This window comes from Nonomuraea sp. NPDC059023 (assembly GCF_042740095.1).
Lineage (GTDB): Bacteria > Actinomycetota > Actinomycetes > Streptosporangiales > Streptosporangiaceae > Nonomuraea.
In genome coordinates this window covers 1-55555 of sequence record NZ_JBHYIO010000038.1, presented here as the reverse complement: position 1 = coordinate 55555, position 55555 = coordinate 1, and the positions used below count along the sequence as shown (strand labels likewise).

Genomic DNA, 55555 nt, shown 5'->3' with positions numbered 1-55555 from the left:
AAGAAGGTCTTCGGCATGCGGGTCGTGCAGGAGAACGGCGGCAAGGCCACGGTCGGCCAGGTGGCCATCCGCGAGGCGGTCAGGACCGTGCTGAGCTGGCTGTGCTGCATCGGCGCCCTCCTGGACCTGGGCTGGATTCTCTTCGACAGTCGTAAGCAGGCATTGCACGACAAGGCGGGCAAGACGCTCGTCGTGGATGCCTGAACCAGGGTCTTACCTATCGTAGGCTTCTGGTCACGCTTCGAAGGGAGACGTGGCCATGGGGTCCACCCGGCGCATCGCGGTATCGCTCACCGCGCTTCTCGCCGTGCTCGCCTGCTCGCCGTCCAACGGCGCCGCCGCCCCGACGTCGGCCGGGCCGGTGGCAGGGGACGCGGGCGCGCCGGGGATCGGCGACGCCGATTTCCCGCTCGACGGCAACGGCGGCTACGACGTCGCCCACTACGACCTCCGCCTCGACTACGACCCCGGCAAGCTCCACCTCAACGGCGCGGCCGCCATCCAGGCCAGGGCCACGCAGCGGCTGAGCCGGTTCAACCTCGACCTGGCCGGGTTCGACATCGGCGGCGTGTCGGTCGACGCGCGCGAGGCGACGTACTCCCGCAGCGGCGACGAGCTGACCGTGATCCCGGAGCGGCCGCTGGACAAGGGCGCCAAGTTCACCGTGAAGATCACGTACTCGGGCAGCCCGAAGCCGATCAAGGACGCCACCAACCTCGGCACGTACGGCTGGATCGCCACCCCCGACGGCGCCTTCGTCGTCTGCGAGCCCAACGGCGCCAAGACCTGGTTCCCCGCCAACGACCACCCGGCCGACAAGGCCCGCTTCGACTTCGAGATCACCGTCCCGCAGGGGCTGACCGCGCTGGCCAACGGCGAGCTGACCGGCAAGCCGCAGACCTCGGGCGGCAAGACCACCTTCTCCTGGCGCGAGAAGCACCCGATGGTCACCTACCTGGCCACGGCGACGCTGGGCCGCTTCGAACTGCGCCAGGGCAAGACCGCCACCGGCATCGCGAACCTGGTCGCCGTCGACCCCGGGTTCCGTTCCTCGCTCGACCGGCTCTACACCGTCTCCGGCCAGGTCACCGACTACTGGAGCACGGTCTTCGGCCCCTACCCGTTCTCCTCGACGGGCGGCGTGGTGGACAACTTCCCCGCCGGTTACGCGCTGGAGAACCAGACCAAGCCCATGTACGGCGGCTTCGACCCCGACGAGGGCATCATCGCCCACGAGCTGGCCCACCAGTGGTTCGGCAACAGCCTGAGCGTCAAGCGCTGGCGCGACCTGTGGCTCAACGAGGGCTTCGCCACCTACGCCGAGTGGCTGTGGCAGGAGCACCGCGGCAAGTCCCGCGCCCAGGCGGTCTTCGACAACTACTACGCCCGCCCGGCCACCGACCCCATCTGGGCCTACCCGCCCGGCAGGGCCAAGCCGAAGGACCTGTTCAACGAGTCGGTCTACACGCGCGGCGCGATGACGCTGCACGCGCTGCGCACCGAGATCGGCGACCCCGCGTTCTTCCGCCTGATCAAGGACTGGGCCGCCGGGCACCGCTACGGGCACGTGACCACCGCGCAGTTCGTCGCGCTGGCCGAGAAGGTGTCGGGCAAGCAGCTCGACAAGCTGTTCGACGCGTGGCTCTTCCAGCCCAGGCGGCCGGCGGGCGGCTAGTCCCGCCAGTAGAAGAAACGATCCAGCGCGAGCGCCGCCGCCCCGGCCACTCCGGCGTCGCGGCCGAGGCCGCAGCGGTCCAGGTGAACGGGCTCGCGTGTCCTGGCACGCAGGGCGGCGCGTATCCGGTCGAGCAGGTCATCGGGCGCGGCCGCGAACAGGCCGCCGAGCCGTACGTGCTCGGGGCGGAGCAGGGTGACGGCGGCGGCCAGGGCGGTGGCGAGCCAGGCGGCCACCTCCTCACGGAGCACGGCATCGGCCGCCACGGCCGCCATCAGGCACTCCCGCCCTCCTCCGCCGCCGGGCAGGCGGGCGGACAGGGCGGGTCCGGAGATCACGGCGGCCAGGCAGCCGGTGCCGCCGCAGACGCAGGGCGGGCCGTCGTCCGTCACGCGGAGGTGGCCCAGGTCCGCCGGGCGAAAAGGGCGGCCGTCGAGCACCGCCCCCGCGCTCACGCCGCCGTCCACGTGCACGTAGACCAGGTCGCGGGCGCGGCAGCCGTACCTCGCCTCGGCCAGGGCCATGGCGCAGGCGTCGTGGCCGGTCACGACGCCCGGCCCGAGCGGGACCCCGAGCCGGTCGGCCACGCACCGGTCGGGCGCGGCCACGCCGGCGCCCAGCACCCGCGCGGGGTCCACCCCCGACGCGGCGACCAGCGCGCGGATCGCCTCGGTCAACGGCCCGCAAGCAGGTACGGCGCCGCCCGCGGCCCGGCCCAGCAGGTCGCGCAGCCCCAGCCGCACCCCGTCCGCCCCGGCGTGCACCCCGACCACCCAGAACGCCTCCGGCTGCAGCGCCACGTCGGTGGCGGGACGCCCGACCCGGGGCGCGCCCGGCGGCCCTTCCGCCAGGCAGCCGTCCGCGATGAGCTGGCCGACGACCTTGGTCATCGTGGTGGCCGACAACCCGGTCCTGCGGGCGAGCTCCGCCCTCGGCATCGGTCCGGCGTCACGGAGGAGACGCAGCACGAGGCCGCGGGCTGTATTGGTCATGGTGAGAACGAAACTAATCTCCCCATCACCGGACACAAGACCCAAAAGGCACTAGCTGTCCGTGGGCGGCCGCCCCTCGCCGCGAAGCGTTACAAGCGTTGCAGACACTCCGTTGAACGGAATACGGTCTTCCCCATGCCCCGAGGAACCTCTGAAGTCAGTGAGCCGATGTTCTTCGTGCTCACCGCGTTGCTCAACGGACCGCTCCACGGACACGCGATCAGCAAGCTGATCCAGGAGCTGTCCAACGGCCGGGTACGCCCGTCGGTCGGCACGCTCTACGGCATCCTTGAGCGCCTGCACGAGCGCGGCGTGATCGCCGTCGATCGGGAGGAGACGGTCAACGGCCGCAACCGCCGCTACTTCCGCATCACCGACGACGGCCAGGCGCTCGTCGAGGCCGAGGCCAGGCGGATGCAGGAGGCGGCGGCGCTGGTCCTGCGGCTGTCACCGGGCCAGGCACAAGCCTGGGGCCTGGGCGCCGCCCGGAGCCTGGGCGCCGTCTGGGGTCTGAGCGGGGGGCGGGGGGCGCGGGCCGGGGTGTCCTTGCTGGGGATCGCGCGCGGATGACGGCCACGCTGGAAAGTCCGGTCACGAGCGTGCTCGAACGCCGCTACCGCAAGCTGCTGCTGGCCTACCCGCGCCCCTACCGGCAGGCGCACGGCGACGAGCTGCTCGACGTGCTGATGGAGTCGACGGACGCCGATCGGACCGTCCCGCCGCCCAGGGAGGCGGCGGGGCTGGTGGCCGGTGGCATCCGTACGCGCGTCATCCACCTGGCGGGTGGCAGCGTCTGGCGGGACGGGCTGCACCTGGGCGTCACCGCCGTGGCCGTCGCCAATCTGGCGGCGCTGGTGCCGTACGCCGGATCGATCCCGTTGTGGACGGCACTGTCGGCCCTGTCGGTGCTGGCCGTCCTGCGGGGGTGGCTCTGGGCCGCGATCCCGCTCACCGTGGCCGTCGGCGTCAAGGCGGTGGCCGTCGCGGGCGGCCGGCAGGTGGCGGAGCTGACCCAGGTGCCGGTCTATCCGGGGCTGCTCACCGACCGGCCGCTGTTCGTCGACAGCGATCCGGGGGGCGTGACCGCCGCCTACGGGCTGGTGGTACTCGGCCTGCTGGCGCTGGCGCCGCGCGGGGGCGCCCCGCGCGTGCGTTCCTGGTGGTGGTGGGCGGCGATCCCGTTCCTGGCATGGGACGGCCCCGCCTGGATGATCGAGGAGCACAATCTGCCGATCAGCCTGAGCCGGATGGGGCTGGAGCTGGCCCTGATGGTCGCCGCGGCCGCGGCCGGCTACCTGACCCGTGACCTGCGCTGGGCGCTCGGCTGCGCGTTCTACCTGGCGGTCACCGTCACCGGGGTGAGCCTGCTGATGCTCCCCGAGTACGGCGTGATCCCCTCCGCACAGCACCTGGCGTACTGGGCCCTGCTGGGACTGCTGACGGCGGCCGCCGCCCTTCTGCCCCTCCGGCAGCGGAGGCATGCCCTGGATTGACGATACTCCGTTGAACGGACTATGGTCTCCGGCATGCCCAAGAGATCAGCTCTTGCCGCGACCGCCGGGAACGGGGGAAAGCGCGCCATGATGTGCCGCGTCACGTTCGCCGCGGCACTCGTGCTCGTCGCCGGGTGCGCGGCCGAGCCCGTCCCGACCGCCACCCCCAAGGCCGCGAGCAGCACCAAAGCATCCGACAACGCGCACCGGATCCAGTCGATCGTCGGCGACTGCATGAAGAAGAAGGGCTTCAGGTACGTCCCCTGGGTGCCGCCGGTCAAGACGTCCAAGAGCGTGAACGACCGGGCCTATCTCGGTGACTACGCGGCGATGAAGCAGGAGCGGGAGAAGAGGGGCTTCACGGTCTTCTACCGCTACGCGCATCCCGACCAGAAGGAAGAGGTGCTGTGGTCGGCGGAGGACAGCCCGAACAGCGCCATCATCCAGGACCTGTCACCCGCCCAGCTCGCGGCGTACGAGAAGCAGCGGACGGCGTGCAAGTCCCGGGCGATCAAGGAGGTCACCGGCAAGGTCGTCAAGGATGAGAACGACCTGTACGCCCAGGAGGACGCGACGGTCGAGAAGGTCCTGGACCGCGAGCTCAACGGCGACCCGAAGCTGGTCGAGCTGGCCGCGCAGATGGGCGCCTGCCTCAAGGGCAAGGGCTACTCCGTGGCCGACACCCGGCCGTCCACGCTCCACACGTGGGGCTGGCGGATGTTCGAGGACAAGGTCAAGGCGCTGGCCAAGAACGACGATAAGCCGGAGGACGAGGAGATGGCCAAGCACGGGCAGTACGCGATGCCCGTGATCTCCGTCGCCGACGGCAAGCGCTACTTCAGCCAGGAGGTCAGGGTCGCGCTGGACGACCTGGCGTGCGGCAAGGACTTCTACGCCGCCTACTCACCCAGGAACGCGGAGATCCAGCAGCGCGTGGCACTCGAATTCGGCGGCGGGAACTACTGACCATGATCAAGAAGATGAGCCTGGCCGTGAGCGCGCTGGCCGTACTGACCGGCTGCGGGAGCGTCCAGGCGGGCGGTGAGCCGAAAGCGGGGGCTTCGGCTACCCCCACTACGGCGACCGCGGACAAGAAACTCCAGATGGAGTCGATCCAGGCCGACTGCATGAAGCAGAAGGGCTTCAGATACGTCGCCTACGTGCGACCTGAGGAGAAGAAGACCGCCGCCGAGATCAAACGCGACAACGGCGATTACCAAGAAATGCGGAAATATCGCGAGAAATACGGCTTCGAGGTGTTCGCCGAGTTCATCCACCCGGGCGAGGTCGGCATCAGCAAGGAAGAGGCCAAAGTCGACAAGGACCCCAACAGGAAGATCACCCAGGACCTCTCCACGGCCCAGTACGAGGCCTACAGAAAGGCCCAGGACACCTGCTTCTCCCGCGCGGCCAAGCAGGTCCTCGGCAAGACCGTCACCCGGCGAATGGATATCTTCAACCAGTTCGCCCAGGCCAAGAAACTCATGGTCGCCAGAGAGATGGACGGCGACCAGCGGCTCGTCGGACTCGCCTCGGCGATGGCCGACTGCCTGCGCGGCAAGGGCTACACCGTCACCAAGACCGCTCCGCGCGACATCTCCATGATGGTCCACGACACGATCAACGACACGATGAGCCGGATAGGCGCCAAGCAGGAGGGCGTCGAGTGGCAGCCGGGCTCCAAGTCGATCATCCAGGCGAAACTCACCGCCGCCCAGGCCAAGCCCTATTTCCAGAAGGAGATCAAGGCCGCGCTCGACGACCTGGAGTGCGGCAAGGACTTCTACCCCGTCTACAACCCCAAGGACCTGAAGATCAACAACACGCTCCTCGCCGAGTATGCGATGAACTAAGGGGAACCTTGACCATGCTTCGCGCCTCGAAGTATCTTCTCAGCCATGTCTAGGGGATCGTCGGTGAGTGAGCAGACGTATTTCGTACTCGCCGCCCTCCTGGACGGCCCGCTCCACGGGCACGCGATACTCAAGCGCGTCGTCGAACTCTCCCAGGACCGTGTCAAACTCGCCGTCGGCACCCTGTACGGCGCGCTCGACCGCCTCACCGACACCGGCGTGATCGTGGTCGAGAAGGAAGAGGTCGTCAACGGCCGCAAGCGCCGCTACTTCCGCATCACCGACGACGGCCGTCGCCTGGTGGAGGAGGAGGCGCTGCGCATGCAGCAGGCCGCGTCGGTGGTCACCAGACGCACGCTCGGGATGACCTTCTCATGAGCCGGCTGGAGCGCCGCTACCGGTTATTGCTGCGCGCCTACCCCGACGGCTACCGCGCCGACTACGGCGACGAGTTGCTGGACGTCCTGCTGACCACGGCAGAGCCCGACCGGGCGCTGCCTCCCCTGCGCGAGGCCGCCGCGCTGGTCAAGGGCGGCATCAGGACCCGCATCCTGCAGTCGGCGCACGGCCCGGCCCGGGCGGACGGGCTGCACCTCACGGTGACGGTGCTCAGCCTGCTCAACCTGGCGGTGCTCATCCCGTACGCGAGCAACATCCCGCTCTGGGTGGGCGTGGCCGCGGCGACGTTCCTGGCCACCCTGCTCGGCCGGGTACGCCTGGCGATCCCCCTGGCCGCCCTGCTCTCCGTCAAGACGCTGGCGCTCACGCTGGCCAAGCCGTGGCTGGACGAGACGCTGCTGCCGGTCTTCCCCGACCGGCCGTGGCAGTCGATGCCCGCGCTCTACGCCAGCGGCGGCCCGATCGCCCCGGCCGTCGCCAACGGCCTCCTCATCCTCGGCCTCGTGGCGTTGGCCATTCGCGGCGAAACCCTCCACCGCCGTTCGTGGTGGTGGCTGGCCGCGGTGCCCGTGGCCGCCGGCGCGGATCCAGCCTGGCGCGACATCGTCGAAGCCACCCCTTCCGCGATGCTCCGCGTCGGGCTGGAGACCGCGCTGCTCCTGGCGGCGTGCTACGCCGGCCACGTGACGGCCGACCACCGCTGGTCGATCGCCGCCGCCGTCTACACGCTGCACAGCACGGTGGTGCTCGCCGAGAGCTTCACGTTCGTCGTCGTCACCCGGCAGGAGAGCGCGCACTGGGCGCTGGTGCTCCTGCTGACCCTGGTCGCGGCGGTACTGCCGTTCCGTACCAGGCGCAACGTCCTGCTCTGAACCCCGCCGGCGCCACCGGCTCTCTTCAGCATGCCCTTTTGGAGTTCCCATGAAGTCGCCGCGGAAGCTTCTCGCCGCCGTCCTGGCGGGCGTCCTGGCCATCGCGGGCGCCGGCTGGTTCCTGAGCACCCGCCTGCGCTCGCCGGCCGACGAGGCGGCCCGCCGTACGCCGCCCAAGGCCAGTCTCGTCACCGCGGCGGTCGAGCGCCGCAAGCTCGTCAGCACCGTCGCCGTCAACGGCACCCTGGAGTACGGCTCGCCGTTCCCGATCACCCTCGCCGGGGTGGTCGGCGGCCCGGCCGAGCTGCAGCGTGCCACGCGGGCCCCGCGCCAGGGCAGGCTGCGCGAGGGCGGCGTGCTGATGGAGGTCAACGGGCGGCCGGTGTTCGCGCTGCGCGGCAAGGTGCCGATGCACCGCACGATCGCGCCGGGCACCAAGGGCGACGACGTCGAGCAGTTGCAGAGGGCGCTGCGCAGGCTCGGGTTCGGCACGCCGGTCACGGGGGTGTTCGACGGGGCCACGGTCGCCGCGGTCACCCGGCTGTACACGAAGGGGGGTTATGAGGCCCAGCGGCCCGCGTTGGCCGACCGGCAGGCGCTGGACACGTTGCGCAAGGCCGTACAGACAGCGAAGGAGACGCTCGCGATCGAACAACGCGCGCTCGACCAGGGGCGCGACGTCCTGCCGCTGAAGATCAAGCTCGGCAACGCCGAGGACGAGCTGCGCGCGGCCGAGAGCGCGCTGGAGGAGGCGGAGGACGGGCGGCTCACGCCCGAGGACCAGGCCAAGGTGGACGCGGCCGACTCGGCCGTGCGCGCGGCCGAGGAGAAGCTGCTCGAAGCCGAGCAGGCGCTGGCCGAGGCGAACAGGCCCGCGCCCACACCGTCGCCCTCGCCGGGTGCCGACACCCGGCTGCTGGAGCTCAAGGTCGCCAACGCCGCGGCGGAGCTGGATTCCGCCCGCCGGGCGCGCGACCGGCTCGCCGGGGAGAGCGCGCAGGCCCGCGTGAAACGCCTGCGCGAGCTGCGTACGGCCGTGATCACCGCGCAGGAGGGGCTGGTCACCGCCGAGCAGGCGCTGCGGCACGCCCGGCAGGTCTCCCCCGCCAAGCTCAAGGTCGCCAACGCGAAGAAGGACGTGGCGGCGGCGTCGTCGCTGCTCGGCGAGTTTCTGCGCACGTTCGGCACGTCGATCCCGCCGGGCGAGGTGGTGTTCCTGCCCGCGCTGCCCGCGCGGGTGCACAAGGCGAAGGTGAAGGCGGGCCAGATGGTCGAGGACGAGGTGGCCACCGTGACCAGTTCGTCGTTCATGGTGTCGGGATCGGTGGAGGCCGGCGAGGCCGGCCTGCTGCGCGAGGGGCTCAAGGCCAGCATCGAACTCGACTCGGGCCAGACCTATCCGGCCACGCTGAGCGCGGTCGGCGAGAAGGCCAAGGTCCCCGGCGAGGAGGCGCCGCCCGCCGGCAACCGGCCCGTGCTGATCACCCCCGAGTCGATGAAGGGGCTCAAGGGCCTGTCAGGGACCGCCGTCGCCGCCAGGGTGACCGTGGGCGCGACCGACGAGCCGGTGCTGGTGGTGCCGGTCGCCGCGGTCGTCACCGCCGCGGACGGCAGGGCGCGGGTGCAGGTCGAGACCGCGCCGGACCGGACGAGAGAGGTCGAGGTACGCACCGGGCTGACCGCCGACGGCCAGGTCGAGGTGAGCGGCGAACTCAAGGAGGGCGACCGGGTGGTGATCAGCGGTGCCTGAGCCGGTCATCGAGCTGGAACTGGTCTCCAAGGAGTTCCCCTCCGACCCGCCGGTCCGCGCGCTCGACGAGGTCAGCGTCGCCGTACGGCAGGGCGACTACCTGGCCATCGTCGGCCCGTCGGGCTCCGGCAAGTCGACCCTCCTCAACGTGCTCGGCCTGCTGGACCGTCCCACCTCGGGCAGCTACCGGCTGGACGGCACCGAGACCACCACGCTGCGCGACGGGGCGCGGACGAGGCTGCGCGGCGACCGGATCGGCTTCGTCTTCCAGTCGTTCCACCTGCTCGCGCACCGCAGCGTGGTGGAGAACGTGATGCTGGCCGAGGTCTACGGCGCCAACCCCCGCAAGAACCGGCGGGAACGCGCGCTCGAAGCCCTGGACCGCGTGGGACTGGCCCACCGGACCGGCTTCCCGCCCGACCGCCTGTCCGGCGGCGAACGCCAGCGCGCCGCCATCGCCAGGGCGCTCATGGGCGGCCCCTCCCTGCTGCTGTGCGACGAGCCCACCGGCAACCTCGACAGCCGCAACACCGGCGCCGTGCTCGCCCTGTTCGACGACCTGCGCGCGCAGGGCCTGACGATCGTCGTCATCACCCACGAGAACGACGTCAGCCGGCGCGCCGGGCGCCGGGTCAGGATCACCGACGGGGTGCTCAGTGAAGATTCGTGACCTGTGGACCGAAGCGCTCGCCGGCATGCTCGCCAGGCCGGTGCGCTCCGCCCTGACCACGCTCGGCACGGTGCTAGGCATCACCACGCTCGTCGTCACGCTGGGCGTGGCGGCCACGGCGGGCAACCAGATCGTCGGCCGCTTCGACGAACTGGTCGCCACCGCCGTCACGGTCGAGGTGCCCGAGCAGAAGAACGCCCCGCTGGTGAGCTGGGACGCCGTCTCCCGGGTGACCAGGCTGCGCGGCGTCACCTCGGCCGCCGCCGTGGCCGAGACCAAGGACAGCGCCAACCTGTCCGTCCGCTCCAACGACCTGGTGGACCCCACCCGGGTGACCGCGCAGACCTTGAGCGTCCTGGCGGCGACCACGGACCTGCCGCGGGCGGCGCGGGGTCGTATGGTCGCCGGCCGGTTCTTCGACACCGGGCACGTGCGGCGCCAGGACCGGGTGGCGGTGATCGGCGACCAGGCCGCCAAGCTGCTGGGCGTCGGCAGCCTGAAGCGCGCTCCGGCCATCTTCATCGGCAAGCACGCGTACACGGTCATCGGGGTGCTCGGCGAGCTGCGCCGCGAGCGGAACCTGTCGATGGCGGTGATGATCCCGCCGAGCACCGGCCGCCAGTTCGGCCTGCGCGACGTGACCCGGGTCCTGATCAACACCAGCCTCGGCGCCGCCGACCTGATCTCCCGCCAGGCCCCGCCGGCGCTCAGCCCGGGGAACCACGACCTGCTCCAGGTGATCGCCCCGCCCAGCCCGATCAGGGCCCGCGACAAGGCGCAGGACGACGTCAACGCCCTCTTCCTCATCCTCGGGCTGGTCTCCCTCGTGGTCGGCGCCGTCGGCATCGCCAACGTGACGCTGGTGACCGTGATGGAGCGGGTCTCCGAGATCGGCCTGCGCCGCTCGCTGGGCGCCGCCCGGCGGCACATCGCCGCGCAGTTCTTGCTGGAGTCCACGCTGACCGGGCTGACCGGCGGCGTGATCGGCGCCTCGCTCGGGGTGGTGACCATCGTCGCCGTCTGCGCGGTCAAGGAGTGGACACCCCTCCTGGACGTACGGCTGGCGCTGGCCGCCCCCGTGGCCGGGGCCGTCGTCGGCTTGCTGGCCGGGCTGTATCCGGCGCTGCGGGCGGCCAGGATGGAACCTGTGGACGCGCTGAGATAGTGTCCGCCCCGATGGGACTCCGGCAACTGGCCACCGCGCTGACCATCCTTTTGGTCAGCGGCTCAAGCGCGCTGCCCGCCGTGCCGTCCGTCGCGCACCGGCCGCCTCTGTCAGCCAAACAGCTCAGGGAGAGCCTGATGGCCGACTGCATGAAGCGGCACCGCTTCCGCTACATCCAGGACCTCGAAGCGCCGGCCCCGATGACGGAGGCGGAGCGCGGGCTGGCCGAGGGCGACTACACGGCCATGCTGGCCGACCGGGAGAAGAATGGTTTCCGGATCTTCGCCCGGTTCGTCTTCCCCGCCGACACCGGCCCCGGAGGCGTCGCGGCCTACCGCATGCACCCCAACACCGAGATCATCAGAGCCCTGTCGCGCGCTCAGGCGCGGGCCTACTTCGCGGCCCAGACCCCGTGCTACGTCTGGGCGGCGGAGACGGCGCTCGGCCGGAAGGTGACGAGCTACGAGGACCTCGACGCCAAGCTCAAGGTGGCCGCGGAGGCGGCGATGCAGCGCGCGCTCGACTCGGACCCCCGGCTGACCGCGGGCGCGCGGGACTATGCCGCCTGCCTGAAGTCCAAGGGCCGCCCCGTGGCCGACCCGCGTCCGAGCCAGATCACCTCACAGGTCCAGAAGTCGCTCATGGACCAGTTGTGGGAGCTCGGCCGCCGCCAGTGGCCCCGGATGCGGGGCAACGTGATGCCCGACCTGTCCCGCTTCGAGGCGGAGCCGTACTTCCGGGAGGAGGTGCGGGCCGCCCTGGACGACCTGGAGTGCGGCAAGGACTTCTACCCCGTCTACCAGCCGCGGGCGAACGCCGTCTACGCCCGCGTCAACCGGGAGTGGGGGCAGGAGTAGTGCGGGGGTCGCTGGCGTTCGCGCTGGCCACGGTGATGGTCGCGGGCCCGGCGGCGCCGGTTCCCGAGTCCGGGGCGGCGCCGGTGGCGAACCGGCGCGAAACCCTCATGGCCGCCTGCATGAAGGATCAGGGATTCAAGTACATCCCCGTCGGCTCCCCCCGGCGGCCGCCGCGCCAGAACACCCCCGAGCAGGAACGCCAGAGCCGGGCCAAGTACGGCTTCAAGGTCTTCGCCATGTACGTCCACACCACCGACAAGGAGGCCGGCGGCCTCGCGGCACTCCCCTACGACCCGAACGACCGGCTGACCGCTGCGCTGTCCCTCACGCAGGTACGCGCCTACAGCCGCGCCTACGACGTCTGCCTCGGCTCGGCGGTGCTTCGGCTCACAGGCAGGCAGGTCACCGGGCGCTTCGACCTCGACCGAAAGCGGGACGCGGCGTTGAGGCACGCCCTGGCGCGGGAGTTCGACAGCCACCCCCCGGCGCGAATGTTCGCCCGCAAATATGCCGCTTGTCTGGAGGATTACGGCTACACGGTCCGCTCGGCCCTGCCCAGCCGGATCACCAGTCAGGTGCGGGAGTCGTTCGTCGCCGAACGCGACCGGCTGGCCGACGCGGAGTTCCCGATCAGGAAGGAGGGCGTGGAATATCTGCCGACGCTGTCGCCGGGGCAGGCCGCGCCGTACCTGGACAGGGAGGTCAAGGCGGCGCTGGAGGATCTGGAGTGCGCGACGCGGTTCTTCAGGAAGACGGGCCCGATCCAGGCCGAAATACAGGCGCGCGTCGCCGCCGAGTGGGCGCTCGACTAGGACGCCCAGTACCTGTCGCCGCCCAGGAGCAGCGCCGCCGCGCCCACGAGGCCGGCGTCCTGGCCGAGCAGCGCCGGGACGACGGACAGGCGCCGCGCGAAGTCCATGCGCGCGTGCTCGCGCAGCGTCCGCTCCAGCGGCCCGAACAGCAACGCGCCCGACTGCGCCAGCCCGCCGCCGATCGTCACCACGTCCAGGTCGCACAGGTGCGTGGCGGAGGCGATCGCCAGGCCCAGCGCGTGTCCCGCCCTGGCGAGGGCCGCGCGGGCGATCGGGTCGCCGCGGCGCGCGTCGGCCGCCAGCATCTGTCCCGTCGTCTCCCGATCCTCCCGATACGGCCCGGCCGCTCCCTCCTGCGTGTGCGAGCCGTCCTGCACCCACAGGCGGCCCTCCCGCGAAGGCGTCCAGCCCTGCCCCTGCGCCCACGCCACGAGCGCGGGCCCGCGCGCGACGGCCTCCAGGCACCCGTGGCCGCCGCAGCCGCAGGGCGGGCCGCCGGGCTCCACGATGACGTGCCCGATGTGCCCGGCGTTGCCGGTGCCGCCGTTGACGAGCCGGTCGCCGAGGATGAGCCCGCCGCCGACCCCGGTGGAGACGACCATGCCCAGCATGTTGGCCCGGCCGCGCCCGTGGCCCTTCCAGTGCTCGGCGACGGCCAGGCAGATGGCGTCGTTGTGGACGCGCACGGGTTTGCCGGGGAAGCGGGCGGCCAGCCGTTCGCCGAGGGGGAAGCCGCGCCAGCCGGGGATGTTGAGCGGCGAGACCTCGCCGGAGGGCCAGGCCATGGGCCCGCCGCAGCCCACGCCGACGCCGCCGAAGCCGTCGTAGGGCTCGATCAGCGTGAGCAGGGTCTTCCACAGGGTTTCGGCGTCCGCGTCCTGCGGGGTGGCCAGGCGGCGGGTGCGCCGTACGGCGCCGTCGGGGGCCACCAGGGCGGCCGCCATCTTGGTGCCGCCGACGTCGATCGCGAGGATCACCGGCTGCCCGAGGAGAAGACCAGGACAGAGGCGGTGAAGCCGTGGACGTGGTTGTGCCCGGCGACCGGGCCCACCTCGCCGGCGGCGAAGAATCCGGCCATGCCGATGTGGCCGAGGGTGTCGCGCAGGGCGACGGCGTCGTGGTCGGCGGTGCCGAACATGGCGGAGCCGCGGCCGTTGCAGGCGAACAGCAGCGCGCCGTCGACCTTGCCCAGCTCTTCGCGGTGGGCGTCGAGCAGGTCGTAGAGGTCCTCGTCGGCGGTGGCGGCATCGCGTACCTGGAAGCGGACGGTTCTGCCGACTTCGACCACGTCGCCGATGGCGACCGCCTCCCGGTCGGGGTCGATGCCGAGCACGCCTCTGATGAGGAAGTCGCCGCGTTCGTGGCGCTCGGCGTACTCGTCCATGGCCAGGCCGATCTGCAGGCCGGAGGCGACCAGGTCGCGGTCGTCCTCGTCGAGGTCGCTGACGATGTCCTCCAGGCGGGCGAGGGCGGGCTGACCGGCCAGTTCGAGCAGTAGGTTCTCCTCGGCGCGGGTGACGACCATGGTGGGGCCGATCGGGCGGCAGCCCTGGCTGACCACGGTGCTGACGTTGACCTGGCCGCTGATCAGCACGCCGATGGCGCCCTCGGTGTAGACCTGGCCGTCGGCGAACAAGCGTACCGAGCCTCTGCCGCTCATCCCGTTGGCGAGGCCGCCGATGATCGGCAGGTCGCCGAGCACGTCCACGGAGCGCTCGACGAACGCGTCCGTCGGAAAGGTGTACGGGTCGGCCATCAGGACGGCCACGTGGTCGTCGGCGCCGCGTTCCGGCAGGCCGACGACGACGAAACGGTCTTCGGCGGTCAGCGTCTCCAGGGCGAAGGTGGTCAGTCTGGCGCCGTCGAGCGTCGCCGCCCAGGCGCTGACGGACGGCGCGAGTTCGACGCCCTGGCCGTCGCCGATCACGCCGGTGGCGCTGCAGCCGATCACGTGCGCGTCCGGCGCGAGCGCCATGGCCCGGCGGCCGGCCTCCGCCACGTCGTCGGGGTCATCGCCGCAGATGAAGAAACAGACCAGGTCGGCCTTGCCGGCAAGCCTCGACAGGGCCTGCCCCACGGCGCGCTCGGCGGTCGCGCCCAGGTCGGATCCCACGGCGAGGCCATCAGCGAAGCGGCTCGTCATCAGGGCCACGCGTCTCGCCTCCCTTGCTGTTTGCTGGTTCCCTTGGCCCGATTCTCCCCACTGGAGCAACAAGCACGCGCACGAACCGTCACGCAATAGTCAAGATCCGAAATCTCACCACGATGCGAACGGCTCGCAGGAGACGTAGTCTCGTTCCCGTGCATCAGCCTCGAATTCTCCGCGAGCTGCGAGCGAGCGATCACGTTCATCGCAGTGTCAAAGCAGAGGTCCGCCATAATCTGCTGACCAAGCTGCGGGCAGGCGAGCCCCGTTTTCCCGGCATCGTGGGCTTCGACGACTCGGTCCTGCCCCACCTCGAACGCGCTCTGCTGGCCGGGCACGACCTGGTCCTGCTGGGCGAGCGCGGCCAGGGCAAGACCCGGCTCATCCGCACCGTCACCGGCCTGCTCGACGAGTGGACCCCGGTCGTGGAGGGCTGCGAGATCAACGACCATCCCTACGCGCCGGTCTGCACCACGTGCCGGCGCAAGGCGCGGGAGATGGGCGACGAGCTGCCCGTCGCCTGGAAGCACCGCGACGAGCGCTACGGCGAGAAGCTGGCCACGCCCGACACCTCGGTCGGCGACCTGATCGGCGACGTCGACCCGATCAAGATCGCCGAAGGGCGCACGCTGGGCGACCCGGAGACCGTCCACTACGGCCTGGTCCCGCGCACCAACCGCGGCGTCTTCTCCGTCAACGAGCTGCCCGACCTGGCCGAGCGCATCCAGGTCTCGCTGCTGAACGTGCTGGAGGAGCGCGACATCCAGGTACGCGGCTACAACCTGCGCCTGCCCCTGGACATCCTGCTCATCGCCAGCGCCAACCCCGAGGACTACACCAACCGCGGCCGGATCATCACGCCACTGAAGGACCGCTTCGGCGCCGAGATCCGCACCCACTACCCGCAGACGGTCGAGGACGAGCTCACGCTCATCCGCCAGGAGTCGATGCCCGACATCGGGGCCGACATCCCCGAGCACCTGATCGAGGTGATCGCCCGCTTCACCCGCCTCGTGCGCGAGTCGACCGCGGTGGACGCCCGCTCGGGCGTCTCGGCCCGCTTCTCCATCGCCGCCGCCGAGACCGCCGCCGCCTCCGCGGTGCGCAGGGCCGCCATCACCGGCGAGGAGCACGCGGTGGCCCGCGTCTGCGACCTGCCGAGCATGGTGCCGACGCTGCGCGGCAAGGTCGAGTTCGAGGTGAGCGAGGAGGGCAGGGAGACCGAGATCCTGGCCCACCTGCTGCGCCGGGCGACGGCGGAGACGTTCAGAAACCGCCTGGGCGGCGCCGACCTCGCGCCGCTGACCGACAAGTTCGCCGAGGGCAGCCAGGTGGAGTCGGGCGAGCTGGTCCCGGCCGCGGAGCTGCTGCGCCGGATCGGCCCGGTCAACGGCCTGGCGAAGATCATGGCCAAGCTGGGCATGGGCGCCGGCGACGAGTCGCCCGGTCACGCCGCGGCCGCCCTGGAATTCGCCCTGGAGGGCCTCTACCTCATGCGAAGGCTGTCAAAGGACGATCTTGACGGAGTGAACGTCTACCGCACGTGAACATCGGGGCGGTCCCGCGCGTCCAACCTGGTAGTTCACGACACCGGGGGACCGCCCAATGCACTCTCTGCTCATCGCCGCGCTCGTCGCCGCGGCTCCACTGTCTCCGTCCACCACCAGCACCACCGTGTACGGCTACGCCTGGGCCGACGGAGCCGGCACCCTGCGCGTCACACCGCTCACGGCCACCCGAGACGGCAAGAAGTACAAGCTGGCCGCCAAGAAGGGCGCCAAGGAGCTCAAGCTGGCCTACGGCTCCGCCGGCTTCCGCCGCCTGACCGTCGCCTGCGGCCTGAAGGAGACCGAGGGCCGCCTCGCCCAGGACGCCGACGGCCTCGGCAAGACCCGCTGCACGCCCAAGGACCTGGCCTTCACCCTCCAGCTCGGCCCGAACCCCGTGAAGATCGTCTACTCGGGCAAGAAGGCGATCAGGGTCAGCGAGTTCCAGCCGGCCAAGTGGTACACCCAGACCGCCAAGGGCGTGATCAAGCGCGTGGACGCCGACACCGTCGCCCACGGCACGCGCCACCTCACCTACAACTGGCACCTGACCTTCAACCGGGTCACGGCCAAGTGCGGCGACGGCTGGCTGACCGGCCGGCCCGTCAACGCCGACGACGACGGCCTCGGCACCAAGGGCTGTACGAACAAGGATTTCTCCAAGGTCTTCAAGGGCGGCAACCTCGCCGTGGTGCACTACAACCCGTTCAGCAACGAGCTGCTGAGCGTGTGGGAGGTCTTCGGGGACGCGTGACCGTGACGGCGGGCGCCACGTCCGACGTGAGAAGCGACCCCCACGATCGGCGGAAACCGGCGGCGGCGGGTGGCGTGGGGGCGGCTTGCCGTAACAGAAGAACAAAAGACGAGTTAGCGTGAGATCGTGGCTTATCGCTATGGCGAGTATCAGGACGGCCCCGACCCCCTCGCGCCCCCGTATGACGTGCGGGCGGCGCTGGACGAGATGGGCGATGCGATCCTGTCCGGTTCGACGCCCGTGCACGCGTTGCGCGACCTGCTCAAGCGCGGTCTGCCGGGGGCGCGCGACCGCCGCGGCCTCGACGAGATGCTCAGAGAGGTACGGCGCCGCCGCCGCGAGCTGCGCGAGAGCGGCAGGCTCGACGGCACCCTGGAGCGGGCCCGCGCGCTGCTGGACAAGGCGATCGGTCAGGAGCGCGCCGAGTTGTTCCCCGACCCGTCCGACGCGGCCAGGATGCGCGAGACCGAGCTCGACGGCCTGCCCGAGGACACCGCCAGCGCCATCCAGCAGCTGAGCTCCTATGAGTGGCGCTCGGCCGCGGCCAGGCAGACCTTCGAGGAGCTGCGCGACCTGCTGCGCAGGGAGGTGCTGGACACCCAGTTCCGCGGGCTGCGCGAGGCGCTGGCCAACCCCGACCCGGCGGCCATGGAGCGCGTGCGCCAGATGGTCGCCGCCCTCAACGAGATGCTGGAGCGCGACTCCCGCGGCGAGCACACCCAGGCCGACTTCGACGCCTTCATGGCCACGTACGGGGACATGTTCCCCGAGAAGCCGCGCACGCTGGAAGAGCTGGTCGACATCCTCGCCCGCCGGGCCGCCGCCACACAGCGCATGCTGGCCTCGATGACCCCGCGCCAGCGCGAGGAACTCGGCGGCCTCATCAACCAGACCCTGGAGCAGGCCGGGCTCGGCGAGCAGATGCGCCGCCTGGGCGACGCCCTCACCGCCCGCCGCCCCGACCTGGCCTGGAACACCCCCGAACGCCTCACCGGCGACGAGCCGCTCGGCATGGGCGACGCCGTCACCGCCCTGGAGGAGCTGGCCGACCTCACCCAGCTGGAGGCGGCACTGCGCCAGGACTACCCCGGCGCCAGGCTCGACGACATCGACGAGGCCGCCGTACGCCGGGCGCTCGGCCGCTCGGCCGTCGACGACCTGGAGGCGCTGCGGCGCATCGAACGCGAGCTGGAGGAGCAGGGCTACCTGCTGCGCCGGCGCGGGAAGCTGGAGCTGACGCCCAAGGCGGTGCGCAGGCTCGGCGAGACCGCGCTGCGCCGCGTGTTCGCCTCGCTGGACGCCGGGCGGCGCGGCGACCACGAGCAACACGACGCGGGCTCGGCCGGCGAGCTGACCGGGTCCTCGCGGCCGTGGCGCTTCGGCGACGAGCAGCCCATCGACGTGGTGCGCACGCTGGTCAACGGCATTCGCAACGGCGGCGGCCGTACCTCAGGAGGTCTGCGGTTGTCCGTGGACGACTTCGAGGTCGCCGAGACCGAGCGCCGCACCGCGGCGGCGGTCTGCCTGCTGGTGGACCTGTCGTACTCGATGGCGCTGCGGGGCACGTGGGCGGCGGCCAAGCAGACCGCGCTGGCGCTGCAGGCGCTGGTGGCCTCGAAGTTCCCGCAGGACGCCGTGCAGATCATCGGCTTCTCCAACTACGCGCGGGTGCTGCAGCCGGACGAGCTGGCCGGGCTCGACTGGGACATGGTGCAGGGCACGAACCTGCACCACGCGCTGCTGATCGCCGGGCGGCACCTGGACCGCCACCCCGACTTCGAGCCGGTCGTGCTCGTGGTCACCGACGGCGAGCCGACCGCGCACCTCATGCGCAACGGCCGCTCGGCCTTCGAGTGGCCGCCTTCACACGAGACGCTGGAGCTGACGCTGGCCGAGGTCGACAAGATGACCAGGCGGCGGGCCACGATCAACGTGTTCATGCTGGCCGCCGACGACCGGCTGCGCGAGTTCGTCGACGAGGTCGCCCGCCGCAACGGCGGCCGGGTGTTCTCGCCCAGCGCGGAACGGCTGGGCGAGTACGTGGTCAGCGACTTCCTCCGGCTGCGCCGCGCCCGCTAGACGAGGGCGTAGCGGCCCAGCCGGGCGTCGAACCCGTCGTGCAGGTCGCGGAAGGAGCGGTAGGCGACTCGGGTACGGCCGCCGCCCCGCGCCATCAGCGCGACCACCTCGGCCGGCTCGGGCAGCACCCCGCCCCCGAGGTAACCGACCCCGGCCAGGACCGTCCGCACACCCCGCTCACCCGAGACGAACCGGCCGCGGCGCCACCCGCTCTCCTCGTCCCACACCAGGGCGTCGCCTCCCGCCAGCAGGATCGTCGCGTCCCGCGGGTCGAAGGGGTCGTCCCACCACATCACATGCTCCACCGCGGCTGCTACCGACGACACGTAACCCAGGGGCAACCTCAGCCATTCCTGGCTATAGGGAACCGGCATCCTGATTCTGCCTTTCCACTCGGGAAATGGGACGGAAGGAAATCGTCCCGCCGGGGGACGGAGCTGTAAAGCCAGGACCTAGACCGCTCATACCAATAAGCGGACAATGAGACCATGTCCGAGCCGCTCTACCGCAAGGTGGCCGACGACCTGCGGAAAAAGATAACCGCCGGGTCCCTTCAGCCAGGTCAGCGCCTGCCGTCCCAGTCGGAACTGGAGCAGCTCTTCGGCGTCTCCACCAACACCGTCCGCCTGGCGATCGCCGTCCTGGCCAACGAGGGCCTGGTGGAGTCGCGGCAGGGGCTGGGCACGTACGTGAACGCGCGGCTGACCTTCACCATGGTCATGTCGAACAGGGAGGGCCTGCGCACGGCGAGCGGCAAGGACGCCTTCACCTCAGCGGTGGAGGAGCAGGGCCGCCAGCCCGCGCAGGAGGGCTTCACCATGGAGTTCCGCGAGGCGAGCCCGAAAGTCGCCTCCTACCTGCAGATCCCCGAGGGTTCCGTGGTGGTCGTGCGCCTGTCGCGGCGGCTGGTCGACGGGGAGAGCTGGTCGCTGCAGGACTCGTTCTATCCGCTGGACGTGGCCGAGGGGACGGGCCTGATGTTACCCGTCGACCTGGAGCGCGGCACGATCCGCGAACTGGCCAACCACGGCCATGTGCAGGTCCGCCATCGCGACGTGGTGCTGGCCAGGATGCCGACGCCGCAGGAGGTCCCGTTCTTCGGCCGCAGGGCGGGGGTTCCGGTGGTCGAGGTGATCAGGACGGCGTACTCGGCCGAGCGGCCGATCCGGCTCACGGTGGCGATCTATGCCGGTGATATGACCCACCTGGCCTACGAAATCAATTATGCAGGCTCGGGCCACTTATCCCAATAAGTGTAGTCAATTGTATTCCGCCAACCCAGATCACCTGGTGGTTCTTCTTCTATGTCCACCTATTGATGACAGGCGGGGTGCCGCTGCCATAATTACCCATGGATTTGTACCTCATGATCCCGATCGCCTTGATCGGAGGAGCGACCGGCACGTTCGTCATGATCGTGCTCAGTGTCCTCGGAGAGGACTGGCGCGGTTCACCGACCCACCGCGCCCCAGGGCCCTTCTCCCGCTGCACCCGCGGGATCCTCGGCCTTCACGTGAACCACACCGACTGCACGCAGTGCGCCGCCACCCAGGAAGGGCGCCAGACCGTCACACCCGCCTGAACTAGGCACGCACCAGGCCGGACCAGAAGTCCAGCGCGACATCGAACCCGTCCCGGCAGTTGCGGTGCGAGCGGTAGCAGGGCCGCCAGGCGCTGCTCGCACCGATCCCGAGCCGCGCGTCCGACAGGGCCGCGGGAACCCGCTCGGGCCGGGGCAGCAGACCGCCACCCAGATAGCGCACATCGGCCAGCTCGGTGTGCTCGCCACGGGCCCCGGAGAGGAAGCGGCCGAGCCGCCAGCCGCTCTCTTCGTCCCACACCAGCGCCGAGCCGCCGGACACCAGAACCGTCGCCGTACGCGGCTCGCCGGGCCCCTCCCACCATTCGGCCACCTCGGCGTCGAGCACTTCGACCACCTGTTTCACGTAGCAGCGCGGCTGATGCTGCCACTCATCGGTGTACGGCTCGACGTGCCTGACGGCCACGACGGCACCCCCTTGTGCCTGAACGGAAGAAAACGGCGGTACGTAACGATACCCGGGCTGAACTTATTCCGTTGCCAGGGCGTCTAGTCATTACGGAGGATATTCGGGGAAGGAGGGAGTGCTATGTTCGCGATGGTCTTGCTCATCATGATCATGGTCGTCACTGTGGCGTCCTTCGAGCTGTGCATGCGGTGCTCCCGCAAGAGCGAAGAGAGTGTCGAGCCACAGGCCGAGATCGCCGGGGACTAGTCTCTGCGGCATGTCCCTGCTTATCTGGCTGCACATCGCCTTCGCGATCTTCGCGGTCGGGCCGCTCACAGCGCTGACGCACGCCGCCCCCCGCGCAATTCGCACCAAGAACGCCGCTCTGCTGACGTTCATCCACCGCTCGACCCGGCTCTACGCCCTGCTCTCGCTGGGCGTGCTGATCTTCGGCATCGGAGCCGGGGTCATCGCCGGGAACGGCACCCTGGGCAAGTGGAACATGACCGCGTCCATGACGTTGTTCATCGTGGCCGCGGTCCTGATCGTCATCGTCGAACGCGACCTGCGCACCGCCGTCCAGGCGCTCTCCAGCGAGACCCCGGACGACGACGCGAAGATGCAGACAGGACGGATCGCCGCCATCGCCGGCGTGGTCACGCTGATCTGGCTGGCGATCCTGTTCCTGATGGTCGTGCCGTCCTAGCCGAGCGCCCGGGTGAGGTCGGCGAGCAGGTCGTCGACCGTCTCGATGCCCACCGACAGCCGCACCAGGTCGGCCGGGACCTCCAGCGGCGAGCCCGCCGCCGACGCGTGGGTCATCCTGCCCGGGTGCTCGATCAGTGACTCGACCCCGCCGAGCGACTCCCCCAGCGTGAACAGCTCGGCGCGGTTGCACACCTCCACGGCGGCCTCCTCGCCCCCCGCGACGCGGAACGACACCATGCCGCCGAAGCGCTTCATCTGCTTGGCCGCCACCTCGTGGCCGGGGTGCTCGCCCAGGCCCGGGTAGAGCACCTGGGTCACCTTCGGGTGCGCAAGCAGCAGGTCGACCACCCGCTCGGCGTTGTCGCAGTGGCGGTCCATCCGCACGCCGAGCGTCTTGAGCCCGCGCAGCGTCAGCCACGCGTCGAACGGCCCTGCCACCGCGCCCATGGCGTTCTGGTGGTAGGCCAGCTCGTCGCCCAGCTCCTTCGTACGCGCCACCAGCGCGCCGCCGACCACGTCGGAGTGGCCGCCCACGTACTTGGTCGTGGAGTGCACGACGATGTCGGCCCCCAGCTCAAGCGGCCGCTGCAGGTACGGCGAGGCGAAGGTGTTGTCCACGACCAGCAGCGCGTCGTTCTCGTGGGCCAGCTCGGCGAGCCCGGCGATGTCGGCGATGCCCAGCAGCGGGTTCGTCGGCGTCTCCACCCAGACGATCTTCGTCTTCTGCGTCATGGCCCCGGCCACGGCGTCCAGGTTCCCCAGCGGCACCGGGTCGTAGCGCAGCCCCCAGCGCTCGTTGACCTTGGCGAACAGGCGGTAGGTGCCGCCGTAGGCGTCGTTCGGGATGATGACGTGGTCGTTCGGCCGGCACACGGTGCGCAGCACGGTGTCCTCCGCGGCCAGGCCGGAGGCGAACGCCAGCCCCCGCGCGCCGGCCTCGACCGCGGCCAGCGCCTCTTCGAGCGCGGTCCTGGTCGGGTTGGCCGAGCGGCTGTACTCATAGCCCGAGCGCAGCCCGCCCACGCCGTCCTGCTTGTAGGTGGACGTGGCGTAGATCGGCGGGACGACCGCGCCGGTCAGCGGGTCGGGCTCCTGACCTGCGTGGATCGCCAGCGTTTCGAATCCGTTGCTCATACCCGCCACGGTAACGGAACCGGCCCGCGATTCCGTCCCCCAACGGTCTCGCGGGCCGATCCCTCCCCCAAGGCTCGCCGGCGCCATGCCCGCCGCCGCGAGCCCCGTCTCAGGCCGCCTTGGGCTGGCGCCGGTCGCCGGTACGGCTCGGCAGCTGAACCACCTCACCCTCGTACACCGCGCGCGGCGCGTGGATGTGGCGGCCGCTGCCGCCCTCGGCGGGCTCTCCGTTGATCCTGGAGAGCATCACGGGGTCGGCCAGCGCGAGCAGTACGCCCACCACCAGTCCCACACCCAGCAACACGAATCCGATGACGACCATTTCCCCGTCTCCCTTCCGACATATCCAGCATCGGTGACGACCCACCCCTTCCACCTCCGCTGAAGGTCTGGTCTGCGGCGTCGCTACTCGGCCGAACGGTTGATACGGGTGCTCCGACTTCCGGCTTAGGCTCGATGCCGTGGGGGACACCAAGCGCTTCGTCTACTGGATCCGCAGACTCAGCGAAATCGCCATGATCGGCTGGCTGGGCCTGATGCTGATGATCGACGTGGTGGCCGCCGCCGGCGTCGGCGGACCCCAGTGGCTGGTGCCCTTCTGCGGCGTCGCCGGCATCGCCGCCGTGCTGGCCCGGCACAAGCGCCGGGTCGAGGGCTTCACGTTCCTGCTGGCCTTCAGCTTCGTCACCTCCACGATCATCAGCGCCACCAACTACGACGGCGTGCCCGGCATGGCGGAGTCCGGCGCGGTGCTCATCCTCACGATCGGCGTGCTGCGCCACATCCAGCCCGTGCGCAAGGCCGCCGTCTTCGCGCTGGTCTCCCTGATCGTCCTGCTGGCGGAGGCCTCCGGCCGCGACTACCAGAACGCCGGCCTGGCCTTCTCGTTCGTGCTGTTCGCCGGCTGGTCGCTGGCGGCCGGCGTGGGCGGATACCTCCGCTTCCAGCAGGAACGCCGCTCGGAAGCCGTCTTCTCGGTACGCCGCGCCGAACGCCTGGAGCTGGCCAGAGAGCTCCACGACCTGGTCGCCCACCACATCACCGGCATCGTCGTCCAGGCTCAGGCCGCCAAGACCGTCGCCGAGATGAAGCCGGAGGCCGTGGTGCCCGCCCTCGACGCGATCGCCGGAGCCGGGGCGGAGGCGCTGACGTCGATGCGCCGCCTGGTCGGCGTGCTGCGCGCGGAGGACGAGGCGGAGCGCAGGCCCGGCACCACGCTGGCCGACCTGCGTCTGCTGACCGAGCGCTTCTCCGCCAACGGGCCGAAGGTGGCCTTCGAGATCGGCCAGGGCGTCGGCGACGGCACGCTGCCGCCCGAGGTCGTCACCACCCTGCACCGCGTGCTGCAGGAGGCGCTGACGAACGTGCGCAGGCACGCGCCCGGCGCCGCCTGGGTCGAGGCGGACCTGCGCGCCTTCCCCAATCTGGTGCGGCTGCGGGTGCGCAACTTCGGCTCGGCCTCAGACCCCAGGGTGGCCCGGCTGGGTGGCGGCTTCGGCCTGGTCGGCATGGCCGAGCGGGTGGAGGCTCTGGGCGGCAGGCTCTTCGCCGGTCCCACGCCCGAGGGCTACTGGGAGGTGATCGCCGAGTTCCCCCTTGCCTGAGCGGAAGGCCTCGGTGAAGGCCCCGGCGTCCAGGCTCGTCCTGATGCGGGCGGTGATCCGGTCGACGTCGAGCCGCTCGCCGTCCGGCAGCGGGGCGCCCACCGACTTCCTCATGGCGGCGGCCGTACCCAGGTGGCGGGCGGCCTCCTCGGCGCGTCCGGCCAGCGAGAGCGCGCCCGCCAGCCCTTCGAGCGCCAGCGCGACCGCGCGCGGGTCGCCGGTGGAGGCGGCGGCCGCGTAGCCCTCCTCCTGCCGGGACAGCGCGGTCTCGGCGTCGCCCCGCTGCTCGGCGGCGAAGCCCAGCTCGGCCAGCGCGAACGCGATGCCCGGCGTGCCGCCGACCCGCCGCAGCCAGGCGAACCACGGCAGCAGGTACTCCTCGGCGTCGGCGAAGCGGCCCTGGCGGCGCGCGCTGATCGCCAGCCCGATCACGGCGTGCTCCTCAGCGGACTTCACCGACTGCTCGACCGCCAGCGCGCGGGCCCGCTCGTGGTAGTCGTCGGCGCGCGCGTAGTCGCCCTCCAGCAGCGCCAGGCGGCCCAGCCCGGAGAGCTTGAACGGCGAGGCGATGCCCAGCTCCCCCGCCAGGCGTAGCTGCTCCTCACGCAGTCCGGCGGCCCGCGCGTAGTCGCCGCGGATCTCGGCCGCCATGTCGAGCGCGTCCATGGCCTCGGCCTGACCCCAGCGGTCGCCGAGCTCGCTGAAGATCTCCAGGCTGCGGGCGCCGTCACGCTCCATGGCCGCCAGGTCGCCGCGGCCCACCGCCAGCCTGGCCCGCAGCGCGAGCGCCGCGGCCACGCCCCAGCGCTCCCCCATCGCGCCGAACGCCGTCAGCGCCTTCTCCACCTGGTCGTCGTGGACGGAGAAGCCGCCGTAGGCCCAGGCCACATGGCTGAGGAACCAGTCGTGCAGCGCCCGCCCCAGCGAATCCAGGTCCGCGTACGGCACCGCCTCCGCCGGCTCGCCGATCACCTTGGTGAACCCGGCCAGCCACATGGCCGCCATCGCGCTCTCCCCCGGCGGCCCGCCCCTGGTCAGCGCGTAGGCCAGCGACCTGCGTGCCTCGCCCAGCCGCCCGCGCAGGAACCAGTACCAGGCCATCGCGTTCACCAGCCGCAGCGGCTCGGGCCCTTCGAGCGCCAGCCGCAGGTTGCCGCTCTCCTGGTCGAGCCGTTCCAGGCAGTCGCGCTGGCCGTGCCCGCGCAGGTCGGCGCGCTCGGCCAGCGCCGTGTAGTAGCGCGCGTGCCGTTCCCTGACCAGCTCGTACTCACCCGCCTCCCGCAGCCGCTCCACCCCATAGGCCGCAACGGACTCCAGCAGCCGGAACCGCGGTCCCGCCGTGACCAGCGACCGGTCGACCAGCCTGGCCAGCAGGTCGAGCACGTCGTGGCCCGGCTCCGCGCACACCTGCTCCGCCGCCTCCAGCGTGCACCCGTCAGCGTGTACGGCCAGCCGCCGCAACACCAGCCGCTCCGGCTCGCTCAGCAGGTCCCAGCTCCAGTCGATCATCGCCCGGAGCGTCCGCTGCCGCGCCGGTGCGTCCCGCATGCCGGTGCTGAGCAGCCGGAACCGGTCGTCCAGCCGTCTGGCCAGCTCGTCGGCCCCGAGCGCCCGGACCCGCGTCGCGGCCAGCTCCAGCGCCAGCGGGATGCCGTCCAGCCTGCGGCAGATCGTGCGTACCGCGGGGCCCGGCTCGATGCCCGCCCGCGCCGCGAACAGGGCCACCGCGTCGTCCTCGGCCAGCGGCGGCACCACGTGGACGCGCTCGCCGGTCACGCCCAGCGGTTCCTGGCTCGTGGCCAGCACGCGCAGTTCCGGCGCCGCCTTCAGCAGGATCGCCGCCAGCTCGGCCACCGGCTCGACCAGATGCTCGCAGTTGTCCAGCACGAGCAAGGCCCGCCTGCCGCTCAGCGCCCGCGCGATCCGCGGCTCCAGCGGCTGCGAGGAGTCGTCGCGCACCCCGACCACCGCGGCCAGCACGTCGGCCGGTTGGGTGGTGCCGGTGAGCTCGGCGAGGTACACCCGCTCGGTGTGGCGGCGGGCCACCTCCAGGGCGAGGCTGGTCTTGCCCACGCCGCCGGGGCCGGTCAGCGTGACCAGCCGGTCGCGGCCGAGCCGGTCGACGATCTCGGCGAGCTGGTCGTCCCTGCCGACCAGCGGGGCCAGGGCGGCGGGCAGCCGTGGCGGCGCGGGACGATCGTCGCGGCCCTCGGCCTCCCAGCGCACCGTGGTCGGGCGCAGCTCGGCGTCTTGGCGGCCCGTCGCCGGACGCGGCCCGGAGTCCTGGCGCTCCGCCGCCGGACGCGACCCGGAGTCCTGGCTCGCCGTTGTCGGGCGCAGCTCGGGGTCCTGGCGGAGGATCTTGGTGTGTAGCTCGGCCAGTTCCGGCGACGGGTCGAGGCCCAGCTCTCCGGCCAGCCTCTCGCGGAGGTCGGCGTAGGTGGCCAGGGCCTCGCTCTGGCGGCCCTGGCGGTACAGGGCGCGCATGTGCACGGCTCTCAGCCGCTCGCGCAGCGGGTGCTCGGCCACCAGGTCGGCCACCTCGATCGGCTCGCCGAGGGCCAGCCGTACCTCGGACAGCTCTTCGACGGCGGCCAGGCGCAGCTCTTCCAGGCGCGCGATCGCGGGCCTGGCGAAGTCGAGGTCGGCCACGTCGGCGTAGGCGGGGCCGCGCCACAGCGCCAGCGCCTGGCCCAGCTCGGCAGCGCGTTCGTGCGGCGGGACGGCGCGGCGGGCGAGCAGTTCCTCGAAGCGGGCCGCGTCGACCCGCTCGGCCACGATCCGGTAGCCGCCGGGGCCGCGCACGACCAGGCCGGGATCGCCCAGGGCGCGCCTGAGCTGCGAGACGCGGGCCTGCAGGGTGCCGGTCGGGTTGCGCGACGGGCGATCGCCCCACAGGTCGTCGATCAGCCGGTCCGCCGAGACCGGGCGGCCCCCGTGCACGAGCAGGTCGGCCAGGAGCGCGCGCACCTTGGGCTCGGCCACGTGCAACGGCTCACCGTCGTCGCCCCACACCGCGAGGGGTCCCAGCACCCCGAATCTCACCACGTACCGATTAAACCCGTAGCGGGTCCGTGGAGATTCCGTAGCGCCCTCTCGCAGGGTGAAGCCATGACGACTCAGGTGACAGTGATCGGCCTCGGGCCGATGGGCGCCCAGATGGCGCGGACGTTTCTCGAGGCCGGCTTCGAGGTGACCGTGTGGAACCGGACGGCCGCCAAGGCCGATCCTCTGGTGGCGCTCGGCGCCAAGCGGGCCGAGCGGCCCACCGGCGACCTCATGGTGATCAGCCAACTCGAGTACCAGGCGATGTACGACAGCCTCGACGGCGTGGACCTCAACGGCAGGGTGCTGGTCAACCTCAGCTCCGACACCCCCGCCAAGCTGCGGGAGGCCGCGGCGTGGGTGGCGGAACGCGGCGGTGTGCTGATCACGGCGGGGATCATGGTGCCGCCGCCCGGCATCGGCCGGCCAGGCTCCTTCGCCTTCTACAGCGGGCCGCGCGAGGTGCTCGACCGGCACACCGCGACGCTCGCCGCGCTGGGCGAGGTGGTCCACGTGGGCGCGGACGAGGGCTTGGCGATGATGTATTACCAGTCGCAGCTGTACGTGTTCTGGTCCACGCTGACCGCGTACATGTACTCCGCCGCGCTCCTCGGCAGCGCCGGGGTGAAGGCTGCCGAGATCGTGCCCTTCTTCCAGGGGCTCGTGGGCTCGCTGGCGGGCGACGGGCCGATGGGCTACCTGAAGATCCTCAGCGAGGAGATCGACGCCGGCGTCTACCCGGGCGCGGAGAACAGCCTGCACATGCAGGCCGTCGGCATGGAGCACGCCCTGCAGGCCTTCCGCGAAGCGGGGCTGGAGACCTCCATGCCGGCGGCGCTGAAGGAGCTGTTCGCGCGCACGGACCGGGAAGGGCACGGCGCCGACGGCCTCGGCGCCGTGATCGAATCGATCAAGAAGCCCTAGTGCGCGGAGTTGGCCAGGAAGGCGAGCAGGTCCTGCCGGGTGAGCAGCCCGGCGGGCTTGCCGTCCTCCAGGACCACCGCGGCGTCCGCCTTCTCCAGCGCCTCGACCGCCCGCGCCACCGGCTCGCCGCCGCCGATCGTGGGCAGCGGCTGCGACATGTGCTCGGCGATCGGGTCGTCGGCCTTGAGCCGGCCCCGGTACAGCGCCTCCAGCAGGTCGCGCTCCACGATCGAGCCGACCACCTCGGCCGCCATGACCGGCGGCTCCTCCTTCATGACCGGCAGCTGTGACACCGAGTACTCGCGCATGATCGCGATCGCCTCGCCGACCGACTCGTGCGGGTGCACGTGCACGAACTCCGGCAGCCCCGCGCCCTTGCGGGCCAGCACGTCGGCCACGAGCCCCTCGTCGGAGGAGGTGGTCAGGAAGCCGTAGTCGGCCATCCAGTCGTCGTTGAAGATCTTCGACAGGTAGCCGCGGCCGCCGTCGGGCAGCAGCACGGCCACGATGTCCGTCGGAGCGGCCTTGGCGGCCACGCGCAGCGCCGCCACCACCGCCATCCCGCACGAACCGCCCACCAGCAGCCCCTCCTCGCGGGCCAGGCGGCGGGTCATGTTGAACGACTCCTTGTCGGAGACCGCGATGATCTCGTCGCAGATCGTGGTGTCGTAGGTGGCCGGCCAGATGTCCTCGCCCACCCCTTCCACCAGGTACGGCCGGCCCGACCCACCGGAGTACACCGAGCCCTCCGGGTCGGCGCCGATGATCTTCACCCGGCCGCCGGAGACCTCCTTGAGGTAGCGGCCGGTGCCGCTGATCGTGCCGCCCGTGCCCACGCCCGCCACGAAGTGGGTGATCCGGCCGTCGGTCTGCTCCCACAGCTCCGGCCCCGTGGAGTGGTAGTGGGAGTCGGGGTTGTTCTCGTTGGAGTACTGGTCGGGCTTCCAGGCGTTGGGAATCTCCCTGGCCAGCCGGTCGGAGACCGAGTAGTAGGACTCGGGATGGTCGGGCGAGACGGCCGTCGGGCAGACCACGACGTCGGCGCCATAGGCGCGCAGCACGGCGATCTTGTCCTGGGCGACCTTGTCGGGGACCACGAAGACGCACCGGTAGCCCTTGGTCTGGGCCACGATGGCCAGGCCGACGCCGGTGTTGCCCGAGGTCGGCTCCACGATCGTGCCGCCGGGGCGCAGTGCTCCCGACTGTTCGGCGGCCTCGATCATGCGTACGGCGATGCGGTCCTTGACCGATCCGCCGGGGTTGAAGTACTCGACCTTGGCGAGCACCTGGGCAGGCAGTCCCGCGGATACCTTGTGCAGCCGGACGAGCGGGGTGTTCCCCATGAGCTCGACCAGGGAATCGTAAACGCGCACCGAGGTGTTCACCTTCTTTACCGAAGCTTGGTCAGCTTGCCGGGCGCCGAGATCCCCAGGGGGTGGCGGGCGCTCGGCTAGTTTCAGACAAACGCTACCGCCAGTGGGGTCGAGGGGGGCACGCTACGTGATCTGGACACCGGGGGTGGCGCGGGCGGCGCGGAAGATCGCAGCCGCTGCCGCGCTCGGAGGCGGCGGGCTGACGGCCCTGGGAGCCACGGCCTACGGGCTTCTGATGGCGGAGAGCCTGGTCGCGCGCAAGGTGATCGGCCGGCCGCACGGCATGGAGGGCCCGCCGTCCGACGGCGTGTACGGGGACTTCTCCGGCGAGCCCGTGCGGCTCGTCATGCTCGGCGACTCGACCTCAGTCGGGCTCGGCATGACCGAGCCGGCCAAGACGCCGGGGGTGCTGCTCGCCCACGGGCTGGCCGCGGTGGCCGAGCGACCGGTGCGGCTCGACGTCTTCGGCCGTTCCGGGGCGCCCTCCGCCGACCTGGGCGAGCAGGTGGACCAGGCGCTGCGGGTGCGGCCCGAGATCGCGATCGTCTTCGTGGGCGCCAACGACGTCACCACCCAGACGCCGCCCGCGGTGGCGGTGCGGCATCTGTCCAAGGCGGTGCGCCGGCTGCGTGAGGCGGGGGCGGAGGTGGTCGTGGGGACCTGCCCGGACCTGGGGACCGTACGCCCGCTGGCGCAGCCGTTGCGCTGGGTCACCCGGCGGTGGAGCCGCCAATTGGCCGCCGCGCAGACGGTGGCCGTGGTCGAGGCGGGCGGCAGGACGGTCGCCTTCGCCGACATCCTCGGCCCAGAATTCGCAACAAACCCGGGCGAAATGTTCGGACCGGATCGTTTCCATCCATCTGACCGAGGTTACGCCCAGGCTGCATACGCGGTGCTACCTTCTGTATGCGCTGCGTTGGCGTTGTGGCCCGAGCCGCGACCCGTCCGTGGCGAAGGACTGCAACCGATCTACCTTGCGGCGGCCACGGCCGCGGAGGAACCCGGAACCGAGGTCAGCGCGACCCGGGTCGCCGGGCGGGCGACCGGCCCCTACGGAAAGTGGGTGACGTTGTTCCGCCGGCGGCTGGGAGAGCTGCTCAACGACGCCTGACCCCGGTCACCCTCCGAGGCCGAGCCGCCACGCCCCGTCCCCACTGGAGATGGATAAGCCTCGTGCTCCGACCTCTCACGAAACCGGCCCTCGCCCTCGCCGTACTCGCCGCCGCCGGCTGTTCCGGCAGCGACGCGGCCACCGCCGAATTCCCCACGTGGCACAACACCGACGTCAACGCCGTCAGCCGGATGGCCGCCGCCGCGGGGGTCGTCACGACCACCTCCATGAAGCCGGACGGCAACCTCGAGACCGTCGCGCTCGACCAGAAGTCCGGCAAGAAGCTGTGGCAGTACCCGGCCACGATGGCCGGACGCCTGCCCGGCATGGGCGTCTCCGCCCCCGCGATCGTGCCGGCCGCCGACGGCCGCCCCGTGGTCGTCGCGCTCGACCCAGCCAAGAAGTCCCGATGGAACGCCACCCTCATCGCCCGCGACGGGCGCACCGGCCAGCAGAAGTGGGCCAGGCCCGTGCACTCGACGTTCGGGCCGCAACGCTGCGGGCCGTACATCTGCCTGTCGGAGCACACCGCGCTGAGCGGCGCCCGCGTCGTCGTGCTCGAACCGGGCACCGGCAAGACCATGTGGAAGCTGCCCGGCATCGCCGAGGTCGAGTGGTCGGACGCCAACCGGGTCCTGCTGCTCAGGCTCGCGGCCAACCCCATGATCGAGTCCTACGAGCTCAAGACCGGCAAGCTCCAGTGGCAGCAGCCTCTGGAGCAGGCGCTCGGCCCCGGCATCGACATGTCGGGCGGCTGGGCCTTCGGCGCCACCGGCGACAACCTCACCGGCTACATCGCCCCCTACACCGACCCGCGCACCAAGAAGGTCTCCACGTTCGGGCTGTTCTCCATGCGGATCAGCGACGGCACCATCAACTGGATGCGGCCCTCGGTCGTCCGCGTCTACCCGAGCGGCAACCCCGGCTTCGCCCCCGTCGTCCGCCCGGTCGACCAGCAGGGCGCCTATGGCGGATTCGCCCGCCTCGACTCCGACAGCGGCCGCGTCGTCGGCCAGATCACCGCCACCCAGGTGCCCGGCTCCGGCTGGTGGCTGGCCTTCCCCGACCGCATGGAAAAGCTCGGCTTCCTCAAGCACAACACCAAGGGCACCGCCTACGACCTGGCCTCGGGCAAGGCACTGCCGGTCGAGGACGAGACCGGCTGGAGCTTCTGCGTCACCGACCCCAAGCCGCTGCCGTTGCGCGGGCAGGCGCCGGGCTTCTACTCGGTGGCCGCGGTCTGCGAGTACGACCTGGCGGCCGGCAAGCGCGTCCCCGGCTCGTCGGCTCCGCCGTCCTGGTTCACCGGGAGCCAGGAGGGCTGGCGTATGTGGCGCGATGAGAAGGGCGCCCTGCACGGCGTCAACGACGGCACCCCCAACGCGCCCGGCATGTACGGATAGCGCCCCGGGGCCGGAACCGGGACCGGCCCCCGCACCGGTTGGGTAGGGTCGCACGCATGAGACGACTCCCGGCCGTCCTCCTCGCGGTCGTCCTCGCCTCTGGCTGCGGCACCATCCAGGAGGCAGGAGCCATCCTCAACGCGACGGAGGCCTGCGACGAGGCGACCAAGGTCGCCGACGACCTCCTGTCGAAGATTCCCGGCCTGGCCGGCAATCCACCTGAACTGGACAAGGCCGTGGACGCGGCGGCGGAACGGCTGAAGAACATCGGCGTCAAGTCCGGCAACGCCACGCTCAGCGACGCCCTGGGCGCCCTGGCCAACTCCTACCAGGAGACCGAGGTCACCGACGTTCCGGCCGCCATCCAGAAGATCCGCTCGGAGACCACCCGCTCGCTCCAGGTCATCACCCGGGCCTGCGGCGCCTGACATCCCCGCTCAACGCGGGCGGCTGGCGGGCTGGAACCCGAAGGACACGGCCTCCATCAACGGCTTGCGCTGAGTCTTCTGCACGGCCGCGATCCGCCACTCACCGTCGCTCTCGCGCACGATCGTGTACGTGGCGAGCTTCTTGCGACGCCCTCCGCGGGTGACGACCACGGCCACGTCGTTCCCGTACGTCCGGGTCTCGATGATCTCGACGTTCAGCCGGGTGCCCTTGAGGAAGCTGTCGAACAGGACCTGGTGGGCGCGGCCGATCTCGGCGCCGCCGTGGTAGACGGTGCCGGTGAAGGTGACATCGGTGGCGTCCGCGGTGAAGCAGGCGCCGTAGGCGGCGCCGTCGCCGCGGTTCCACGCGTCCTGGCTGCGCTGGATGACGGCCTGGATCTCGGTGACCATGATTACCTTCTTTCGAGAAGTTTCTGCTTCGACACATTATCTGCACAGATGCAGATAATAGGCAAGAGGTGTGGTTTCCCCCAGGTGAACCGGATGGCGCACCTCATGGGAGCGCCGCCCGCCCGCTCATAGCGTTTCCGGTCATGAAGACACTGTTGATCGCCGCTCTCGCCCTCACCGCCGTCACTCCCGCCGACGAGGTCCAGGGCATGCTGGACAGACTGGTCGCCGGCGACAAGGCCACGGCCGCGCTGATCCGGGTGGAGAACAAGACGGGCGGCTGGACGGCCGCGGCGGGCGCCAGAAGCCTCGGGTCGCCGGCACCGGCCAGGGCGGACGGGCATTTCCGGATCGGGAGCGTCACCAAGACGTTCGCCGCCACCGTGATCATGCAGCTCGTGGACGAGGGCAAGGTCCGGCTGGACGCGCCGGTCTCCACCTACCTGGGCGAGCAGGTCAAGGGCGCCGCCACGGTACGGCAGGCGCTCAACCACACCAGCGGGCTCTACGACTACATGCACGAGGCCGGGTACTCCACCAACCGCTGGCGTGGCAAGGACCGGTTCCGGCACTACACGCCGGCCGAACTGCTGAAGGTGGCGGACAGGGGCGAGCACACGGAGCCGGGCAAGGCCTGGTCCTACTCCAACACCAACTACGTGGTGGCCGGGATGATCATCGAGAGGGTGACCGGCCGGCCCTATGGCAGGGAGGTGGAGCGGCGGATCCTGCGACCGCTCGGGCTGACGCGTACGTCGGTGCCCGGTGACCGGCCGGGCGTGCCGTACCCGCACGCTCGCGGTTACGAGCCCGTGGACGGGAAGATGGTCGACGCGACCAGGATGAACCCGTCCCTGGACGGCGCGGCCGGCGAGATGATCTCCACCACCCGCGACCTCAACCGCTTCACCAAGGCGCTGCTGACCGGGAAGCTCACCAGCGAGAAGTCACTCGCGGCGATGCGGACCACCGAGGACACCAAGGCCGGGTTCGGCTACGGCCTGGGCCTGCAGAAGTACCCGCTGCCCTGCGGCAAGGCGGCGTGGGGGCACAGCGGCGAGCTGATCGGCTACCTGACCTTCAGCTTCACCACCGACGACGGCAACACGATGACGCTCTCGCTGAACCCCGGCACCGAGAAGGCCTCCACCGCGGACCTGTTCGGCATCGCCGCCAAGGCCCTCTGCTGAGCGGCGATCCCGACTGAAATATAGTTCTAGGGAATGCCAACCGAGGAGGGGCTCCCATGCCTGAGGCTGTCATCGTCGCGACCGCACGCTCGCCGATCGGCCGTGCCTTCAAAGGGTCGTTGAAGGACATCCGTCCCGACGACCTGACCGTGCAGATGATCAAGGCGGCGCTGGCGAAGGTGCCGCAGCTCGACCCGGCCACGATCGACGACATCATGCTGGGCTGCGGCCTGCCCGGCGGCGAGCAGGGCTTCAACATGGCCCGCGTCGTGTCGGTGATGCTCGGCCTGGACACCGTGCCCGGCACCACCATCACGCGCTACTGCTCCTCCTCGCTCCAGACCACCCGGATGGCCTTCCACGCGATCAAGGCGGGCGAGGGCGACGTGTTCGTCTCGGCTGGCGTCGAGACGGTCTCGCGCTTCGTCCACGGCAACTCCGACTCGGTGCCGTGGCCCCAGGACACCGAGCAGCCCCGGCCCAAGCTCGAGAACTCGATCTTCGACCAGGCCCGCGCCAGGACCGCCACGTTCGCCGCCGGCGGCCAGACCTGGGAGGACCCGCGCCACCACGGCACGGTCCCGGACATCTACATCGCCATGGGCCAGACCGCCGAGAACCTCGCCCAGCTCAAGGGCATCAGCCGCCGCGAGCAGGACGAGTTCGGCGTCCGCTCACAGAACCTCGCCGAGAAGGCGCTGGCCGACGGCTTCTGGCAGAAGGACATCACGCCCGTCACCCTCCCCGACGGCAGCGTGGTCAGCAAGGACGACGGCCCGCGCGCCGGCACCACCTACGAGGCGGTATCCGGCCTCAAGCCCGTCTTCCGCCCCGACGGCACCGTGACCGCGGGCAACTGCTGCCCACTCAACGACGGCGCCGCCGCGGTGATCGTCATGAGCGACACCAAGGCCGCCGAACTGGGCATCACCCCGCTGGCCCGCATCGTCTCCACCGGCGTCACGGGCCTGTCCCCCGAGATCATGGGCCTGGGGCCGGTGGAGGCGTCCAAGATGGCGCTGTCGCGCGCCGGGATGGCCATCGAGGACGTGGACCTGGTCGAGATCAACGAGGCTTTCGCGGCCCAGGTGATCCCCTCGTACCAGGACCTCGGCATCGACCTGAACCGCCTCAACGTCAACGGCGGCGCCATCGCGGTCGGCCACCCGTTCGGCATGACCGGCGCCCGCATCACCTCAACCCTGATCAACAGCCTCCAACACCACGACAAGTCCATCGGCCTCGAAACCATGTGCGTCGGCGGCGGCCAGGGCATGGCGATGCTTTTGGAGCGCCTCGCGTAGATCTCTTCGAGCTCTTAAGACCTTTGGATCCGTTACGGCGAAGCCGCCCCCACGCCACCCGCCGCCGTCGGCGGGCGCCGATCGTGGGGGTCGCTTCTCACGTCGGACGTGGTCCCCACCGCAACGGCCCACGTAACCCGACACCTACGGCCCCGTGACCCGGCGCCCACGGCCACGCGAACACCGGCTTCAGCCACGTCACCCCGCGCAGCCACCCCCGCGCGCCAAGCGCAGCGCCGGGTTACCGCACGTGTCGAGGCCGGTGCCCTGGCTGAGGCGTGGGGCGGGGTTCCGGGGGTGGGGTGGGGGTTAGCCGTGGGTGTCCGGGCCGGCTTTGATCAGGGTTATGCGGGCGATCACCCGTTGGTCGCGGACCATGGCGGAGCGGTAGTCGTCCCAGTCGGGGTGTTCGCCGGAGATGTCGCGGTAGTAGGTGATCAGGTGGTCCATCGCGTCCGGGAGCGGGATGATCTCCGCTTGGCCCTCGATCTGGACCCAGTCGCCATAGAAGGCATCCGAGAACACGCACAGGGCGACGTTGGGGTCGCGGCGCATGTTGCGGGTCTTGGCGGCGGTCTCGCGGGTGCTGACGACGGCGTGACCGTCCGCGTCCACGCCCACGGTCACCGGGGACATCTGCGGGCGGCCGTCGCGGTGCCGGGTGAGGAGGACGGCGTGGTGGTGGCTGCGGAGGAAGTCGCGTGCCTTGTTCAGGTCCATGGACACATGATCGCGCGTGGACACGTGCGCGCGCCCGTACCGGTGGCACGGGCGCGAAGGTTGGGGTTCGGGCTCTCTAGATGAAGCCCATCCGGTTACGGCGGTGCCGCTCGTGCTCGAACACGATCGCGGCGGCGTAGCCGTGGGTCAGCCCGTGCTCGTCGGCAAGCCAGTTGGCCCGCTCGTCGCACCTGAGGAAAGCCGGGCCGTTGTCGATCGCTTGGAACCACTCTGGGAGTTCGCGCCCCGTTATAGACGGGACCCTGGCGATGAGCTTTGTTTGCGTCTCCGGTGAGTGGTTCAAGGACATGGGCACCTCCACGGATTCGGGTCCTTTGCTTGACACTGCAACACCAGGTCGTGAAGTGCAACCCCCAAATCGGAAGCGTTTTGTGACTTTGCGGTCGCACACAGAGAAGGCCCCGCCGGACGGCGGGGCCTTCAATGATCGTCTGTGACCAGGCCGATCAGTCGTCGCCGCTGAAGTAGCTCATGAAGCGGAGCACCTCAAGGTAGATCCAGACGAGGCTCAGCGTCAGACCGAAGACGCACTGCCAGGCGAACTTCTCCGGAGCGCCCTGCTTGACGCCCTGCTCGATGGAGTCGAAGTCGAGCAGGAGGAAGAAGCAGCCGAGCAGGATCATCGCGGCGCTGAAGATGATGCCGATCGGGCTGTCGGTGCGCAGGCCGAGACCGCCCGGCATGAAGAACGCGGCGATCCAGTTGACCAGGATCAGGCCGAGCGCGCCGATCGCCGCGGCGACGACGAACCTGACCAGCTTCGGGGTGACCCGGACGATGCGCAACGTGTAGACGGCCAGGACGCCCAGGAAGGCCATCATGGTGCCGATCACGGCGTTGAGCACGATGCCGGGGAAACGCTGCTCGAAGATGCTGCTGAGCGCGCCCAGGAACACACCCTCGAAGACCGCGTAGCCCAGGATGAGCGCCGGGTTGGTGCTCTGCTTGAACGACGCGACCAGGCCGAGGACCAGCGCGATGATCGCCGAGACCACCGCCACCGCGATGGGCACCTCGAGGATCCACGCGGCGCCCGCTGCCGCGACCAGCACACCGAGCGTGATGAAGCCGCGGATGACGACGTCATCGAGGGTCATCGTCCGGTATGCGGGGCTGGCCGGCGGAGCGTACGACGGCTGGTTGTACATGTCCTGCAGGTCCTGCGGCGTCGCCGACGGGCCTGCCCAACCTTGCCCTTGGGTACTTCGGGACTTGCTGAAGACGGGGTTCTTGCTTTGCATCGCTGCCTCCACGCTGCGACCAGTGCGGTCAGCCTAAGGGACCGAGCGTCGCAGAGGTCAACTCCCGCTCGGATCTATGTGCTTTCGAGATTTCAATAACGAGTGGAGGGCGGGCGGAGTTCCCGGGTTCACTGGAGGTCGTGAGCGTTCCGCGTGACTACGACGTCAACCCGCGTAGGTTCGCGCTGGGCTCCCGTTCGCCCGCCGCCGGCGCCCTCTATGTACGGCTGGCCGAGCGCCTGCGCCCGTTCGCCAGGGTGCTGGACGTCGGCTGCGGCGACGGGAACCTGCGGGCCGAGTCGCCCCAGGTCGTCGGCCTGGACGGGTCGATGACCATGCTGCGCGCGCATCCGGCGCCCCGGGTCCTGGGCGAGGCGGCGGCGCTGCCGTTCCGTGATGGAAGCTTTGACGCCGTCACGGCGGTGAACATGCTCTACCACCTCCCCGACCCGCTCCTCGCCATCCGTGAGGCGCGGCGGGTGCTGCGGCCGGGCGGGCTGTTCGTGGCCGTCACCCCCAGCCGCGCCGACTCCCCGGAACTGGCGGCGGTCTGGCGGCCGGCGGCGACCACGTTCGACGCCGAGGAGGCGCCCGCTCTCGTGGGCGAGGTCTTCGAGCGGGTGGAGGTCGAGTCGTGGGACGCCCCGTTGGTCACGCTCGGCGATCGGGCGGCGGTGCGCGACTACCTCGTGACCCGCTTCGTCGGCCCGGCGGACGCCGAGGAGCGGGCCTCCCGGGTACGCACCCCGCTGACGCTGACGAAGCGCGGCGCTTACGTATATGGGAGTTCTTAATTACACAGAGAATTCACCCGACGTGTCTTTGCAGGTCAGAGGCTAGAAATGGGCGGTGCCCCCGGCGGGATTCGAACCCGCACTACAACCCTTTTAAGGGGTTTGCCTCTGCCATTGGGCTACGGGGGCGCCGCAATCATACGAAAGGGACCATGCCTCCGAGGAGCACAACTTTGTATCAGGCGTCACAACTGTGAGGTCTGCGGTGAAGTGATAGCACTCCGGGCACTCTGTCCAGGAACAGCAGACCGTCCAGATGGTCCAGTTGGTGCTGAATACAGCGGGCTTCGAAGGCATCAGCTTCGATGGTGACGAACTCCCCCGAACCCGGCAGGACGCCCTCGACGACGATGCGGGTCGCACGGGAAACGTCGCCGGTCAGACCCGCTATCGAGGCGCAGCCCTCGCGGCCGTCCTCCCATCGGGAGGCCTCGGCCAGCCTCGGATTGACCAGTACGGTCTCGCCCGCGGCCGAACGGCTGCGAGGGTGGCGGCGGGCGTCGAAGGCGATGATGCGCCAGGAGAGCCCGATCTGCGGGGCGGCCAGGCCGGCGCCGGAAGGCTCCTTACGGAGCGTGGCCAGCAGGTCTCCGGCCGCGTTCAGCACGGCGGGATCGGCCGGTTCGACCGGCTCCGCCGTACGCGACAAGGACGGGTGCGGCGCCCGCAGGATCTCCCTGACCGCACCCTCGCCGACGATCACCACACACCCCGGCGGGTCGGAAACGCGGCACGGACCGGCACTGTGGCCTCCAGTGGTGGGTGGGCGGCGCTGGAATCCCCGTCTTCACAGCAGATCCGGTTCCATGGGACGGAAGGTGATCTCCGAGTCGAGCCCGGAGCCCACGGCGGCCAGGCGGCGCATGAGCCCGGCCACGTCCACCTCGGCGGGCAGGTCGACGTCGGCGATGAGGACGTAGAGGCGGCCCGTGAGGCGGGTGCTCATGCCGGTGATGTTGCCGCCGACCGAGGCGAGCACGGCGCTGACGGCCGAGATGATGCCCGGCCGGTCGGGGCCGTGGACGGTCAGGACGTAGCCGATGCCGGTGCCGGGGCAGCCGAAGTCGCGTCTGGCCTCGACCGCCGAGACCGTCACCACCAGCTCGGGCTGCGACAGGTGACGGGTCAGTTCCCTGGTGTCGAGCTCGCCCGAGACGAGCAGCATCATCGCCACGTGACCGCCCAGCAGGGTCATCGTGGAGTCCTGGATGTTCGCTCCGCACTCGGCGAGCGCCCCTGACACCGCCGCGATCACGCCGGGCCTGTCGACGCCGAGCACGGTCACCGCTGAGAGCCCCAACCCAGGATCTCCTTCTCGATCACGCCTTAGCGGCGCATGGTCGCCACCGCGGCCCTGAACCCGTCACGCGGGTGCTCCATCTCGCCCAGCGAGATCGTCTCGCGCTTGAAGAAGAGCGCGAGAGTCCAGTCGACGACGACGCGGACCTTGCGGTTCAGCGTGGGCACCCGGGACAGATGGTAGGTGCGGTGCATGAACCATGCAGGGAATCCGCGAAGCTTGACCCCATAGACGTTGGCGACACCCTGGTGAAGGCCGAGTCCGGCGACCGATCCGACGTACTTGTGGCGGTATTCGACCAGTTTCTGGCCGCGCAGGCTGCGGACGATGTTGTCGGCCAGGACCTTGGCCTGGCGGACCGCGTGCTGGGCGTTGGGCGCGCAGTACTCGCCCGGGTTGGTCACGTCGGGCACGCCGGCGGAGTCACCGGCGGCGAAGGCGTCACGGACGCCGGCGACCGTGAGCATCGTGGTGGTCTTGATCCGGCCGCGCTCGTCCACCGGGAGCCCGCCTTCGGCCACGATCGGGCTGGGCTTGACGCCGGCCGTCCACACGAGCGTCTCCGCGTCGAACTCGGTGCCGTCCGAGAGCACCACGTGGCCGTCCTCGCAGGACTCCAGGCGGGTCTCCAGCTTCACCTCGATGCCGCGCTCGCGCAGCTGCTCCAGCGTCCACTTGCCCATCTCGGGGCCGACCTCGGGCAGCACCCGGCCGGTCGCCTCGACGAGCACCCAGCGGATGTCGGCGGCCTTGATGTTGCGGTAGTAGCGGGTCGAGTGCTTGGCCATGTCCTCCAGCTCGGCCAGGGCCTCCACCCCGGCGAAGCCGGCGCCGACCACGACGAAGGTGAGCGCGCGGCGGCGTACCTCGGGGTCCTCGCTCGACTCGGCCACGTCGAGCAGGTGCAGGACGCGGTTGCGCAGCGCGATGGCCTCGCCGACGGTCTTGAAGCCGATGCCGATGTCGGTCAGGCCGGGGATCGGGAGCGTGCGCGAGATCGAGCCCGCGGCCATGACGATGACGTCGTAGGCGATCTCGCGGGGCGCGCCCTCCGGAGGCTGGAAGGTGACGGTGCGCTCGCCGTGGTCGACCTTGGTGACCCGACCGTTGAGTATGCGCACCTTGGGCAGCACCCGCCGCAGCGGGGCGACCACGTGACGGGGCGAGAGGTTGCCCGCGGCGGCCTCGGGGAGGAACGGCTGGTAGGTCATGTAGGAGTTGGGGTCGATGATCGAGACGCGCACGCTGCCGTCGCGCAGCTCCCTGCGGAACTTGCGCTGCAGCCGAAGCGCTGTGTACAGGCCGACGTATCCGCCGCCGACAATCAAGATGTGCTTGTTCATCTTGAAGCCCCATCCCTCGTGGAATGCTTGTGAAAGCATTCACAAGCTTACGCCGGAGGCTCCGGAAAACGCCAATCCCCTGGACATGGCACGCGTCACACCGACAGTTCGCGGGCCCTGGCGAAGACGTCGTCCAGCATTCCCGCGGTGACCCTGCCGGTGAAAGTGTTCTGCTGGCTGGGGTGATAAGTCCCGAGCAGCGTGACCGGCGTCTCGCCATATGAGACCTTCACCTCGACGCCGTGCCCGAACGCCGGCCGCGGGCGCGGCAGCACGTATCCGGCCTCGCGCAACGCCGGCCACATCGCCTGCCAGGCGAATCCCCCCAGCGCCACCACCACCCGCACGCTCGGCGCGCACAGCGCCATCTCACGGGCCAGCCAGGGGAAACAGGCGTCCCGCTCCCCGGTCGCCGGCTTGTTCTCCGGCGGGGCGCAGCGCACCGCCGCCATCATCCGCGCGCCGATGAGCTCCTGCCCGTCGCCCGCGTGCGTGCTGCTCTCCTGTACGGCCAGCCCCACCCGATACAGCGAGGCGAACAACCAGTCGCCGCTGCGATCCCCCGTGAAGATGCGCCCCGTCCTGTTGCCCCCGTGGGCCGCCGGCGCCAGCCCCACCAGCAGCACGCGCGGCTCGGACGCGCCCCACCCGGCGATCGGGCGCCCCCAGTACGTCTCGGTCGCGAACGCGCGCCGCCGCACCTCGGCGACTTCCTCCCGCCAGGCCACCAGACGGGGGCACGCGCGGCAGACCGACTGCCTGGCGGCGAGCTCCGTGAGGGTGCTGCTGGTGGCGGCGAGGCGGCGCACGTCCGCGGGATCGCGGGCGACCGGCGTCTCGGCGGTGGCCGGGTCGCCGGGCCAGCCGGTGCCAGGAGGTACGAAGCTCATGACACCGATGGTGCCCGATCACGGCGATCGGGCGGTCCCTCAGCGGCTTCTGGAGGGGCTGGGCGTGCTCGTGGGCGGCTCTGACGGGCTCGGCCTGCCCTTGGCGGGCTCCGACGGCTTCCCCGAAGGACGCGGCGCCTCCGACGCGCTCACGCCCGGCTCGGGCGTGCTGAGGGCCGCGCTCGGCTCGGGAGTCCTGAAGGCCGCGCACGCGCGCGTCGTCGGCGGCGCCGAGGCCTGGCCGCCCTGCTCGTCGAACGGGACGTCCGGGTCCTCCTCGACCAGCGGCAGCGGGAAGCGGTTGAGCACCGGCTCGCCGCAGCTGCGGTCCACGCGGTAGCCGAAGCGGTCCGGGCTGGTGGTGATCGGCTGGCCGTCCTGGTCGTAGAGCAGGACGTCGGACAGCGGGGTGCCGTCCTTGGCGTAGGGCTTGATGTTGTAGACGGTGTCGCCGAAGGCGGCGGGCTCCATGTCCATCGGCGTGTTCATCATGTAGGCCACTTGCTGGTCCCGGGCGCTCCAGGACGACGCGGTCGCCAGGCCGCCGAGTATCACGATGGCGACCAGGGCGTTGGCCGCGATGGTGAAGCCGCGCAGGACCCGGCCGGAGGCGTGCCTGCCGTACCAGATGGAGCCGAGGATCGCCCCGATCACCAGCAGGAGGTCCACCGGGTTGCCCGGCACGAGCCGTACGGGCCCGATCACCGAGACCGCGCCCATGGCGGCCGCGTAGCCGCGCAGGACCCACCAGCCCGGCCGCAGTTGCGGCATGAAGGCGGCGACCTCCCGGTAGGCCGACTGGCGGCGCAGCCACTCCAGCGCGATGGCGAACCTGCGGCGCTCGCGCGGGCTCTGTGGGCGGCCCCCGTAGGCGGCCACGAGCTCCTCCGCGTAGGCCCCGGGCGGCCCGAGCCGCTCTTCGAGCGGCAGCTCCGACTCCTCCGCGATCTCCGCGAGGTGGTCGTCGAGGTCTTCGAGGAGCTCGTCCCGATCGGGGTGATCGGCCAGAGCCTCGCGTACGGCTTGCGCGTACTGGGCCGGGGTCATCGTGCGCTCCCCTCCGTGAGCAGGTTCGCCATCGTGGCGGAGAAGGTGGTCCAGGTCTTGGCCTGCGCCGCGTACATGTCGCGGCCGACCTCGTTCAGCCCGTAGTACTTGCGGTGCGGGCCCTCGTCCGAGGCGACCACGTAGGAGTTGAGCGCGCCGGCCTTGAACAGGCGGCGCAGCGTGCCGTACACGGAGGCGTCGCCGACCTCGTCGAGCCCGGCGTCCCTGAGCCTGCGCACGACGTCGTAGCCATACCCGTCGCGCTCGCCGAGCACGGCGAGCACCGCCAGGTCCAGCACGCCCTTGAGGAGCTGGCTGTTATCCACGCGATGCACACTACTGTGCAATGCGTAATAGTGGCAACAAGAAACCGGACGGCGCCACGGTGGGCGCCGCCCGGCCTCAGATCAATCCTGGTTCTCGCTCAGCGTCAGAGCTTCGGAGCCTCAGGGGCCTTGCTGTCCGTGGGCGTCGGCGTCGGCGCGGGGGTCGACAAGCAGCCCACGTAGCGGTCGGCGGAGGAGTCGCTGTTGTTCGGCCCGGAGACCGACAACGTGATGACGCCACCGTCGCGCGCGGCGCCCGTCAGGGCGTGGTCCGGCAACGAGACCCGCTCAGAACCGCCGTGGTAGCCGAAGTAGGCGGTGCCACGGTGAACGGTGCTGCCGTTGACCGACCACGAGTACTCGACGCGGGCACGGCCGGTGGAGCTGACGGTGCCGGAAGCGTCGACCCTGCAGGCGGTCTGGTTGGTGACCGCGGACACGTTCGAGGCCGAGACCTTCACGGCCGGGGCCTCGTCCTTGCACCACACCTTGTAGTAGGCGCGGTTGGAGGACGTGCTGTCCGGGCCGAGAATCTCCAGAACGGCGGAGCCGCGGTGGCTGTACTTCGGCGAGAAGCCGAAGTAGACCTTGCGGGCGTCCCAGACCTTGATCTTGCCGTAGTCGACGACGTGACCGTTGAGGACCCAGCGGTAACGGACCCAGGTCGGGTCGGAAACCCTGATCAGGCCAACAAAGTCGATCTTGTCGCCAGGGGTGCAGGAACCCACGTAGCTGTCGGGGCTCGCCCAAGCGCGCGCCCAGACCTGCGGGTCCTTGTCAGTGCGGACCGGGCCCTTGTGGCAGTTGACGTCGAAGTAACCCTTGCGGGACGTCACCTTCCGCGGGCTCAGGACCTGGAGGGCTTCCCAGCCCCGGACATCCTCGTCGAAGTCGATGCTCGTCTTGACGTTGATGTACTTGGTGCCCTTGCCGACCTTGACGGTCTTCACGCCGCTCTTGGAGCCGTCGCCGTGCAGCCACCGGTACGAGACCTTGGTGGCCTTGGACGAGGAGACCTTGATACGGGACGTGACATCGACCTGAACAGGACAGGCGCCCTCGTAGGAACGAGGGTTGGCCTTCGGCGTCGAAACCGACACCTTGGCCTTGGAGGAGGTCACCTTGGCGCCGGCCGCGGTGGCCTTGCTCGCCGAGGCGGTCGAGGCCGCGGATGCCGGGGTGGCCATAAGACCCGACACCATGGCGGCCAGCACGGCGGTGGTGGCGCCGAGCGCCGCCACCCTCCGCGCCAACACAGTGGACTTCATCTGAGAGTGCTCCATTCCGTGAGGAACTAGATGCGCTCGGGAACGGTCGCCACGTCGCCACTATCTGTGCACGACAATATGGCAAAGCCCCCGTAAAGCTTCCTTACTTAAGCACAGATCAGATTGCAGTCACAATACGAATCAAGCCCGGTAACGTACCGATTTCGCGACCTTATCGGGCGACCGACCACGCAATTCCGTCGAGGATGTCGTGCTCCGAGACGATGACCTGCGAAAATGCGAACCGCCTCAGGACACGGTCCAGTATCAGCGCGCCGGCCCCGATGACGTCGGCCCTGCCGGGGTGCATCACCGGCACCGCAAGACGATCACCATGCGTCATCGAAAGAAGTCTGCGGGTTACTTCGTGAACCTCTCCGGCGGAAATCCGGGAGTGGTGAATTTTATCCGAATCATATGTCGGCAGGTCGAGGGCCATACCGGCGAGCGTCGTCACGGAACCCGCGAGGCCGACCAAAGTCCGCGCCTTCTGAACCGGTACAGATTCCGTCACCCGATCCAGCGCCGCCTCGATATCGGCCACCACGGATTCGAGTTCGGCGGCCGTCGGCGGATCGTTCCTGATGTAACGCTCGGTCAGCCGTACGCTGCCGACGTCGACCGAGATCGCCCCCTCGACCCGGTCATCACCCACCACGAACTCCGTCGAGCCGCCCCCGATGTCCAGCACCAGGTACGGCGGGCGCGCCCCCGCCTCCGGCGAGAGCCTGGCCAGGCCCCTGGTCGCGCCGGTGAAGGAGAGCGCGGCCTCCTCGTCCCCGGTGACCACCTCGGGATCGACGCCGAAGATCTCGCGCACGCCCTCGGCGAACTCCTGCCGATTGGCCGCGTCCCGCGTGGCGCTCGTGGCCACCACCCGCGTCTCCTCGGCGGCGTGGTGGTCGATCAGCTCGCGGTAGCGGCGCATGGCGGCGAACGTGCGCCGCAGCGCCCGCGGCGCCAGCCGGCCGGTCCGGTCGACGTCCTCGCCCAGGCGGACGATCTCCATCAGCCGTTCGAGGTCGCGCAGCGAGTCTCCGGCCACGTCGGCGATCAGCAGGCGCACCGAGTTGGTGCCGCAGTCGACGGCGGCCACCCGCGTGCTCATACGCACGGGCCGTCCTTCCACCACTCGCCGAGCGCGCCGAGCGCCTCTTCGCCGAACGGGTTGCCGCCCGGCACCGCCAGCTCGTGCGCGACCAGCGCGTGCAGGCACTTGACCCGCAGCGGCATCCCGCCCGTGCTCTGCATGTCGCGCGGCAGCGGCTCCATGTCCTCGTCCTCGGCGGCCTTGTCCCGCCGGGCGATGTAGTCCTCGTGGGCGGCCTGGTAGGCGGCGGCCAGTTCGGGGTCCTCCGCCAGCCTCGCCTGCATCTCGCGCATCAGGCCGGAGCCTTCGAGCGTGCCGATGGCGGAGGTCGCCTTGGGGCAGGTCAGGTAGTAGAGCGTGGGGAACGGCGTGCCGTCGGGCAGCCGCGGCGCGGTCTCCACCACGTCGGGGTTGCCGCAGGGACAGCGGTGCGCCACCGAGCGCACGCCCCTCGGCGGGCGGCCGAGCTGCCGGGTGACCGCCTCGATGTCGCTACTTTCCACTCTGATCCTTAACGGTCTGATCCCTAACAGTCTGATCCCTAACGGTCTTCTCCCCGGTAGGCGCCTTCTGCCCCTTGCCGGTGTCGGCGGCCTCGATGGACTCCCACAACGTCTGGTACCACGGCGGCATCTCCGCCTGCTCCTGCGCCGCCACCTTCTGCGGGCTCGCGTCCGGCCGCGTCACCACGTAGCACTTCTCGCCGGGGCCGCAGTAGTGCAGCCGCTCCTTGGCGGTGCGCTTGGCCCAGTTGGGGTCGCTGATCCGCCTGGACTCCTCGGCCAGCGCCTGCCGCTCGGCCTCGACCCGGGCCTTCTGTTCTTCGAGCTCGGCGATGTTGCGCCGGTTCGCGATGTACTCGCGCACCGGATAGGCCAGGCTCATCGCGATCGCGCACACCACCACCGCGAGGATGGCGGCCCGTCCGGTCAGCTGCGGTCTCTTCGCCAATGCGTCCCTCCCGGGCTGTGCTGGTACGGCCGGCGTCGCCGTGGACGCCGGCCGTACCCGAAACTAGCGCTGGAAGCGCGGGAACGCCGCGCGACCCGCGTAACGGGCGGCGTCGTCGAGGAGCTCCTCGATGCGCAGCAGCTGGTTGTACTTGGCGACCCGGTCGGAGCGGGCGGGCGCGCCGGTCTTGATCTGGCCGCAGTTCACGGCGACGGCGAGGTCGGCGATGGTGGTGTCCTCGGTCTCGCCGGAGCGGTGGCTCATCATGCACTTGTAGCCGTTGCGGTGGGCCAGGTCGACCGCGTCGAGGGTCTCGGACAGGGTGCCGATCTGGTTGACCTTGACCAGCAGCGCGTTGGCGGAGCCCTCGCGGATGCCGCGCTCCAGGCGCTCGGGGTTGGTCACGAACAGGTCGTCGCCGACGAGCTGCACCTTGTCGCCGAGGGCGGTGGTGATGGCCTTCCAGCCCTCCCAGTCCTCCTCGTTCAGCGGGTCCTCGATGGAGACCAGCGGGTAGCTGGCGACCAGGTCCTCGTAGAAGGCGATCAGCTCGGTGGCCGACAGGCCCTTGCCGTCGATGGTGTAGACGCCGTCCTTGTGGAACTCGGAGGCGGCCACGTCGAGCGCGAGCCCGATGTCCTCGCCGGGCGTGTAGCCGGCCTTCTCGATGGCGACCAGGATGAGGTCGAGCGCGTCGCGGTTGGAGGGCAGGTTGGGGGCGAAGCCGCCCTCGTCGCCCAGGCCGGTGGCGTAGCCCTTCTCCTTCAGCACGCCCTTGAGCGCGTGGTAGACCTCGGTGCCCATGCGCACGGCCTCTTTGAAGCTCGACGCGCCGATCGGGGCGATCATGAACTCCTGGATGTCCACGTTGGTGTCGGCGTGGGCGCCGCCGTTGAGGATGTTCATCATCGGGACGGGCAGCACGTGCGCGTTGGGGCCGCCCACGTAACGGAAGAGCGGCAGCTCGGCGCTGTCGGCGGCGGCCTTGGCCACGGCCAGCGAGACGCCCAGGATGGCGTTGGCGCCCAGCTTGGACTTGTTGGGCGTGCCGTCCAGGTCGATCATGATCTGGTCGATGATCCGCTGGTCCTCGGCCTCGACGCCGTGCACCTCGTCGAAGATCTCGTCGGTGACCGCGAGCACGGCCTTCTCGACGCCCTTGCCGAGGTAGCGCTCGCCGCCGTCACGCAGCTCGACGGCCTCGAACTGGCCGGTGGACGCGCCGCTGGGCACCGCCGCGCGGCCGGTGCTGCCGTCGTCGAGCACGACCTCGACCTCAACGGTGGGGTTACCACGAGAGTCGAGGATCTCGCGGGCGTAGACGACCTCGATGGTAGCCACGTCAAAGCTCCTAGAGTCGAAGGGCAGTTCGCTCCCAGAGCCTACCGAGGTCTACCAGCCGGTACGGCTACCACCCCGCAAGCTCCCAAACCGCCATCTCCTCGTCAGGTTTGGCCACCACGACGGACTTCCTGCCGTTGAACTGACCGATCGCCAGGGCGGTGGCGCGCCCGCTCGACGCGGGCAGATCCCTGACCCGCTTGCAGGTGCGCGGATTCCAGACGCTCAGCCCGTCGATGCCGGTGACCAGCGCGCCCTTGGTCAGCGCGAAGTCGTCGATGGGCCTGTCCGGGGAAACCCCCTTGGAGGGGATCTTCACGGTGCACCGCTGCCGCTGCCCCTCCTGGTCGTAGATCTTCACGCCGACCCCCTCGACGCGGACCGCGACCAGCCCGTCGGCCGCCTCGACGCCGGAGGCGGGCGACCCCGACTCGACGACCGCCCTGGGCTTGACCTCGGTGCCGCTCCACGGGTCGATGCGCTGCAGGATTCCCTTGCTCATGACCGCGAACACGTTCGTGCCTGCGCCCGCCCAGGCCACGTCGTGGACCGACTGGCCCAGCCGCCACAGGCTCGCCTGCTTGCCGCTGGCCAGGTCCCAGGCCTGCATGCGGCCGTCGGCGCAGCTCACGTACGCGGAGGCGCCTTTCTGCGAGGGCAGGACGGACATCGCCGCCCGGCCGCCGCCCCGGCACGCCTTGATCGTCTCGACGGCGTTGCCCCGTCCGGGCTGCCACACGCGGACCGCGCCGTCGGCCGCCGACCACACGATGGACTGCCTGGTGCCGACCTTGGTGAAGGCCAGCGAGCCGATGTCCCCGGCGCCCATCGGGACGGAGTTGATGATCGCGCCGCTGTCGGGTTCCCACAGCTCGATGCGCTTGGTGCTCTCGTTGGCCGCGGCCACCAGGCTCCCGTCGCCGAGGGAGCCGAGCGCGATCTTGGAGATCCGGTTCTCGAAGTCGCCGAACGCCGTCATGCGCGGGCCGTCGTCGGCCGAGGAGCCCGCTCCGCCGTCGCCCGCGGTCACCCCGCCGCTGCGCATCGTCAGCCCGATCGCGCCGCCGAACATCACCACGAGCGCCAGGCCCGCCACCGCCATCCGCCGCCTGCGCCGCCTGACCCGCCGTACCGCTGGCCTGGTCTCCTCCGTACGCCTGGTCAGGGTCTTGAGCACCTCGGCCGCGCCGGGCCGGTGGGCGGGGACCTTCTCCAGGCACGAGGTGAGCACCGAGCGCAGCGGCTCCTCGATGCCGGACAGGTCGGGAGAGGCGTTGAGAATGCGGTGCATGACCGCCGGGATCGAGTCGCCGCCGAACAACGACGTGCCGGTGGCGGCGTAGGCCATGGTGGAGGCCCAGGCGAACATGTCCGAGGCCGGCGTCACGCTCTCGCCGGAGATCTGCTCGGGCGCCATGTAGCCGGGCGTGCCGACGACGGAGCTGGTGGCGGTCGTGGCCGACTCGGGGGTACGCGCGACGCCGAAGTCGATCACCCGCGGCCCGTCGGGGCCCATGAGCACGTTGTTCGGCTTGAAGTCGCGGTGCACGATCTGCGCCTCGTGGATGGCGGCCAGTGACCGCGCGGTGGCGGTGGCCAGCCTGGTGAGCGCCGCGCCGCTCATCGGCCCGTTCTGGGCCACGTACTGCTGGAGCGACGGGCCGTCCACGAACTCGCTGATCAGGTACGGCCGGTCGTCCAGGACCCCGGCCTCGATGATCCGGGCCGTGCCATGGCCGGCGACCTTCTCCGCGGTCTGCGCCTCGGCCAGGAAGCGGCGTACGGCCCGGCGGTCGTTGACCAATCGGGCGTGCAGCACCTTCACCGCGACCTGGCCCCGCTCGGCGTCCTCCCCCAGGTACACCGAGCCCTGCCCGCCGTCGCCGAGCACGCCGATCAGGCGGTATCCCGCCACTTCACGAGGTTCGCCCGATCTCAGGCGGCGCACCTCAGCCATTCGCAACTCCCCCCGTAACCCCGAACGATCCTGACATCTCCCGACATATCCCGCCACTCGGGTTTATTCGGATCGGGCGCAGCCTTATTCGGGTGCAGGTTCGGTCGCTCAGGTGGTGCGCGTTTCCCAGTTGCGCACGCGCTCGCGGTAGTCGCGGGCCGCCGCGCGCAGCTCCGCCTCCGGGTCGAGGCCGGCGTCCTGGGCCCGGCGCACCAGGTCGAACAACTCGCGGGCCACCCCCTGGCCCACCGCCTGCGCCAGCGCCTCGGGGGCGCCGGACCGCTCGGCCCGCCGGACGAGCTGGGCGGCCAGCGACAGCGACGGCTGGCCCATCGGCACGCCGTCCAGGATCGACTCGGTGCCCTTCTCGGCCCGCTCGGCGGCCTTGATGGCCTCCCAGTTGTCGTTCACCTCGTCGGCGGTCTCCGCCCTGACGCTGCCGAACACGTGCGGGTGCCGCCTGACCAGCTTGTCGACGATGCCCTCCGCGACGTCGTCGACGTCGAACGACTCGGCCACCCGCGCGTGGAAGACCACCTGCAGCAGCAGGTCCCCGAGCTCCTCGCGCAGCGCCGGATAGTCGCCGTGCTCGATCGTCTCCAGGACCTCGTACGCCTCCTCCAGCAGATACGGCACCAGCGTCTCGTGCGTCTGCTTGCGATCCCAGGGGCATTCCACCCGCAACCGATCCATCACGCCGACCAGGTCGAGTATCCGGGCGCCCGGCAGGTCGTAGGAGCCGGGCACGATCTCGATCACCGGCGGCTCGTCCAGCGCCAGGGCGGCGTGCCCGGCCGCGCGCAGGAAGTCCTCGTCGTCCATGGCCAGCCAGACGAGGGTGGCGCCGACGGCCCGCCGTACCAGCTCGGCCGGATTCTGCGGGCCGACCGTGACCTCGACGCCCGCCTCGGCGAGGTAGGGCAGCTGCGGGTGGTCGGCCGAGGCGGTCAGCACCTCGCCCGCGCGCAGCGCCTGCCACGCCTGGTGGCTGAGCAGGCCGGGGGCGACCCTGGGCGAGGTGGTGACGACGATGAGCGGCATGCTCAGCCCTGCGGCTGCTGTTGCTGCTGCTGGGGCTGCTGGGTGGGCGTGAGCTTGCCGAAGCGGCCCGTGTCGACGAACATCGACGGGTTCTCCTGCGTCGGCTGCGTGTTCAGCTGGCCGTAACGCGGGCTGTAGGTGACCTTGACGGTGGTGAACTCCGAGCGGAGCTTCTCGATCGCCTGCTGGTTCTGGGCGCCGCCGAGCTGCTGGAGGATCTTCTGGATCGACAGCTCGCCGCGCAGGAAGTCGCGGGCGTCGCCCGGGGGCACGCCCTTCGACAGCAGGTTCATCGCCGGAGTCTGCTGCTGGCCCGGGTCCTTCAGCGCGGTGTCGATCTCCGCCTCGCTGACCTGGACCTTGTACCTCTGCGCGAGTTGGCGGTAGACCACCTCGTTCGTCATCCGGAACAGTACGAACTGGTTGAGCGGCACCTGGAGCGCGCTCGCGTCCAGCCGCGCCGCGGTCAGCGCCTTCTCATACTGCTGGACCTCGGAGTTGAGGTCCTTCGCCGCGATGCGCTCCCCACCGACGACGGCGGCGGCGCCCGCCTCGACCGGGCTGGAGCAGGCGGTCAGCGCGACACCCACCGCGGCGGCGGCCACGGCCACTCGAATCGACTTCACGTGCATCCTTTCCGACAAAAACCGGCGCTAGCTTACCCGTGCGGGCTCCAGGAACATCGCCTCGACCAGATCCCCGCACCATTTGAGCAGGTCCAGGTCGCGAAGTGGCTGCCCGCCCACCGGCTTGGTCTTCGGCATCGGCACCAGGAGCGTCTCCGCCGCCTGCTTGTAGATGGCGCTCTTGTACAGCCGGTCCAGGCGTACCTGCTGCGACTCCTTCAGCACGACCGGGCCGAACTTGATGTTCTGCGCCTGCAGCGTCACGTCCGTGAGCCCCGCCTGGCGGGCCCTGAGCCGGAAGCGTGCCACCGCCAGGAGGTTCTCGACCTGCACGGGCGGCTTGCCGTACCGGTCGGTGAGCTCGGCGCGCACCTCGTCGATGCCGAGGTCGGAGGCGATCGCGGCGATCCGCTTGTAGGCCTCCAGCCGCAGCCGCTCCGAGGTGACGTAGTCGTGCGGGATGTGCGCGTTGATCGGCAGCTCGACCTTCACGTCGTGATGCTCCTCCACGACCTGCTGCCCCGACAGCTTCGCCTTCTGCTCCTGTACGGCTTCCGCCATCAGCCGGACATAGAGATCGAAGCCCACCCCGGCGATGAACCCCGACTGCTCGGCCCCCAGCACGTTGCCGGCGCCGCGGATCTCCAGGTCCTTCATCGCCACATACATGCCGGCGCCCATCTCGGTGTGCTGGGCGATCGTGGCCAGGCGCTCGTGCGCGGTCTCGGTGAGCGGCTTCTCCGGCGGATACAGGAAGTAGGCGTAGCCGCGCTCGCGGCCCCGGCCCACGCGTCCGCGTAGCTGGTGGAGCTGGGACAGGCCGTAGTTGTCGGCCCGGTCGACGATGAGCGTGTTGGCGTTGGGCACGTCGAGCCCGGACTCGACGATCGTGGTGCACACGAGCACGTCGTACTCGCGCTCCCAGAAACCCACCATGATCTTCTCGAGCTGGTGCTCGTTCATCTGGCCGTGCGCGACCGCGACGCGCGCCTCGGGCACGAGCTCCTTGACGCGCGCGGCCACCCGGTTGATGGAGGCCACCCGGTTGTGCACGAAGAAGATCTGGCCGTCGCGCATGAGCTCGCGGCGGATCGCGGCGGTGAGCTGCTTCTCGTCGTAGGGGCCGACGAAGGTGAGGATCGGGTGCCGTTCCTCCGGCGGGGTGAGGATCGTGGACATCTCACGGATGCCGGTCAGTCCCATCTCCAGCGTGCGCGGAATCGGCGTGGCCGACATCGCCAGCACGTCCACCTGCGTGCGCAGGTGCTTCATGGCCTCTTTGTGCTCGACGCCGAAACGCTGCTCCTCGTCGATGATGATCAGGCCGAGGTCCTTGAAGCGCACCTCGGGGCTGAGCAGGCGGTGGGTGCCGATGACGATGTCCACCGCGCCCGAGCGCAACCCTTCCAGCGTGCCCTTGACCTCACCGTCGGTCTGGAAGCGGGAGACCGGCTTGAGCGAGACGGGGAAGCTGGAGAACCGCTCGGTGAACGTCGACATGTGCTGCTGCACCAGCAGCGTCGTGGGCACCAGCACCGCGACCTGCTTGCCGTCCTGCACCGCCTTGAAGGCCGCGCGCACCGCGATCTCGGTCTTGCCGTAGCCGACGTCGCCGCAGATGAGGCGGTCCATGGGGACGCCGCGCTCCATGTCGCGCTTGACCTCGTCGATGGCCTCCAGCTGGTCGCCGGTCTCGGCGTACGGGAAGGCGTCCTCCATCTCGCGCTGCCACGGCGAGTCGGCGGCGAAGGCGTAGCCCGGACTGGCCATGCGGGCGCTGTAGAGCCTGATCAGCTCGCCGGCGATCTCCTTGACGGCCTTCTTGGCCTTGGCCTTGGCCTTGTTCCAGTCGGCGCCGCCCATGCGGTTGAGCGTGGGGGCCTCGCCGCCAACGTACCTGGTGACCTCGTCGAGCTGGTCGGTGGGCACGTAGAGGCGGTCGCCCTTGGCGTACTCGATGACCAGGTACTCCCTGGTCGCGCCCTGGACCGTGCGCTGGACCATCTCGATGTAGCGGCCGACGCCGTGCTGCTCGTGCACCACGTGGTCGCCGACCTTGAGCTGGAGGGGGTCGACCATGTTGCGCCGGCGGCTGGGCAGGCGGCGCATGTCCTTGGTGGAGGCCTTCTGCCCGACGAGGTCGAGGTGGGTGAGGACGGCGAGGTCCTTGGTGACGAAGCCGTGCTCGATGAGGCCGGTGGTGACGTGGACGACCTTGGGCTCCGGCGCCTTGTCCAGATATTTCTGCAGACGGGCGGGAACGTCCACGCCCTTGAGCAGCTCGACCATGCGCTCGGCCGAGCCCATGCCCTCGCTGAGCAGCACGACCGCCTTGTCCTCCGCCAGCCAGCCCTTGATGTCGGCCAGCGCCCGCGCGGTGTCGCCCCGATAAGCCTCGGAGTCGTGCGCGTCCAGCTCCACCCCGGATCCGAACGGCGCCAGCGTCCACCACTGCTGCCCCAGCGCGTCGGCGTGCCCGCGCACGTCGTCAAGCGTCCTGAAGGCGGCGGCGCCGAGATCGATGGGCGCCTCGCCACCGGCCGCCGCGTTGATCCACGACGCCTCGAGAAACTCCTGAGAGGTCCGTACGAGCTCCTCGGCCCGGCCGCGAATCCGCTCCGGATCACACACGAACACCGCCGACCGCGCCGGAAGATGATCGACCAGCAGGTCCATCTCCCCCGCCAGCACCGGCGCGAACGCCTCCATCCCCTCCACCGGCAGACCCTCGGCCAGCTGGTCGAGCACCTCCGCCAGCGAAGGATGCTCCTCCCCCAGCGCCCTGGCCCGCTCACGCACCTCGGGCGTCAGCAGCAGCTCCCGGCACGGCGGCGCGAACAACCCGTCCTCCGCCGCCTCCAGCGAGCGCTGGTCGGCCACCTTGAACCAGCGGATCTCCTCGACCGTGTCGCCCCAGAACTCCAGCCGCAGCGGATGCTCCTCCGTAGGCGGGAACACGTCCAGCAACCCGCCACGCACCGCCACCTCACCACGCCGCTCCACCATGTCCACGCGGTGGTAGCCGTTGGTGACCAGCCGGCCGACCACGTCGTCGAGATCGGCGTCGTCACCCGCCCGCAGCCGGATCGGCTCCAGATCGCCGAGCCCCTTGACGATGGGCTGCAAAAGGGCGCGCACCGGCGCCACGATCACACTGAGCGGCCCGGCCGAGACGTCACCGCTCACCGGATGCGCCAGCCGCCTGAGCACCGCCAGCCGCTGGCCGACGGTGTCGCTGCGCGGCGACAGCCGTTCGTGCGGCAAAGTCTCCCAGGCGGGGAAGACGGCGACGGTGCTGGGCTCGATCAGGCTCGTGAGCGCCGACGCCAGATCCTCGGCCTCACGCCCGGTCGCGGTGACGGCCAGCACCGTCCGCTGGTCACGGCCGACCAGCGCGGCCACCCCGAACGGGCGCATGGCCGCGGGCGCGACCAGCGCGACATCGCCACCCTCTTCGAGAGCGGCGGTCAACTTGGGATCGGCGGCAACAAGGTCAAGCAGTCCGGAAAGACTCATCCACAGCCCCACGCAACATGATCACCCCAGCCCGGGGCAACACGACTACCCCCGGCCTGCATCGGTCGCGGGGGTCACCCCCACCCTACTGTCCACCCCGCCACGACCCCCGCCCTCCCCACCCATTCGCTTCTTCGCCCACTCGCCTCCTCGCCGTCGCATCTCCTCGCCGTCGCATCTCCTCGCCGTCGCATCTCCTCGCCGTCCCATCTCCTCGCCGTCCCGTCACTCCGACTACACATCCCGCCCGTCCTCGCCCCCCGCCGTCTCCTCTCCTCTCCTCTCCTCTCCTCTCCTCTCCTCTCGTCTCCTCTCCTCTCCTCTCCTCTCCTCTCGTCTCCTCTCCTCTCCTCTCCTCTCCTCTCCTCTCGTCTCCTCTTGTCCCCTTCTGTCTCC

General features: G+C 70.5%; 55 protein-coding genes, 1 tRNA gene and 1 pseudogene (1 of these 57 cut by a window edge). 28 read left to right on the top strand and 29 right to left on the bottom strand.

Going from position 1 to position 55555, the window contains the following annotated elements; translation table 11 throughout:
* Window positions 1-204: the 3' end of an RDD family protein gene (locus tag ACFWYW_RS45320; RefSeq protein WP_379610737.1), read on the top strand. 231 nt of this gene lie to the left of the window's left edge; the window shows 204 of its 435 coding nt (coding positions 232-435); the start codon falls outside the window, past its left edge; the stop codon is at window positions 202-204.
* Between the two features lie 55 nt (window positions 205-259).
* Window positions 260-1675 carry a M1 family metallopeptidase gene (locus ACFWYW_RS45315; RefSeq protein ID WP_379610738.1) on the top strand — a complete coding sequence of 472 codons (1416 nt, stop codon included), beginning with the start codon at window positions 260-262 and terminating at the stop codon, window positions 1673-1675.
* Here ACFWYW_RS45315 and ACFWYW_RS45310 read toward each other — a convergent pair.
* Entirely contained in the window at window positions 1672-2667 is a 996-nt protein-coding gene (locus ACFWYW_RS45310; RefSeq protein WP_379610739.1) for an ROK family protein, read from the bottom strand. The genes ACFWYW_RS45315 and ACFWYW_RS45310 overlap by 4 nt on opposite strands.
* Window positions 2668-2802: 135 nt before the next feature.
* Here ACFWYW_RS45310 and ACFWYW_RS45305 point away from each other — a divergent pair, with 135 nt between their 5' ends.
* Genes ACFWYW_RS45305 through ACFWYW_RS45255 form a run of 11 tightly spaced genes read left to right on the top strand, consistent with a single transcriptional unit; the run spans window position 2803 to window position 12538 of the window.
* Window positions 2803-3237, top strand: a complete 435-nt coding sequence (locus ACFWYW_RS45305; protein WP_379610740.1) for a PadR family transcriptional regulator — start codon at window positions 2803-2805, stop codon at window positions 3235-3237.
* The gene (locus tag ACFWYW_RS45300; RefSeq protein WP_379610741.1) at window positions 3234-4160 is read left to right on the top strand and encodes a hypothetical protein; all 927 of its coding nucleotides are present in this window, start codon (window positions 3234-3236) and stop codon (window positions 4158-4160) included. Before ACFWYW_RS45305 ends, ACFWYW_RS45300 begins: the two co-directional genes overlap by 4 nt.
* A gap of 33 nt (window positions 4161-4193) precedes the next feature.
* The gene (locus ACFWYW_RS45295) at window positions 4194-5126 is read left to right on the top strand and encodes a hypothetical protein (protein WP_379610742.1); all 933 of its coding nucleotides are present in this window, start codon (window positions 4194-4196) and stop codon (window positions 5124-5126) included.
* 14 nt (window positions 5127-5140) lie between these two features.
* Window positions 5141-6013 (top strand): hypothetical protein, encoded by an 873-nt coding sequence (locus ACFWYW_RS45290; protein WP_379610743.1) that lies wholly within the window; start codon window positions 5141-5143, stop codon window positions 6011-6013.
* 45 nt (window positions 6014-6058) lie between these two features.
* Window positions 6059-6391 carry a PadR family transcriptional regulator gene (locus ACFWYW_RS45285; RefSeq protein ID WP_379610744.1) on the top strand — a complete coding sequence of 111 codons (333 nt, stop codon included), beginning with the start codon at window positions 6059-6061 and terminating at the stop codon, window positions 6389-6391.
* Window positions 6388-7284, top strand: a complete 897-nt coding sequence (locus tag ACFWYW_RS45280) for a hypothetical protein (protein WP_379610745.1) — start codon at window positions 6388-6390, stop codon at window positions 7282-7284. Before ACFWYW_RS45285 ends, ACFWYW_RS45280 begins: the two co-directional genes overlap by 4 nt.
* A gap of 49 nt (window positions 7285-7333) precedes the next feature.
* Window positions 7334-9034 carry a peptidoglycan-binding protein gene (locus ACFWYW_RS45275; RefSeq protein WP_379610747.1) on the top strand — a complete coding sequence of 567 codons (1701 nt, stop codon included), beginning with the start codon at window positions 7334-7336 and terminating at the stop codon, window positions 9032-9034.
* Complete coding sequence (locus ACFWYW_RS45270) at window positions 9027-9704, top strand: ABC transporter ATP-binding protein (RefSeq protein ID WP_379610748.1); 678 nt, start codon at window positions 9027-9029, stop codon at window positions 9702-9704. Before ACFWYW_RS45275 ends, ACFWYW_RS45270 begins: the two co-directional genes overlap by 8 nt.
* On the top strand, window positions 9691-10869 hold the full coding sequence (locus ACFWYW_RS45265; RefSeq protein WP_379610750.1) for an ABC transporter permease: 1179 nt from the start codon (window positions 9691-9693) through the stop codon (window positions 10867-10869). The genes ACFWYW_RS45270 and ACFWYW_RS45265 overlap by 14 nt, the downstream gene beginning before the upstream one ends.
* 11 nt (window positions 10870-10880) lie before the next feature.
* A complete protein-coding gene (locus ACFWYW_RS45260) occupies window positions 10881-11726 on the top strand; it encodes a hypothetical protein (protein ID WP_379610751.1) in 846 nt (281 codons plus the stop codon).
* On the top strand, window positions 11726-12538 hold the full coding sequence (locus ACFWYW_RS45255) for a hypothetical protein (protein WP_379610752.1): 813 nt from the start codon (window positions 11726-11728) through the stop codon (window positions 12536-12538). The genes ACFWYW_RS45260 and ACFWYW_RS45255 overlap by 1 nt, the downstream gene beginning before the upstream one ends.
* On the opposite strand, the gene ACFWYW_RS45250 is transcribed toward ACFWYW_RS45255, so the two are convergent.
* Window positions 12535-13515: an ROK family protein gene (locus ACFWYW_RS45250; RefSeq protein WP_379610753.1), complete on the bottom strand. Its 981-nt coding sequence runs from the start codon at window positions 13513-13515 to the stop codon at window positions 12535-12537. The two genes, ACFWYW_RS45255 and ACFWYW_RS45250, sit on opposite strands and share 4 nt — an antisense overlap.
* On the bottom strand, window positions 13512-14681 hold the full coding sequence (locus ACFWYW_RS45245; protein WP_379610786.1) for an FIST N-terminal domain-containing protein: 1170 nt from the start codon (window positions 14679-14681) through the stop codon (window positions 13512-13514). Before ACFWYW_RS45245 ends, ACFWYW_RS45250 begins: the two co-directional genes overlap by 4 nt.
* Before the next feature lie 122 nt (window positions 14682-14803).
* On the opposite strand from ACFWYW_RS45245, the gene ACFWYW_RS45240 reads away from it, so the two are divergent.
* From ACFWYW_RS45240 to ACFWYW_RS45230, 3 genes are all read left to right on the top strand, one after another.
* Window positions 14804-16231 carry a sigma 54-interacting transcriptional regulator gene (locus ACFWYW_RS45240; RefSeq protein ID WP_379610754.1) on the top strand — a complete coding sequence of 476 codons (1428 nt, stop codon included), beginning with the start codon at window positions 14804-14806 and terminating at the stop codon, window positions 16229-16231.
* A gap of 58 nt (window positions 16232-16289) precedes the next feature.
* Entirely contained in the window at window positions 16290-16985 is a 696-nt protein-coding gene (locus ACFWYW_RS45235) for a hypothetical protein (protein WP_379610755.1), read from the top strand.
* A 123-nt stretch (window positions 16986-17108) separates the two neighbouring features.
* Window positions 17109-19064 carry a hypothetical protein gene (locus tag ACFWYW_RS45230; protein WP_379610787.1) on the top strand — a complete coding sequence of 652 codons (1956 nt, stop codon included), beginning with the start codon at window positions 17109-17111 and terminating at the stop codon, window positions 19062-19064.
* Here ACFWYW_RS45230 and ACFWYW_RS45225 read toward each other — a convergent pair.
* Complete coding sequence (locus ACFWYW_RS45225; protein ID WP_379610756.1) at window positions 19061-19438, bottom strand: DUF6292 family protein; 378 nt, start codon at window positions 19436-19438, stop codon at window positions 19061-19063. The two genes, ACFWYW_RS45230 and ACFWYW_RS45225, sit on opposite strands and share 4 nt — an antisense overlap.
* 114 nt (window positions 19439-19552) lie before the next feature.
* Here ACFWYW_RS45225 and ACFWYW_RS45220 point away from each other — a divergent pair, with 114 nt between their 5' ends.
* Both ACFWYW_RS45220 and ACFWYW_RS45215 read left to right on the top strand, forming a co-directional pair.
* The gene (locus tag ACFWYW_RS45220) at window positions 19553-20317 is read left to right on the top strand and encodes a GntR family transcriptional regulator (RefSeq protein WP_184967600.1); all 765 of its coding nucleotides are present in this window, start codon (window positions 19553-19555) and stop codon (window positions 20315-20317) included.
* A gap of 98 nt (window positions 20318-20415) precedes the next feature.
* Window positions 20416-20646, top strand: a complete 231-nt coding sequence (locus ACFWYW_RS45215) for a hypothetical protein (RefSeq protein ID WP_379610757.1) — start codon at window positions 20416-20418, stop codon at window positions 20644-20646.
* A gap of 1 nt (window position 20647) precedes the next feature.
* On the opposite strand, the gene ACFWYW_RS45210 is transcribed toward ACFWYW_RS45215, so the two are convergent.
* Complete coding sequence (locus ACFWYW_RS45210; RefSeq protein ID WP_379610758.1) at window positions 20648-21070, bottom strand: DUF6292 family protein; 423 nt, start codon at window positions 21068-21070, stop codon at window positions 20648-20650.
* 123 nt (window positions 21071-21193) lie between these two features.
* On the opposite strand from ACFWYW_RS45210, the gene ACFWYW_RS45205 reads away from it, so the two are divergent.
* Together ACFWYW_RS45205 and ACFWYW_RS45200 are read left to right on the top strand one after the other, a co-directional pair.
* Window positions 21194-21319, top strand: coding sequence for a hypothetical protein (locus ACFWYW_RS45205; RefSeq protein ID WP_379610759.1), 126 nt, complete (start codon window positions 21194-21196; stop codon window positions 21317-21319).
* Window positions 21320-21329: 10 nt separating this feature from the next.
* Window positions 21330-21758, top strand: a complete 429-nt coding sequence (locus ACFWYW_RS45200) for a hypothetical protein (RefSeq protein WP_379610760.1) — start codon at window positions 21330-21332, stop codon at window positions 21756-21758.
* On the opposite strand, the gene ACFWYW_RS45195 is transcribed toward ACFWYW_RS45200, so the two are convergent.
* Both ACFWYW_RS45195 and ACFWYW_RS45190 read right to left on the bottom strand, forming a co-directional pair.
* Entirely contained in the window at window positions 21755-22894 is a 1140-nt protein-coding gene (locus tag ACFWYW_RS45195) for a cystathionine gamma-synthase (protein WP_379610761.1), read from the bottom strand. The two genes, ACFWYW_RS45200 and ACFWYW_RS45195, sit on opposite strands and share 4 nt — an antisense overlap.
* Window positions 22895-23003: 109 nt before the next feature.
* Window positions 23004-23216 (bottom strand): hypothetical protein, encoded by a 213-nt coding sequence (locus ACFWYW_RS45190; protein WP_379610762.1) that lies wholly within the window; start codon window positions 23214-23216, stop codon window positions 23004-23006.
* A gap of 193 nt (window positions 23217-23409) precedes the next feature.
* On the opposite strand from ACFWYW_RS45190, the pseudogene ACFWYW_RS45185 reads away from it, so the two are divergent.
* Window positions 23410-24432 (top strand): annotated as a pseudogene (locus ACFWYW_RS45185) (sensor histidine kinase); the annotation flags it as partial.
* Here ACFWYW_RS45185 and ACFWYW_RS45180 read toward each other — a convergent pair.
* Entirely contained in the window at window positions 24355-27546 is a 3192-nt protein-coding gene (locus ACFWYW_RS45180) for a BTAD domain-containing putative transcriptional regulator (protein ID WP_379610763.1), read from the bottom strand. The pseudogene ACFWYW_RS45185 and the gene ACFWYW_RS45180 sit on opposite strands and share 78 nt — an antisense overlap.
* A 63-nt stretch (window positions 27547-27609) precedes the next feature.
* Between ACFWYW_RS45180 and ACFWYW_RS45175 the strand changes: the two genes are divergently transcribed.
* The gene (locus tag ACFWYW_RS45175; protein WP_379610764.1) at window positions 27610-28467 is read left to right on the top strand and encodes an NAD(P)-dependent oxidoreductase; all 858 of its coding nucleotides are present in this window, start codon (window positions 27610-27612) and stop codon (window positions 28465-28467) included.
* Here ACFWYW_RS45175 and ACFWYW_RS45170 read toward each other — a convergent pair.
* A complete protein-coding gene (locus tag ACFWYW_RS45170) occupies window positions 28464-29840 on the bottom strand; it encodes a cystathionine beta-synthase (protein WP_379610765.1) in 1377 nt (458 codons plus the stop codon). The two genes, ACFWYW_RS45175 and ACFWYW_RS45170, sit on opposite strands and share 4 nt — an antisense overlap.
* A 127-nt stretch (window positions 29841-29967) precedes the next feature.
* On the opposite strand from ACFWYW_RS45170, the gene ACFWYW_RS45165 reads away from it, so the two are divergent.
* From ACFWYW_RS45165 to ACFWYW_RS45155, 3 genes are all read left to right on the top strand, one after another.
* Window positions 29968-30951: an SGNH/GDSL hydrolase family protein gene (locus tag ACFWYW_RS45165; protein WP_379610766.1), complete on the top strand. Its 984-nt coding sequence runs from the start codon at window positions 29968-29970 to the stop codon at window positions 30949-30951.
* Between the two features lie 62 nt (window positions 30952-31013).
* Complete coding sequence (locus tag ACFWYW_RS45160; protein ID WP_379610767.1) at window positions 31014-32354, top strand: PQQ-binding-like beta-propeller repeat protein; 1341 nt, start codon at window positions 31014-31016, stop codon at window positions 32352-32354.
* A gap of 56 nt (window positions 32355-32410) precedes the next feature.
* Complete coding sequence (locus ACFWYW_RS45155; protein WP_379610768.1) at window positions 32411-32782, top strand: hypothetical protein; 372 nt, start codon at window positions 32411-32413, stop codon at window positions 32780-32782.
* Window positions 32783-32791: 9 nt separating this feature from the next.
* Here the strand turns inward: ACFWYW_RS45155 and ACFWYW_RS45150 are convergent, their stop codons facing one another.
* Entirely contained in the window at window positions 32792-33193 is a 402-nt protein-coding gene (locus tag ACFWYW_RS45150; protein ID WP_379610769.1) for an SgcJ/EcaC family oxidoreductase, read from the bottom strand.
* Between the two features lie 143 nt (window positions 33194-33336).
* Here ACFWYW_RS45150 and ACFWYW_RS45145 point away from each other — a divergent pair, with 143 nt between their 5' ends.
* Both ACFWYW_RS45145 and ACFWYW_RS45140 read left to right on the top strand, forming a co-directional pair.
* Window positions 33337-34383 (top strand): serine hydrolase domain-containing protein, encoded by a 1047-nt coding sequence (locus ACFWYW_RS45145; RefSeq protein ID WP_379610770.1) that lies wholly within the window; start codon window positions 33337-33339, stop codon window positions 34381-34383.
* Window positions 34384-34439: 56 nt separating this feature from the next.
* Window positions 34440-35687 (top strand): acetyl-CoA C-acetyltransferase, encoded by a 1248-nt coding sequence (locus ACFWYW_RS45140; protein ID WP_379610771.1) that lies wholly within the window; start codon window positions 34440-34442, stop codon window positions 35685-35687.
* Window positions 35688-35996: 309 nt separating this feature from the next.
* Here the strand turns inward: ACFWYW_RS45140 and ACFWYW_RS45135 are convergent, their stop codons facing one another.
* The 3 genes from ACFWYW_RS45135 to ACFWYW_RS45125 form a co-directional block, all read right to left on the bottom strand.
* Complete coding sequence (locus ACFWYW_RS45135) at window positions 35997-36407, bottom strand: PPOX class F420-dependent oxidoreductase (protein WP_379610772.1); 411 nt, start codon at window positions 36405-36407, stop codon at window positions 35997-35999.
* A gap of 76 nt (window positions 36408-36483) precedes the next feature.
* Complete coding sequence (locus tag ACFWYW_RS45130) at window positions 36484-36717, bottom strand: DUF4287 domain-containing protein (protein ID WP_184967573.1); 234 nt, start codon at window positions 36715-36717, stop codon at window positions 36484-36486.
* A gap of 157 nt (window positions 36718-36874) precedes the next feature.
* Window positions 36875-37669 (bottom strand): Bax inhibitor-1/YccA family protein, encoded by a 795-nt coding sequence (locus ACFWYW_RS45125; RefSeq protein WP_379610773.1) that lies wholly within the window; start codon window positions 37667-37669, stop codon window positions 36875-36877.
* Window positions 37670-37809: 140 nt separating this feature from the next.
* Between ACFWYW_RS45125 and ACFWYW_RS45120 the strand changes: the two genes are divergently transcribed.
* Complete coding sequence (locus tag ACFWYW_RS45120; RefSeq protein ID WP_379610774.1) at window positions 37810-38463, top strand: class I SAM-dependent methyltransferase; 654 nt, start codon at window positions 37810-37812, stop codon at window positions 38461-38463.
* A 56-nt stretch (window positions 38464-38519) separates the two neighbouring features.
* Here ACFWYW_RS45120 and ACFWYW_RS45115 read toward each other — a convergent pair.
* The 16 genes from ACFWYW_RS45115 to mfd all read right to left on the bottom strand — a co-directional run bounded on the left by ACFWYW_RS45115 (window position 38520) and on the right by mfd (window position 55159).
* Window positions 38520-38592: transfer RNA gene (locus ACFWYW_RS45115), tRNA-Leu, on the bottom strand.
* 49 nt (window positions 38593-38641) lie between these two features.
* Entirely contained in the window at window positions 38642-39166 is a 525-nt protein-coding gene (locus ACFWYW_RS45110; RefSeq protein WP_379610775.1) for a peptide deformylase, read from the bottom strand.
* A gap of 84 nt (window positions 39167-39250) precedes the next feature.
* Entirely contained in the window at window positions 39251-39763 is a 513-nt protein-coding gene (locus ACFWYW_RS45105) for a glycine cleavage system protein R (protein ID WP_379610776.1), read from the bottom strand.
* Between the two features lie 26 nt (window positions 39764-39789).
* Window positions 39790-41106, bottom strand: a complete 1317-nt coding sequence (locus ACFWYW_RS45100) for an NAD(P)/FAD-dependent oxidoreductase (RefSeq protein ID WP_379610777.1) — start codon at window positions 41104-41106, stop codon at window positions 39790-39792.
* A 95-nt stretch (window positions 41107-41201) separates the two neighbouring features.
* Window positions 41202-41996, bottom strand: a complete 795-nt coding sequence (locus ACFWYW_RS45095; protein WP_379610778.1) for a uracil-DNA glycosylase — start codon at window positions 41994-41996, stop codon at window positions 41202-41204.
* 39 nt (window positions 41997-42035) lie between these two features.
* The gene (locus tag ACFWYW_RS45090; RefSeq protein WP_379610779.1) at window positions 42036-43043 is read right to left on the bottom strand and encodes a hypothetical protein; all 1008 of its coding nucleotides are present in this window, start codon (window positions 43041-43043) and stop codon (window positions 42036-42038) included.
* On the bottom strand, window positions 43040-43369 hold the full coding sequence (locus ACFWYW_RS45085) for a PadR family transcriptional regulator (RefSeq protein WP_379637640.1): 330 nt from the start codon (window positions 43367-43369) through the stop codon (window positions 43040-43042). The genes ACFWYW_RS45090 and ACFWYW_RS45085 overlap by 4 nt, the downstream gene beginning before the upstream one ends.
* 104 nt (window positions 43370-43473) lie before the next feature.
* Window positions 43474-44637, bottom strand: coding sequence for a hypothetical protein (locus ACFWYW_RS45080; protein WP_379626496.1), 1164 nt, complete (start codon window positions 44635-44637; stop codon window positions 43474-43476).
* A 172-nt stretch (window positions 44638-44809) separates the two neighbouring features.
* Window positions 44810-45745 carry an exopolyphosphatase gene (locus ACFWYW_RS45075; protein WP_379626498.1) on the bottom strand — a complete coding sequence of 312 codons (936 nt, stop codon included), beginning with the start codon at window positions 45743-45745 and terminating at the stop codon, window positions 44810-44812.
* Window positions 45742-46230, bottom strand: a complete 489-nt coding sequence (locus ACFWYW_RS45070; RefSeq protein WP_379626494.1) for a DUF501 domain-containing protein — start codon at window positions 46228-46230, stop codon at window positions 45742-45744. The genes ACFWYW_RS45075 and ACFWYW_RS45070 overlap by 4 nt, the downstream gene beginning before the upstream one ends.
* The gene (locus ACFWYW_RS45065; protein WP_379626492.1) at window positions 46220-46678 is read right to left on the bottom strand and encodes a septum formation initiator family protein; all 459 of its coding nucleotides are present in this window, start codon (window positions 46676-46678) and stop codon (window positions 46220-46222) included. The genes ACFWYW_RS45070 and ACFWYW_RS45065 overlap by 11 nt, the downstream gene beginning before the upstream one ends.
* 63 nt (window positions 46679-46741) lie before the next feature.
* Window positions 46742-48019: a phosphopyruvate hydratase gene (gene eno / locus ACFWYW_RS45060; protein WP_379626490.1), complete on the bottom strand. Its 1278-nt coding sequence runs from the start codon at window positions 48017-48019 to the stop codon at window positions 46742-46744.
* Between the two features lie 67 nt (window positions 48020-48086).
* Window positions 48087-49976, bottom strand: a complete 1890-nt coding sequence (locus tag ACFWYW_RS45055; RefSeq protein WP_379626488.1) for a WD40 repeat domain-containing serine/threonine protein kinase — start codon at window positions 49974-49976, stop codon at window positions 48087-48089.
* Window positions 49977-50084: 108 nt separating this feature from the next.
* Window positions 50085-51017, bottom strand: coding sequence for a MazG family protein (locus tag ACFWYW_RS45050; protein WP_379626486.1), 933 nt, complete (start codon window positions 51015-51017; stop codon window positions 50085-50087).
* Window positions 51018-51019: 2 nt separating this feature from the next.
* Complete coding sequence (locus ACFWYW_RS45045; protein WP_379626484.1) at window positions 51020-51643, bottom strand: SurA N-terminal domain-containing protein; 624 nt, start codon at window positions 51641-51643, stop codon at window positions 51020-51022.
* Between the two features lie 27 nt (window positions 51644-51670).
* Window positions 51671-55159 carry a transcription-repair coupling factor gene (gene mfd / locus ACFWYW_RS45040; protein ID WP_379626481.1) on the bottom strand — a complete coding sequence of 1163 codons (3489 nt, stop codon included), beginning with the start codon at window positions 55157-55159 and terminating at the stop codon, window positions 51671-51673.
* Window positions 55160-55555 lie beyond the last annotated feature (396 nt).

Bases quoted from the DNA above. Each gene is read 5' to 3' on its own strand.
- ACFWYW_RS45315 (WP_379610738.1), top strand. From the start codon at position 260: ATGGGGTCCACCCGGCGCATCGCGGTATCGCTCACCGCGCTTCTCGCC.
- ACFWYW_RS45310 (WP_379610739.1), bottom strand. From the start codon at position 2,667: ATGACCAATACAGCCCGCGGCCTCGTGCTGCGTCTCCTCCGTGACGCC.
- ACFWYW_RS45305 (WP_379610740.1), top strand. From the start codon at position 2,803: ATGCCCCGAGGAACCTCTGAAGTCAGTGAGCCGATGTTCTTCGTGCTC.
- ACFWYW_RS45300 (WP_379610741.1), top strand. From the start codon at position 3,234: ATGACGGCCACGCTGGAAAGTCCGGTCACGAGCGTGCTCGAACGCCGC.
- ACFWYW_RS45295 (WP_379610742.1), top strand. From the start codon at position 4,194: ATGCCCAAGAGATCAGCTCTTGCCGCGACCGCCGGGAACGGGGGAAAG.
- ACFWYW_RS45290 (WP_379610743.1), top strand. From the start codon at position 5,141: ATGAGCCTGGCCGTGAGCGCGCTGGCCGTACTGACCGGCTGCGGGAGC.
- ACFWYW_RS45285 (WP_379610744.1), top strand. From the start codon at position 6,059: ATGTCTAGGGGATCGTCGGTGAGTGAGCAGACGTATTTCGTACTCGCC.
- ACFWYW_RS45280 (WP_379610745.1), top strand. From the start codon at position 6,388: ATGAGCCGGCTGGAGCGCCGCTACCGGTTATTGCTGCGCGCCTACCCC.
- ACFWYW_RS45275 (WP_379610747.1), top strand. From the start codon at position 7,334: ATGAAGTCGCCGCGGAAGCTTCTCGCCGCCGTCCTGGCGGGCGTCCTG.
- ACFWYW_RS45260 (WP_379610751.1), top strand. From the start codon at position 10,881: ATGGGACTCCGGCAACTGGCCACCGCGCTGACCATCCTTTTGGTCAGC.
- ACFWYW_RS45245 (WP_379610786.1), bottom strand. From the start codon at position 14,681: ATGACGAGCCGCTTCGCTGATGGCCTCGCCGTGGGATCCGACCTGGGC.
- ACFWYW_RS45240 (WP_379610754.1), top strand. From the start codon at position 14,804: ATGCGAACGGCTCGCAGGAGACGTAGTCTCGTTCCCGTGCATCAGCCT.
- ACFWYW_RS45235 (WP_379610755.1), top strand. From the start codon at position 16,290: ATGCACTCTCTGCTCATCGCCGCGCTCGTCGCCGCGGCTCCACTGTCT.
- ACFWYW_RS45225 (WP_379610756.1), bottom strand. From the start codon at position 19,438: ATGCCGGTTCCCTATAGCCAGGAATGGCTGAGGTTGCCCCTGGGTTAC.
- ACFWYW_RS45220 (WP_184967600.1), top strand. From the start codon at position 19,553: ATGTCCGAGCCGCTCTACCGCAAGGTGGCCGACGACCTGCGGAAAAAG.
- ACFWYW_RS45215 (WP_379610757.1), top strand. From the start codon at position 20,416: ATGGATTTGTACCTCATGATCCCGATCGCCTTGATCGGAGGAGCGACC.
- ACFWYW_RS45205 (WP_379610759.1), top strand. From the start codon at position 21,194: ATGTTCGCGATGGTCTTGCTCATCATGATCATGGTCGTCACTGTGGCG.
- ACFWYW_RS45200 (WP_379610760.1), top strand. From the start codon at position 21,330: ATGTCCCTGCTTATCTGGCTGCACATCGCCTTCGCGATCTTCGCGGTC.
- ACFWYW_RS45195 (WP_379610761.1), bottom strand. From the start codon at position 22,894: ATGAGCAACGGATTCGAAACGCTGGCGATCCACGCAGGTCAGGAGCCC.
- ACFWYW_RS45190 (WP_379610762.1), bottom strand. From the start codon at position 23,216: ATGGTCGTCATCGGATTCGTGTTGCTGGGTGTGGGACTGGTGGTGGGC.
- ACFWYW_RS45175 (WP_379610764.1), top strand. From the start codon at position 27,610: ATGACGACTCAGGTGACAGTGATCGGCCTCGGGCCGATGGGCGCCCAG.
- ACFWYW_RS45155 (WP_379610768.1), top strand. From the start codon at position 32,411: ATGAGACGACTCCCGGCCGTCCTCCTCGCGGTCGTCCTCGCCTCTGGC.
- ACFWYW_RS45150 (WP_379610769.1), bottom strand. From the start codon at position 33,193: ATGGTCACCGAGATCCAGGCCGTCATCCAGCGCAGCCAGGACGCGTGG.
- ACFWYW_RS45145 (WP_379610770.1), top strand. From the start codon at position 33,337: ATGAAGACACTGTTGATCGCCGCTCTCGCCCTCACCGCCGTCACTCCC.
- ACFWYW_RS45140 (WP_379610771.1), top strand. From the start codon at position 34,440: ATGCCTGAGGCTGTCATCGTCGCGACCGCACGCTCGCCGATCGGCCGT.
- ACFWYW_RS45135 (WP_379610772.1), bottom strand. From the start codon at position 36,407: ATGGACCTGAACAAGGCACGCGACTTCCTCCGCAGCCACCACCACGCC.
- ACFWYW_RS45130 (WP_184967573.1), bottom strand. From the start codon at position 36,717: ATGTCCTTGAACCACTCACCGGAGACGCAAACAAAGCTCATCGCCAGG.
- ACFWYW_RS45125 (WP_379610773.1), bottom strand. From the start codon at position 37,669: ATGCAAAGCAAGAACCCCGTCTTCAGCAAGTCCCGAAGTACCCAAGGG.
- ACFWYW_RS45100 (WP_379610777.1), bottom strand. From the start codon at position 41,106: ATGAACAAGCACATCTTGATTGTCGGCGGCGGATACGTCGGCCTGTAC.
- ACFWYW_RS45095 (WP_379610778.1), bottom strand. From the start codon at position 41,996: ATGAGCTTCGTACCTCCTGGCACCGGCTGGCCCGGCGACCCGGCCACC.
- ACFWYW_RS45090 (WP_379610779.1), bottom strand. From the start codon at position 43,043: ATGACCCCGGCCCAGTACGCGCAAGCCGTACGCGAGGCTCTGGCCGAT.
- ACFWYW_RS45080 (WP_379626496.1), bottom strand. From the start codon at position 44,637: ATGAAGTCCACTGTGTTGGCGCGGAGGGTGGCGGCGCTCGGCGCCACC.
- ACFWYW_RS45075 (WP_379626498.1), bottom strand. From the start codon at position 45,745: ATGAGCACGCGGGTGGCCGCCGTCGACTGCGGCACCAACTCGGTGCGC.
- ACFWYW_RS45055 (WP_379626488.1), bottom strand. From the start codon at position 49,976: ATGGCTGAGGTGCGCCGCCTGAGATCGGGCGAACCTCGTGAAGTGGCG.
- ACFWYW_RS45050 (WP_379626486.1), bottom strand. From the start codon at position 51,017: ATGCCGCTCATCGTCGTCACCACCTCGCCCAGGGTCGCCCCCGGCCTG.
- mfd (WP_379626481.1), bottom strand. From the start codon at position 55,159: ATGAGTCTTTCCGGACTGCTTGACCTTGTTGCCGCCGATCCCAAGTTG.